This is a genomic window from Nocardia sp. NPDC057663, from assembly GCF_042799895.1.
Taxonomy (GTDB): Bacteria; Actinomycetota; Actinomycetes; order Mycobacteriales; family Mycobacteriaceae; genus Nocardia.
This window is the reverse complement of record NZ_JBHVHX010000011.1, coordinates 114,853-171,424: the sequence shown is the minus strand read 5'-3', so window position 1 is coordinate 171,424 and position 56,572 is coordinate 114,853. Positions and strand designations below refer to the sequence as shown.

Sequence of the window (56,572 nt, the reverse complement as noted above, 5' to 3'; positions counted from 1 at the left end):
ACCGATCGACCGTGGCGCATCCACGAGATCGCCGGGGATTTCGATGTCGAAGATGTTTGGCGGTTTCGGACGCCCGGTGGGCGGGTGGATGACTTTCCCGCGTTGCTCGCCGCGCTGCAGGCGGCGCGGGCGTCCGATTCCTCGGGGATCAGCGGGCTGCTGTTCAAGATCCGGTGGAAGCTGGGTGAGGTGTTCGGGTGGGATCGGGAGTCGGCCGGGACCGGGAGCAGGGTGGAATCGCTGGTGGACCGGCTGCCTGCCGACATGCGCGATACGCCGTGTCCCGATGACGACGGCAGTCCGTTGACCAGCCTGTACGTCCTCGACGACGAGTATGCCGCCGAGATCGCCAACGGCACCATGCACGGGATCATGCACCTGGGCTGGGTGCCCGACGACGTCGGCTCCGGTTATCACCTGCAGATGGCGGTGCTGGTGAAACCGAACGGCCTGTTCGGCCGCGCCTATATGGCGTTCATCAAGCCGTTCCGGTACCTGATCGTCTACCCGGCGATGACCCGGAGCTGGGAACGCACCTGGAACGAGCTGGCAGTCACGCGCTGAGCGGGGCCGCTGTCACGCCGTAGCCGAGGTTGGTGAGGACCTCGCTGGTCGCCTTCGCGAAGTTGAGGGTGATGAAGTGCAGGCAGGGGGCGCCCTCGTCGATCAGGCGCTGGGCCATTTCGGTGGCGATCTGGATGCCCTCGGCGCGGACGGCGGCCTTGTCCTCCTCCGGGCCGGTGCCCGCGGCGCGGGTCAGGCGTTCCATCACCGCGGGGTCGAGCGGGCGGCCGCAGAGTTCCTCGGCGCGCTGCACCGTGCGCAGCGAGGTGATGGGCATCAGCTCGGGGATGATCGGCTTGGCGCCCTCGATCGGGTCGGTGGCCAGTACCCGGTCGCGCAGGCGCAGGTAGTGCTCCACGTCGAAGAACATCTGGGTGATCGAATACTCCGCGCCCGCACGCAGTTTCGCGGCGAGGTGGCGGGTGTCGTGGTCGAGGTCGGGCGAGCGGTGGTGGCCCTGCGGGAACGAGGCGACGCCGACGTGGAAGTCGCCGAGGTCGCGCACGATACGCACCAGTTCCTCGGCGTACTCGACGCCCTCGGGATGCTTGCGCCACTCACCGAGCGGATCGCCCGGCGGGTCGCCGCGCAGCACGAGCAGGTTGCGGATGCCCGAGTCGGCGTAGGAGCCGACCAGCGCGCGCAGTTCGCCCATGCTGTGGCCGACGGCGGTGAGGTGGGCGACCGGCAGCAGCGTCGTCTCGGTGGCGAGCTCACCGGTGATGCGCACGGTGCGGTCCTTGGTGGAGCCGCCCGCGCCGTAGGTCATCGACACGAAGGCCGGGTGCATCCGCTCGAACTCGCGGACCGCACGCCACAGCCTGGCCTCGCCCGCCGCGTCACGTGGCGGGTTGAACTCCACCGAGAACGGCACGCCGCTGCCCGAATGGGTGCGCAGGCTCTGCACCACCGAGGGGGTGTTCGAGACGATCGGCTGCTTCTGGGCGGGTCGATCTGGGGTCGAACGTCCCCGTCCATTGTCGAAAGTCACCGGTCCAGTGTAGTGGGACGCCGTGACGCCGCCGCGGCGACCAGGAACCGGGGCCGCGGCGGTCCGGAATCGGGCACGGACCAGCCGCTCGACCGTCAAGTCCGCTGGATTCGCGCCGATCGCCGGGCCGGACACCGCCGAATCGCCAGGTGTGGGGTCGGTCGCAGCGGCCATGTGCGCCGACGACACCCCCGCGCCACCCGCGTATTCTGCGACCAGACGCCGGTGATCGCACCGCCGCGTGCGACCCCGGTCCATCCGCTCGCCCACTTCCGCACCTGGAGGCCACCCTGTCCGCCGGAATCGGTACCCCGCTCTCCCGGTCCGTCGCCGACACGCCGGCCTCGGTCGATCTCGTCACGCTCACGCCGGGCACGCCCGCCTTCGTCACCGCGGTCGAGCAGGTGCTTGCCGGTTTCTTCGCCTCTCGGCGCGAGATCGTCGACCCGCTCGGTCCGGTGTTCACCGACGCCGCCGAGGCGCTGGAACAGTTCGTCATCCGCGGTGGCAAGCGGACCAGGCCGGGGTTCGCGTGGACCGGCTGGCTCGGCGCCGGCGGCGACCCGGCAGGCCCCGACGCGGCCGCCGTGCTCACCGCCTGCTCGGCGCTGGAACTGGTGCAGGCGTGCGCGCTGGTGCACGACGACATCATCGACTCCTCGCAGACCCGGCGCGGTTTCCCGACCGTGCACATCGAGTTCGAGGACCGGCATCGCGCGGCGGGCTGGCCCGGCGACGGCGCCGAGTACGGCAGGGCGGTCGCCATCCTGATCGGCGATCTGGCCCTGGCCTGGGCCGACGACCTGGTGCACGAGGCGGGGCTCGCCCCGGCCGCACTGGCCAGGTTCGCGCCGGTGTGGGCGCGGATGCGGACCGAGGTGCTGGGCGGCCAACTGCTCGACATCAACGGTGAGGCCGGTGGCGACGAATCGGTCGAGGCCGCACTGCGGATCAACCGGTACAAGACCGCCGCGTACACGATCGAACGACCGCTGCATCTGGGCGCCGCGCTGGCAGGCGCCGACGACGACCTGGTGGCGGCGCTGCGGATCTACGGCACCGACGTCGGCATCGCCTTCCAGCTGCGCGACGACCTGCTCGGTGTGTTCGGCGACCCCGCCGTCACCGGCAAGCCGTCCGGCGACGACCTGCGCGAGGGCAAGCGCACGGTGCTGATCGCGGAGGCGCTGCGCCGGGCCGATCCGGAATCGGCGGCACTGATCCGCACCGGGCTCGGCACCGACCTCGACGGCGCGGCGGTGGACCGGCTGCGCGCGCTGCTCACCGAGCTCGGCGCCGTCGACGACGTGGAACGCCGCATCACCGAGCTCACCGACACCGGTCTGCTCGCCGTGGCGACGAGCAGCGCGACCACGCAGGCCAAGCAGTTGCTGCACGACATGGCGCTGGCCGCCACCCGCCGCGCGGCCTGAGACTGCTATGAAAAACGTTGTGGGACAAGCGAATCATGTCGTCGTGGTCGGCGCTGGACTGGCCGGGCTGGCCGCGGCGCTGCACCTGCGCGGCGCGGGCGTCGAGGTCACCGTGCTCGAACGTGCCGACCATCCCGGCGGCCGGGTCGGGCGCTACCGGTTCGACGATTACGAGATCGACAGCGGCGCCACCGTACTCACCCTGCCGGAGCTGATCGACGAGGCGCTGGCCGCCGTCGGGCACTCGCGCGAGAGCGTCGGCCTGCGCATCCACCGCCTCGCCCCCGCCTATCACGCGCGCTACGCCGACGGCAGCGACATTCGCGTTTTCGACGACGCCGCGGCGATGTCGGCCGAGGTCGCCGACACCTGCGGACCCGCCGAGGCAGGCAACTACCGGCGGCTGCGGGACTGGCTGGGCCGGATCTACGGCGCCGAATACGACGAATTCATGGACGCGAACTTCGATTCGCCGCTGGATCTGGTGCGCAGCAGGCGCTCGCGGGCCTCGCTCGCGACGCTGGTCCGGCTCGGCGGTTTCGGCAGGCTGGGGCCGCGTGTGCGCTCCTATCTGCGCGACGAGCGCCTGGCCAGGCTGTTCACCTTCCAGGCGCTCTACGCGGGAACGGTGCCGGACAAGGCGCTGGCGCTCTACGGCGCGATCCCCAACATGGACACCTGCCTCGGCGTCTACTTCCCCGAGGGCGGCATGCGGGCGATCACGGCCGCACTCGCCGAGGCGTTCGCCGCCGCCGGTGGACAGCTCGTGCTCGAGGCCGAGGTCGCGGGCATCGACTACACGGCGAGCGCGGGAACGTCGCGGCGCGCCGAGGCGGTCCGCACCGTCGACGGCCGCAGTTTCGCGTGCGATGCGGTGGTCCTCACCGCCGATCTCGGTTCACTGCCGCGGTTCGGCCTGCGGTATCGCCGTGGCCTGCGGGCCTCGCCGTCGGCGGTGGTCGCGCACGGCACCGTGCCCGCCGGGATCGCCGCGCAATGGCCGGTGCAGGCGCATCACACGATCGATTTCGGCGCCGCCTGGGCGACGACGTTCACCGAGATCTCCGCGCGGCGCGGGCGGGGGAAGCTGATGAGCGATCCGTCGCTGCTGCTGACCAGGCCCGCGCTCACCGATCCCGGCCAGTTCGTCGACCGCGCCGACGGCAGGCACGAACCGCTGTCGGTCCTGGCGCCGTGCCCGAACCTGGATGCCGCGCCACTGGACTGGGACCGCCTCGGCCCCGCCTATCTCGGCGAACTGCTCGCGGAGCTGGAACGGCGCGGCTACACCGGCATCACCGAGCATTTCCGGGTCGACCACGTCGACACACCGGCGACCTGGGCCGCCCAGGGCATGATCGCGGGCACACCGTTCTCCATCGCGCACCTGTTCCGCCAAACCGGCCCGTTCCGGCCACGCAATCTGCCAAGGGGCGTGGACAACGTCGTTCTCGCAGGTTGCGGCACCACTCCGGGGGTGGGTGTGCCCACCACGTTGCTGTCGGGCAAGCTGGCCGCGGCACGAATCACCGGCAGCCGGGCGCGCAACGCGACCGACCACCGGGCTAGTGTTCCAAGTTGAAGCCGTAAACTGACGGCCGACTTATCAGCTCGCGGTTGCGACCGCCGACCATCCGGGGGGACCGACCGAACATGCCGCCCCCCGAGACGACCGTAGGCCCCATGGACACCACGCGCACCCTCGAGCCGCAGCGCCACATGCCCACCGGGACCGATCCCGGCGCCCGGTCCTGGCTGCGCACCGCAGGCGACTTCGCCCGTAGCCCCGAAGGCCACGCGGCCATGATGGGCTTCGTCGGCGCGATCATGATCACCCTCGGCGGCTTCGGCGCGGGCGCGGTCCGCAAACGCGACCCGCTGCTCGAGGCATTGCACCTGTCGTGGCTGCGGTTCGGGCACGGCTACGCGCTGTCGACGATCCTCATCTGGGCCGGCGTGCTGATGATGATCACCGCGTGGGTTCGCCTCGGCCGCAACACCATCGGCAAAGGTGGCGCGCGCGTCACGCTGAACGAGCTGCGCGCGATCGTCGGCATCTGGATCACGCCACTGCTGTTCGCGGCGCCCATGTTCAGCCGCGACGCCTACTCCTATCTCGCCCAGGGCGCACTGCTACGCGACGGTTTCGACCCCTACCAGGTGGGTCCCGTCGCCAATCCCGGTGTGCTGCTGGACAATGTGAGCCCGGTCTGGACCACGACCACCGCCCCCTACGGGCCGGTCTTTCTGCTCATGGGCCGCGCGATCACCATGCTCACCGGCGACAACGTCATCGCGGGCACCATCGCCCTGCGCCTGGTGATGCTGCCCGGGCTGGCACTGATGATGTGGGCGGTGCCCTATCTGACCAAACATCTCGGCGGCAAGCCGACGGTGGCGTTGTGGCTGGCCGTGCTCAACCCGCTGGTGCTGATCCATCTCATCGGCGGCGTGCACAACGAGATGCTGATGGTCGGGCTGATGTGCGCGGGCGTCGCGCTGGTGCTCGAACGCCACCATGTGGCGGGCATCGTCGTCGTCGCCATCGGTGTCGCGATCAAGGCGACCGCGGGCGTCGCGCTGCCGTTCCTGGTGTGGATCTGGATTCTGCACGAGAAGGAACGCCGAGCCGCCGAGCGTCGAGCCACCACGGCCGCCGACGTGGGACCTCCCGAGGACCAGAATCACTCGGACGCGGCCCGGCCGTCCGCCGATATGCCGCATCCGCTGTTCGTGTTCACCAAGATCGCCGGCATCGGCGTCGGTGTGTTCGCGCTGGTATTCGGCGCCGCCTCGGTGATCGCCGGGGTCGGCTTCGGCTGGGTCACCGCGCTGCAGGGCTCGAACAAGATCATCAACTGGCTGTCGCTGCCGACGATCCTCGCGCACTTGGTCACCTGGGATCAAGATCCGGCGGGGTCGGTGCTGGGGATCATCCGCAAGCTGTGCCAGGTCGCCCTGATTGCGCTGCTCGTCGCGACCTGGTGGCGCTTCCGGCACAGTGAGCGCGAGGCCGTGATGGGCATCATCATCGCGTTCGTCGCGATCGTGCTGCTCTCGCCCGCCGCGTTGCCCTGGTACTACTCGTGGCCGCTGGCGCTGGCCGCCGGGTTCGCGCTCTCGACGCTGACCTTGCAGTGGCTGGTGGGGATCTGCACCTGGTTGATGCTGGTCTTCCAGCCGGACGGGTCGATCGGGCTGTACAACTTCTGGCACGTCGCGCTGGCCACCTTCGCCGCCGTCGTCGCCGCGGTGTCGCTGCGCCACGTGGACCCACTACACCTGCGTTCGGCCCGTTCGCGTGCGGTCATGAAGGAACCGGCGCCGCCTGTTCGGGCATGACCGGTCAGCGCCTGAGCATGCCGATCGCAGACCGCACGGACCAGCAGGCCACCGGTCTCGACGCGGCCTACGCGAGCTGCCGGCGCATCGCCGCCGAGCACGGGCGCACCTACTATCTGGCGACCAGCTTGCTCTCGGCGCCGCGCCGCCGGGCCGTGCACGCGCTGTACGCCTTCGCGCGGATGGTCGACGACATCGTCGACCACGCCGGCGACCCGGCCCGGGTGCTCGATCCGCGTGACGGCGCGGACGTTGCCCTACCGGTCGGTCCCGCGGCGATCAGCCCCGCCCAGCACCTGGATCTGGTCGAGAAGCAGCTCCGGCTGGCCCTCGAACACGGCGATATCGACACCGCCGACCTGCGGCGACACCAGATCCTCACCGCGGCCGCCGACACGATCCGCCGCTACGACATCGCCCACACCCACTTCTGGACATTCCTCGACGCCATGCGGATGGACGTCCCCGGCACAGCCACCCACCGCACCCGCTACGCCACGATGACCGAGCTGCGCGAGTACATGCGCGGTTCCGCGGCCGCCATCGGCCTGCAACTGCTGCCGGTGCTCGGCACGGTCGTCCCTGTCGCCGAGGCCGAACCCGCCGCCGCGGCCCTGGGTGAGGCGTTCCAGCTCACCAATTTCCTGCGCGATGTGGCCGAGGATCTCGACCGTGGCCGCGTCTATCTCCCCACCGAGGAGCTGGCCGCCTTCGGTGTCGACGAAGCCCAGCTGCGCGCTTGCCGTGCCGCGGGCCGCACCGATCCGCGCGTGCGCCGCGCGCTGGCTCACCTGATCGCGGTGAACCGCGATATCTATCGCCGCGCCGACCCCGGCATCGAACTGCTCGACCCCCGCGTGCGTCCTGCGATTCGCACCGCCGCGACCCTCTACGCCGAGATCCTGGGCCGCATCGAGGCGGCCGAGTACCAGGTGTTCCGGACCCGGGCGACCGTTTCGCCGGGTCGTCGGATCATCGTCGCCGCCAAGGGATTCGGCACCGCGCGCCTGCGCTAGCCCGGCGAAGGCACCGCCGGGAGCCCCGGGGCGCCGAGACGGATCAGCCCGCGGCTTCCGGGCGTTCGGCGAGACCGAGGCGCAGATGCTCACTGTGATAGATCGCTTCGTCGAGCAGTTGAGCGACGTGGTTGTCGTAGAGGCTGTAGACGATGCTGCGCCCGGCCCGGGTGCCGGTGACCAGGCCCAGATTTCGCAGTAGCCGCAGCTGATGCGAGACCGCCGACTGTTCCATCCCCACCGCCTCGGCGAGTTCGGTCACCGGGCGCGGGCCCTGGCGGAGTTCCGACAGGATCAGCAGCCTGCTCGGCGTCGCCAGCGCCTGGAGCGTGGTGGCCACGTGCGCGGCGGCAGCGGCGTCAAGCCGCGTCGCAGGCCGGTCGCGCCCGTCCACACCGTGTCCCATGGGCTGGAGTTTAGCGGACCACATGACATGAATATCTCTTCATATGATCTGTTATTCTCGGGTCCTCATTCCCCCTCGGAGGTGCCCTGTGGTCTCGTCCACCGCCACGCTCAGCCGCCCGTCCGCAGCCGCCGCGCGCGGACCGGCGGCGCGCACCCGGCTGTTCGCGATCCCCGAAATGCGCTGGGCCGTCGCGGCGACCGCGCTGTTCGCGCTCGGCCTGACGGCGAAGCTGACCGGCGCGCCGTCGTGGTTGTGGTGGTCGATGCTGCTGGCCTGCTATCTCACCGGCGGCTGGGAGCCGGGACTGGAGGGGCTGAAGGCCTTGCGGGACAAGACGCTCGACGTCGACCTGCTGATGGTGGCGGCCGCAATCGGGGCGGCGGCGATCGGCCAGGTGGTCGACGGCGCACTGCTGATCGTCATCTTCGCCACCTCGGGCGCGCTCGAAGCGCTCGCGACCACCCGCACCGAGGACTCGGTACGCGGCCTGCTCACGCTGGCGCCCGACACCGCAACCCGGCTCACTGCCGACGGTGAACAGACCGTCGCCGCGGCCGATCTCGCCGTGGGCGACCTCGTCCTGGTCCGCCCTGGCGACCGAATCGCCGCCGACGGGCGGGTCGTCGACGGGGCGAGCGAGGTCGACCAGGCCACCATCACCGGCGAGGCACTGCCGGTGGACAAGTCCGCGGGCGACGAGGTGTTCGCCGGGACGCTCAACGGCACCGGAGCGCTGCGGGTCCGTGTCGAGCGCAGGGCCGAGGACTCCGTTGTCGCCCGCATCGCCGTGCTGGTCGAGGAGGCGGGCCGCACCAAGGCCAGGACCCAGCTGTTCATCGAGAAGATCGAGCAGCGCTATTCGATCGGCATGGTCGCCGCCACCCTCGCGGTGTTCGTGATCCCGCTGCTTCTCGGTGCGGCGCTGCGTGATTCGCTGCTGCGCGCGATGACGTTCATGATCGTGGCCTCACCGTGCGCGGTGGTGCTGGCGACCATGCCGCCGCTGCTCGCCGCGATCGCCACCGCGGGACGGCACGGTGTGCTGGTGAAGTCGGCCGTGGTGATGGAACAGCTGGGCGCGACCACTCGCGTCGCGTTCGACAAGACGGGCACGCTCACCCGCGGCACCCCGGAACTCGCCGAGATCCATCCGCTGCCGGACAGCCAGGTCACCGAGGACCAAGTCCTGCGCCTGGCCGCCGCGGTCGAGCACCCCAGCGAGCATCCGCTGGCCGCCGCCACCGTCCGTGCCGCCCGCCGGCGTGGTCTGGCACTCCCCGCCGCCGCCGACTTCGCCGCCCAGCCGGGTCGCGGTGTGTCCGGCCGGGTCGACGGCAGCTTCGTGCGCGTGGGCTCGCCGGTTGTCCTCACGGACGGCGAAACGGGCGGCCAGACAGCGCCCGCAAGCTGCTCGCCACAGACCTCCTCGGCCAGGGAACTCGTATCGCTCGTGCAGTCACGCGGCCGCACCGCGGTGGCCGTACTCCGCGATAACGAACCGATCGCGGTCCTCGGCTTCACCGATCAGATCCGGCCCGAGGCCGCGGCCGCCATCACCGCCCTCACCGAATCCACCGGCAGCGCGCCGGTTCTCCTGACCGGCGACAACCATGCGACCGCCGCACAGCTGGCCCGGCAGATCGGCATCACCGAGGTGCGCGCCGGATTGCTGCCGCACGACAAGGTCGCCGCCGTGCGCGCGCTGCAAGCCGACGGCGAGCGGGTGACCATGGTGGGCGACGGCATCAACGATGCGCCCGCACTGGCTGCCGCGCCCGTCGGCATCGCGATGGGTGGCGCGGGTTCGGACCTCACGCTGCAGACCGCGGACGCCATCGTCGTCCGTGACGACCTGACGACGATCCCGGCCGTGATCGCCCTGTCCCGCCGCGCGCGCCGGGTGGTGCTGGCCAATCTGGCCATCGCGGCCGGCTTCATCGCGATCCTGGTCGTGTGGGACCTGGTCGGCCACCTGCCGCTGCCGCTCGGCGTCGCCGGGCACGAGGGCTCGACCGTCATCGTCGGACTCAACGGCCTGCGACTGCTGCGCTCATCCGCCTGGCGCCGCGCGCAGGGTCACACCACCGGGCACGGTTCGCACGCGGCCTCCGACAGCAGCAGACCGCCGGCTACGGCCGCAGCATCGTGAGCCGTGCCGCCGCCGACCGGGGCGCGTAGAGCCAGGTCAGCGGCAGGCTGCAGACAGCCATAGCGAGGCCGGGCCCGGTGGTGCCGGGATCAGAAGGGTTCGGCGGCGGCACGGCGGACGACTTCGCGGGCCAGTGGGCCGTGCAGGGCGTCGACGGGGCGGCCGGGGAGGGAGTCGTCCTCGGTGTAGATCCAGCGCAGGATGTCCTCGTCGCTGTATTTGCCGTCGCGCATCACCGTGATCAGGCCGGGGAGCATCCGGACGATCTCGTCGTTGTCGTCGAAGAACCGGGACGGAATGCCGGCGACACCGTTGCGGCGGATCGCGAGGAGCTGGTGGTCACGCAGCAGCTGGTGCACGGCGGTGACCGGGATACCGAGGATGTCGGCGGCCTCGGGGAGCGAGACGACGGTTTCGGTGTCGGGCAGCACATCGTCGCTGCAGGGGAAGGCACTCACCTGCACAACGGTAGTACCTGTGCATGCACCGCATGACAGGGGCTGGCCCGCATCGGCTGGCATGCCACCCTCACCCGGTTACGATCGTGGGGGCCGCACACGGTGGCCTTGTCGCTTGTCGCAGTGTCGCGAGGGGTGAGAAGTTTGTGAAAGCCGGAGGACATCACTTGATCGGCCAGATGCTGGAAGGGCGCTATCGCATCGATGCGCCGATCGCCCGCGGCGGAATGTCGATGGTGTTCCGGGGAACCGATACCCGGCTGGATCGCCCGGTGGCGATCAAGGTGATGGATCCGAAGTTCGCCGGGGATCCGCAGTTCCTGACCCGCTTCGAGTTCGAGGCGCGCGCGGTCGCGAAGCTGAAGCATCCGTCGCTGGTCGCCGTGTACGACCAGGGCGTCGACGGCGAGTACCCGTTCCTGATCATGGAGTTGGTCGAGGGCGGCACGCTGCGCGAACTGCTGCGCGAACGCGGCCCGATGCCGCCGCACGCCGTGCGCGCGGTCGCCGAGCCGGTACTGCGCGCGATCGGCACCGCCCACGACGCGGGCCTGGTACACCGCGACATCAAGCCGGAGAACGTGCTCATCTCCGACGCGGGCGAGGTGAAGATCGCCGACTTCGGCCTGGTCCGGGCGGTCGCCGCCGCCAATACCACCTCCGCCAGCGTCATCCTCGGCACCGCCGCCTACCTGGCTCCCGAGCAGGTGACCACCGGCACCGCCGACGCCCGCTCCGACGTGTACGCCTTCGGCATCCTGGTCTTCGAACTGCTCACCGGCCGGGTGCCCTTCACCGGCGACAACTCGCTGTCGGTGGCGTATCAGCGGGTCGAGAACGACGTGCCGCCGCCGAGCCAGTTCATCGGTGGCGTGCCACCGGAGTTCGACGCGCTGGTGGGCAGGGCCACCTCCCGTGACCCTCAGCAGCGGTATGCCGACGCCAACGAGATGGCCGCGCACCTGCAGACGATCGCCATGGAACTCAACCTGCCGCCCTACCGGGTTCCCGCGCCGCGGGATTCGGCCGAGCACCTCAGCGAAAGCTACCGCACCGGCGACGCGCACCATCCCGGCGAGCGCCCGCTGACCCCGAATCCGGTTGCCGCACATCCTGTTCCGGCGCCCGACCATCGGCCCCAGCACACCAGGGTGGTCACCGCGCCCCGGCCACGGCCCGACGAATACCAGCACGCGCACTCCCCCGCCGCGGCGCACAACCCGTTCGCGGCGAACGAGAACACGTCCCGCCGCACCGGCGTGGTGTGGGCGGCGATCGTCACCGCGCTGACCCTGCTGGTCGGAATCGGCGGCTGGTGGCTCGGCGTCGGCCGCTACACCGCGGTGCCACCGATCGCCGGGATGGACTCCGAACGCGCCGTCTCGGTGCTGCAGGAGGCGGGATTCGAGACCGTGCTGCGCAACAAGGCGTCGGACACCATCCCGGTGGGCGGCGTGGTCGGCACCGATCCGTCGGCGGGCTCGCGGGTCACCAAGAGTTCCACCATCGCGGTGCTGATCTCCAACGGCAAGCCCCGGGTGCCCGATATCAAGCCGGGCGACCAGATCAGCGCCACCAACCAGGCGATCCGCGACGCGGGCCTGCAGCCGATCGACAGCGGCGAGGCGGCGAGTACCGCGCCGAAGGGCTCCCTGGCCAAGGTGGAGCCCGCACCCGGCACGGTGCTGCCGATGGGCGCGCAGGTGAAGGTCTACCGCAGCAAGGGGTCGCAGCCGGTCAACGTGCCCGATGTGCGCGGCAAGACCGCCGAGGAGGCCGCCCGCGCCCTGACCAGCGCCGGGCTGACCGTGCGCGAGACCCGCGTGCAGTACGACAAGAGCGTCGAGGGCGACAAGGCGATCGGCACCGACCCCGCCGTCGGCACCACCCTGCAGTCGGGCGACAGCGTGACGCTGATCGTGTCGAGCGCGGTGAAGGTGCCCAATGTGATGGGTCAGACCGTCGGCAACGCCCGCTCGAAGCTGCAGCAGCTGGGGCTACGGGTGGAGGTCAAGTCCCTCACCGACTCCGACAGCTCCCTGGTGATCGGCCAGGTGCCGGGCTTCAACTCGAATGTGGAGGCGGGCAGCGTCGTGACGCTCACCGCCTTGCCTTGAAGAGATCAGGCCCCGGACAAGGACAAAGAAAAGCCCGGGCGCGGTCATCGCTGACCGCCCCGGGCTCGTCTCGCTGAAAATCAGCGCAGCATTTCCGCGACCAGGAACGACAGTTCCAGCGACTGCTGGGTGTTCAGGCGCGGGTCGCAGGCGGTCTCGTAGCGGTCCTCGAGGTCGAGGTCGGAGATGTCCTGCGCGCCGCCGAGGCACTCGGTGACGTCCTCGCCGGTCAGCTCGATGTGCAGGCCGCCGGGGTGGGTGCCCAGGGTGTGGTGCACCTCGAAGAAGCCCTGCACCTCGTCGACGATGCGGTCGAAGTGGCGGGTCTTGAAACCGGTCGAGGATTCGTGGGTGTTGCCGTGCATCGGGTCGCACTGCCAGATCACCTGGTGGCCGGTGGCCTGGACCTTCTCGATGATGGGCGGCAGCACGTCGCGCACCTTGCCGTTGCCCATCCGGGCGACCAGGGTGAGCCGGCCGGGCTCGTTGTTCGGGTCGAGGCGCTCGACGTACTCCACGGCCTGGTCGGGCGTGGTGGTCGGGCCGATCTTCAGGCCGATCGGGTTGGCCAGCAGCTCGGCCAGCGCGATGTGGGCGCCGTCGAGCTGACGGGTGCGCTCACCGATCCAGAGGAAGTGCGCGGACAGGTCGTAGAGCAGCGGCTCGCCGGTCTCGCTCTCGCTCAGCCGCAGCATCGCGCGCTCGTAGTCCAGCACCAGGGCCTCGTGCGAGGCGTAGATGCGGGCCGACTTCAGGCTCGGGTCGTTGACCTGGCAGGCGGTCATGAAACGCAGGCCGCGGTCGATCTCCTCGGCCAGCGCCTCGTAGCGGGCGCCCGCGGGCGACTGGGCGACGAAGTCGCGGTTCCAGTCGTGCACCTGGTGCAGGTCGGCCATGCCCGCGGTGGTCAGCGCGCGGACCAGGTTCATCGCGGCGCTGGCGTTGGCGTAGGCGCGGACCAGGCGCGACGGGTCGTGGCGGCGCACCGCTTCTTCGGCGACCAGCGAGTTGACCATGTCGCCGCGGTAGGACTTGAGGCCGAGCGAGTCGACGTCAGAGGAGCGCGGCTTGGCGTACTGGCCCGCGATCCGCGCCACCTTCACCACCGGCAGGCTCGCGCCGTAGGTGAGCACGACGGCCATCTGCAGCAGAGTGCGGATGTTGCCGCGGATATGCGGTTCGGTGTTGTCGGCGAAGGTCTCCGCACAGTCACCGCCCTGCATGAGGAACGCCTCACCGCGCGCGACGGCGGCGAGCTGGGTCTTGAGCTCCTCCACCTCGGCCGGCAGGCAGATCGGTGGCACGCTCTCGAGCACGGTGCGCATCGTCGCGGCTTCCCCGGCGTCCCACGACGGCTGCTGCAGGGCGGGCCGAGCCAAGGCGGCGTCGAGTCGGCTGCGCAGTTCCGCGGGCAGCGGCGGCAGTTCCGGCAGGCGGTCAATGGGTACGTCGACGGTCCAGGTCACCAGATCAGAATACGTAACCCGCGCGCGGAACCCCACCGCCGGGCCGATCGGTGCGCAAGTCCGCCGTGCTGTCCTCACGCCAGGCAAGCAGGCGAGTTGGTGGACCCGCACGCGCGCCATCTTGCCCGCCGACCTGTTTGTTCGCTGTGAGGTCACGGCGGACCGACGACCCGTGCGTATCGCGCGCGAACCGCCGACATAGGGTTTCGGTCAACCCATCGTGGGTTACGGACCGCGCCGTCCCGCCGGACGGCCACGGCCGCCCACCGGCACGAAGAGGCGATCTCCCTGCGATATTTCTATGACTCAGAATTCGTCGAGGACGGCGTGACGATCGATCTGATCTCGATCGGCGTCGTCTGCGAGGACGGCCGCGAATATTACGCGGTGTCCACCGAATTCGATGCGGAGCGGGCGGGGCCGTGGGTCCGTCGGCATGTGCTGCCGAAGCTGCCGCCCGCCGGGTCGCCGTTGTATCGCACCAGGGAACAGATCCGCGACGACCTGTTCAAGTTCTTCCTGCCCCGGCCCAGCGTGCAGCCGGAGCTGTGGGCCTGGGTGGCCGCCTACGATCACGTCGCGCTGTGCCAGCTGTGGGGCGACATGACCGCGCTGCCCAAGGGCATGCCGCGCTACACCAACGAGCTGCGTCAGCACTGGACCGCCCACGGCAGCCCCGAACTGCCGCCGATCCCCGACGACGCCCACGACGCGCTGGCCGACGCCAGGCACAACCTGGCCAAGTTCGAGGCTATCGAGGCGTACCGACGCACCCCGCGTCTCTGACCCGAGCACGAGAAAGGCCCCGAGTCGATCGACTCGGGGCCTTTCTCGTTGTGCTTCGATACGCGGTCAGTGACCGTGCGGCTCGCCACCGTTGGCGCGTGCCTGCTCGTTCGCGAGCGCGGTGAGCATCTTGTGCTCCTCGAGGTGCTCGTTCTCGAAGTAGGCGTCGGACTCGGCCTTCGGGTCGGCCCGCAGGAAGCTACCGGTGCCCGGCTTGCCCGCCGAACCCAGCTTGTTCATCTTCTTGGGCACCGGGGCGCCCTGGTACTCCAGCGGGATCGCGTGGCCGTGGTCGTCGACCGGGCCGAGCGGCTGGTGCACCTCGATGTACTCACCGTGCGGCAGGCGCTTGATGACACCGGTCTCGATGCCGTGCTCGAGCACCGCCCGGTCACTGCGCTGCAGGCCGATGCAGAACCGGTAGGCCACGAAGTACGCCAGCGGCGGCAGCAGCAGCACGCCGATGCGGCCGATCCAGGTCGTCGCGTTCAGCGAGATGTCGAACTTGAACGCGATGATGTCGTTGACACACGACAGCGTCAGCACCACGTAGAACGCGATGGACATGGCACCGATGGCGGTGCGCACGGGCACGTCGCGCGGACGCTGGAGCAGGTTGTGATGCGCCGTGTGATCGTTGGTGAGGCGCTTCTCGATCCACGGGTAGGCGATCAGCAGGGTGAACACCAGACCCATGACGATGGCGACCCAGAACACCGCCGGGATCGTGTAGCGACCCAGGTAGAGCTCCCACGGCGGCATCAGGCGCGCCATGCCGTCGGTCCACATCATGTAGAAGTCGGGCTGTGAACCCGCCGAGACCTGGGACGGGTTGTACGGACCCAGGTTCCAGATCGGGTTGATCTGCAGGACACCACCCATGATGCCGACGATGCCGAGGGTGAACGCGAAGAACGCGCCCTGGTCCGCGGCGAACACCGGCACGATGCGCGCGCCGACCACGTTGTTCTCGGTCCGGCCCGGACCGGGGAACTGGGTGTGCTTCTGGTACCAGACCAGCGCGACGTGCGCGCCGATCAGCGCCAGGATGATGCCGGGCAGCAGCAGCACGTGCGCGATGTAGAGGCGCGGGATGATGATGTCGCCGGGGAAGTCGCCGCCGAACATCAGCCAGTGCATCCAGGTACCGATCACCGGGATACCGATGGTGATACCCGAGAACGCGGCGCGCAGACCGGTACCGGAGAGCAGGTCGTCGGGCAGCGAGTAGCCGAAGAAGCCCTCGAACATCGCCAGGATCAGCAGCAGCGAGCCGATCACCCAGTTCGCCTCACGCGGCTTGCGGAACGCGCCGGTGAAGAAGATGCGGAACAGGTGGATGATGATCGACGCCGCGAACAGCAGGGCCGCCCAGTGGTGGATCTGCCGGACGAACAGACCGCCGCGCACCTCGAAGGAGATGTTCAGCGCGGTCTCGTACGCCCGCGACATGCCGACGCCGCGCAGCGGCTGGTAGGCGCCGTCGTAGGTGACGTGCGCCATCGACGGGTCGAAGAACAGCGTCAGGTACACACCCGACAGCAGCAGGATGATGAACGCGTACAGCGCGATCTCACCGAGCAGGAACGACCAGTGGGTCGGGAAGACCTTGTTGATCGACCGCTTCACGAACGCGGCGGCGCGATACCGCTCGTCCATCTCGTTGGCTTGGTTCGCCACCAGAGTGCTCATGAACGACGCTCCCAGAAGGCCGGGCCGAGCGGCTCGATGAAGTCGCCGTTGGCGACCAGGAAGCCCTCGGAGTTGACGGTGATCGGCAGCTGCGGCAGCGCGCGGGCGGCCGGACCGAAGACCGGCTTACCCCACTCGGTCGCCGAGAACTGCGACTGGTGGCAGGGGCACAGGATGCGGTTGGTCTGCTGCTCGAACAGTGAGGTCGGGCAACCGAGATGGGTGCAGATCTTCGAGTAGGCGAAGTAGTCGCCGTAGTTGAAGCTCTCCTGGCCCTTGCGCTTGATCGCCTTCTCCGCGTCGGCGGTGCGCAGACGGATCATCATGACCGCGTTGCGGATGCCACGCAGCGACTGCAGCGTCTCGTGCTCGTCGCCGCGCCACTTCTCTTTCCACGGGAACACGGTTTCCATCGCGCCGGCATCCAGGTCTTCCGGACGCACGAGCACGACATCCTGTGGACGACCGGTGTCGCGACGGATGTAGACGGTCTCGCCCGGGTAGTCCGGGGTCCAGCCCGACACCCACAGCGGCGACTTGTCGCCCTTGGCCCACGGGTTCTTCACCATGCCGCCGATGAACAGCAGCAGCGAGCCGATACCGAGCACGCCGACGCCGGCGCCCGCGGTGCCGAGCATCATCTTGCGGCGACCGAGGGTGGAGGTGTCGAGCGCGTCCTGCAGCTCGGCCGCCAGGGTCCGGCGCTCGACCTCGTCCGACGGACCGTCGTGGCGCTGCTGGATCGAGATCTCGGCGGGGATGAACCGCTTGCGGATCAGCACGACGGCGATACCGATGACCAGCACCGAGATGCCGAAGGTCAGGCCGACGAGCGGGGTGAACAGCGCGTAGGCCTGGTGGCCGTCCTGGCGGTTGCCCTTCCACTCCCACGGCCAGAACAGGAAGACACCGATCAGCGCGGCGGCGGCCAGGCCGGAGATGGCGAACCAGAACGTGACCGCGCGCTCGGCGCGCTTCTCGGCGCGGGTGCCCGGCACCGGCCACCGCTCGCCGCGGTACGCGACCTCGACGTCGTCACGCGCGGTACCGAGCTCGACCAGCTCGTCACGCGTCATCGCGTCCAGTTCGTCTTCGGTGGGTTCGCGACCCATGTCGCTTCGCTCCTGTCCACTCATGGCTGTGTCCTATCCGACATGCTCGTCTCCGCGTGCTGACCGATCATGTCCTGGATCCGATCCACATCGCGGCGCCGACCACGGCGGTGATGCCGATGACCCAGATGGCGAGGCCTTCGGTCGCCGGACCGAAACCGCCGAGGTCCCAGCCGCCGGGCGCCTTCTCCTCGGCCGCGTTCTTGACGTAGGCCACGATGTCGCGCTTCTCTTCCGGCGACAGCTGCCGGTCGGAGAACTTCGGCATGTTCTGCGGGCCGGTGACCATCGCGTTGTAGATCTGCGCCTCGTTGGCCGGCGCCAGGGTGGGCGCGAACTTGCCGCTGGAGAGCGCACCACCGCGGGCGGTGAAGTTGTGGCAGGAGGCGCAGTTCATGCGGAACAGCTCCGAACCACGGGCGATGTCGTCACCGCGCAGCGATTCCTGCGCGATCTCGCCGTTGGCGTCGCGGATCACCGAGGGGCCACCGCCGTTGGCGGCGACGTACGCGCCGAGCGCGTCGGTCTGATGCGCGTCGAACTTCTCCGGCTTGCGCATCGCCTGGGCTTCGTTGCGGGTCATCGGCATGCGGCCGGTGGACACCTGGAAGTAGACGGCGGCCTCGCCGACGCCGATCAGGCTGGGGCCGCGTTCTTCCACACCCTGCAGGTTGGCGCCGTGGCAGGTGATGCACGAGGTGTCGTAGAGCTGCTTGCCCTCGCGGATGAGCGCGGACTGATCCTCGTGCGCGGTGGCGATCTGCGGCTCGGGAGTGAGCGCCGTGGCCAGGAAGCCGGCCCCGACCAGACCCACCAGCAACGCGAGACCGCCCGCGATACGACGGCGAACGCGACGCTGCTTACGCGTCTTGGCGGCCTGACCGTTGCCGGGGCCAGCGGGCTCTGGGGCCGACGGGGGAGATGAACTCATCTGTGTCCCTTTGGAGTAGACGGAACCGACTTGTGCAAATGCTGTGCGCCCGCTAGCGGACGAAGTAGATCGTGGCGAACAGCCCGATCCAGACGATGTCGACGAAGTGCCAGTAGTAGGACACCACGATCGCGGCTGTCGCCTGCGCGGGCGTGAACTTGCTCAGCGTGGTGCGGATCAGCAGGAACACGAACGCGATCAGACCGCCGATCACGTGCAGGCCGTGGAAGCCGGTGGTGATGTAGAAGACCGAGCCGTAGGAGCTGCCTGCGATCGAGGTTCCCTCGTGCACCAGGTGGTAGTACTCGTAGCCCTGGCCGAACACGAAGAAGGTGCCCATCGCCAGGGTGATCAGGTACCAGCGGCGCAGGCCGAACACGTCGCCTCGCTCCGCGGCGAACACGCCCATCTGGCAGGTGAACGACGATGCGATCAGCACGGCCGTCACCGGGATGGCGAGCGTCATGTTCAGCTCGGTCGGCTCCGGGGGCCAGTTGCCGTGCGCCTGCGCGCGCGCAACGAAGTACATGGCGAAGAGGCCGGCGAAGAACATCAGCTCGCTCGACAGCCAGATGATGGTTCCGACGCTGACCATGTTGGGCCGGTTCAGCGAATGCACACGCTGAGTAATGGCCGATCCTGGGGTGCCTACTGCGGTCGTCACGGGGTAAGTATGACTCTTCGTAGTACGACAGCTGTACCCGGGTACGAAAGTTTGTCGCGCAGGGCGGAAAACCCACGCACAGACGGGGTCCGCGACGTCGGTCGGCGTGTTGGCGACGATCACGTGACGACCGATTGTGACAGCGTTGGATGTGGATAACCTGAGACGAGGAGGCGGCGATGGTCGTGGTGCGGATGTGGCGGCGGTTGTTCGGCGGAAACGCGCAGGCGCTCGACCCCGCGCGGGCCGATCTCGTCGTGGTCGCGTCGAGTTTCGACGACGTCGAGGCCTGCTCGGCGGTGCTGGACCGGGCGACCGGCCTGGATCGGGAGGCCGAGGCGGTGCTGCGCCACCACCTGCGCCTGCCTGCCGGGCAGCTCGAGGCGGCCTGCGAGATCGCCGGATATGACGGGTACACGCGCGCCGAGCCGGTGCACGCGGCCGCCGGCGAGCTGGTGCCGATCATCCTGCAGCGGGTGCAGCTGCTCGACCCGCTGACCTGTTCGCAGGAACGCTCGCGAATGGCCGGGCTCGCGCAGCGACACGACGGTGTCGCCGAGGGCTGGGACGCGCTGCAGCCGCCTCGTCCCGCCCCTTAAACTTGCTCAGCGGCGCAATAAGGTTGCGCAATGCAGGCGCGCGCTAGAAGAGTTCGCGCGACGGTGTCGGTCGAACGAAGGATGCGGAGCAGATGAGCGTGCGCAGCTGGCCCCAGGTGCTCGGAACCCTCGCCGACGGCGGTGACCTGGCCGCGGACGACACCACCTGGGTGATCGACGAGATCTTCACCGACAACGCCACCGCGGCCCAGATCGCGGCGTTCGGCGTCGCCATGAAGATCAAGGGCCCCACCCCCACCGAGCTGGCGGGCATGGTCGCGGGCATGCTCGGGCACGCCCGCCTGGTCCATGTCGACGGCGACGCGGTCGACATCGTCGGCACCGGCGGCGACCGGTCCGGCTCGGTCAACATCTCCACCATGTCCTCGGTGGTCGTCGCCTCGGCCGGGGTGCCGGTGGTCAAGCACGGCAACCGGGCCGCCTCGTCCAAGTCCGGCGGCGCCGACGTGCTGGAGGCGCTGGGCGTGCGGCTCGCGCTCGGCCCGGAATCGGTGGCGCAGTCGGTGCGCGAGGCGGGCATCGGTTTCTGCTTCGCGCCGCTGTTCCATGCCGGGCTGCGTTTCGCCGGGCCGGCGCGCAAGGAGATCGGTATCCCGACCGTGTTCAACGTGCTCGGGCCGCTCACCAACCCGGCACAGCCGCGGGCGGGGCTGATCGGCTGCGCGTTCGCCGACCTCGCGCCGGTGATCGCCGGCGTGTTCGCCGAACGGGAGGCCAGTGCGCTGGTGGTGCGCGGGCGCGACGGGCTCGACGAGATCACCACCTCCGACCTCACCGATGTGTGGGTGGTCAGCGGCGGGCGGATCAGGCAGACCGTGATCGATCCGACGCGGCTCGGTATCCCCCGCGTCGACCTGGACGCGCTGCGCGGCGGCGACGCCGAGGTCAACGCGCGGATCGCCCGCGAGGTGTTCGCCGGGACGCCCGGTCCGGTGCGCGACGCGACCCTGCTGAACTCCGCCGCCGCGATCGTCGCCTACGACCTCTCGCGCGGAGCCGGTGATGTCGACCTGGATCTGGACGCCGCGCTGGCGGGCGGGCTCGAGCGTGCCGCGGCCGCGGTCGACAGCGGCGCGGCGGCGAAGCTGCTGCAGAGCTGGGCCGAGCTCACCCAGACCCTCGACGAGGGCTGAGCGAGCGAAAACCTCACTCCCCCAGCGAGAATCCGGCTTCTACGTCGGCGCTCGAATACGACTTGAAGGCGATGTGGGTGGTGGTGCGGACCACGCCGGCCACCTTGTCGATGCCGCTGGTGACCACGTCGGCAACCCGCGCGTGATCGCGGACCCGCACGATCGCGATCAGGTCGACATCACCGGCGCAGGAGTACACCTCGGCGACTCCTGCGGTGTCGGCGAGCGCCTGCGCGGTCTCGGGGATACGAGAGTTCTCGGCCTGGATCAGCACGATCGCGGTAATCATGGGATCAGCCTAATGAGCACAGGCGCGACAGCGCTCCTCAGTCTCTCGCGCATGGCCGGAGCGGATGCGGAGGTACGCCTAGAACTTCGGGCCGCTCGGTGGCCGCTTTGAACCGTCGCATCAGGTCGAGGCTCTTCACGCCGGGCGCCGATTCCACCGAACTGGACACGTCGACGCCGTAGGGGCGGTGGCGGGCGATGGTGTCGGCGACGTTGTCGGCGTCGAGCCCACCGGCCAGCACGACCTTGCCCGGCAGCGCGCGCACCCAGTCGGGGAACTCCTCGAAGATCCCGGAGCCCGCGCTGGCGTCGTAGAAGAAGTATTCGCTGGTCTGCTCGGGTGCGGGCGGGGTGGACGAGCAGAACGCCAGGTTGGGCAGGTCGGCCCACTGGTAGAGCTGCACGACGTCGAACGCGTCGGCCACCTCGGCGACCTCGGCCGCTTCCAGGGCGACGACGAAGGTGGTGATCCGGCCGCGCGCGTAGTCGGCGAGGGCACGGGCCTGCTCGGGCGTGCGGTACCGCTTGCTCTTGGGCGTGACCATGACGCCGATCGCCGAGTAACCGAGCTCGACGGCCCAGTCGATCTGTTCCTCGGTGGTCAGACCACACACCTTCACGAACATCCGCGGTTCGCCCTTTCTCCCGCTGCCACCGGCATGTGACACGCGGTTCCATGATCCTCCGGCCGCGCGGTCACCGTTGCGCCAGGTATTGCTCCTCCGCGCTCCTGGTGGTCGCCGCGGTGCGCGCCAGCTGCGCCCAGCCTTTCCAGCGGGCGGCGCCGTGCAGTGGTTCGCGGTAGCCCGCACTGGTGCGGACGATGCGGGCGCCGGGCTTGGCGAGCCAGCGGGCGATGACACCGACTTCTTCGGGAGATGCGCCGAGCAGCGGCGGGATGTCGTCGTCGGCGGGCGGCTCGTCACCGAACAGCGCCGCATCGGCGAACTCGGCGTCCGCGACCGTCGCGGCCTCCTGATCGGGCATCAGGTGAGCCCCGCTCCTGGACGATGCGGCATTGCCCAGATCGGGGATCACGGTTTCGGCGGCCGCGACGATCTGGTCGACGACCGCCATCGGCGGAGTCCCCCTGCGGGCAGTACCGGCTGCGGCGAGGCGGCCGTAGCGGATGACCGAGAATTCCCAGCCGCCTGCGCCGTCGGGCAGGGCGACGATCAGTTCCGCGACGCGGGCCAGGGCGGCCAGGCGCTGGGTGCGGTGCAGCATGGTGACGACGGTGGCGGTGCGGTCACGCAGACGCGCCGCTGCCTCGAAATGTTCGGCAGCGGAATGTGTTTCGATTCGGTCGAGCATGGCGCGCAGCAGCGCGTCGGAGCGTCCGGTGAACAGGTCGCGCACCGCGTCGACCGCCGGCGCATAGCCGGCGGCGTCCAAGTCGGCCTCGGGGCGCGCGGCCGGGCAGCCGCCGACCACCGCGGGCGGGCAGGTGTGCTTCGCCGCGCGGGTGAGCCGGGTGGCGCAGGTCCGCAGTCCGGCGAACTCGGCGATCGTCGCGGCCACGTCGACGGCGTCGGTACGAGAAGTGAACGGCCCCAATGCTGTTCGCGTCGGGGTGCGCACGGCGACGAGCCGGGGAAAGGCCTCGTCGCTGACGGTGAGCCACCAGCCGCGCCGGGGGAACTTCGAGCGGCGGTTGTACGGCGGCGCGTGCGCGGCGAGCAGGCGCAGCTCGCGCACCCCCGCTTCCAGGCCGTGCGCGCACACCACGTGGTCCACCCGGATCGCCAGTGCCACCATCTCTTTCATCCGGCCGCGGGTCTCCGAACCGGTGAAGTAGTTGCGGACGCGGCGGCGCAGATTCACGGCAGTCCCTATATAGAGGACTTCGTCGGAAGGACCGCGGAACAGATACACGCCGGGCGCGGACGGCAGATCGCCGGCGAAAGTGCGCTTGGCCCGCTGGGTTCCGGTCACACCGGGCAGGTAGTCGAGCAGCTCGGTGAGGCTGTGCACGCCCTGGTTGCCGACCCGGCCGATCAGCGCGTGCAGCACGTCGACGGTGGCGCGGGCGTCGTCGAGGGCGCGGTGCGTCGGCGTGGTCGACGCACCGAGAATCTGCGCCAGCACCCCGAGCCGCGCCGAGGGCGCCTCGTCCCGGGTGAGTACCCGTCGCGCCAGCTTCACCGTGCACAGCACCTGCGGGTTGGGCCAGGTGATGTCCTGGCGCGCCGCAGCGGCTTTGAGGAACGCGGTGTCGAAGCGGGCATTGTGCGCCACCAGCACCGCGCCCGCCGCGAACTCGAGAAAGCCCGGCAGCACCGCCTCGATCCGCGGCGCCTCATACACCATCGCCGTGGTGATCCCGGTGATCTGGACGATCGCGGGCGGGATCGCGAACCCGGGATTCACCAGTGTCGCGAACTCCCCCAGCACCTCTCCCCCGCGTACCTTCACCGCCCCGATCTCGGTGATCGAATCCCCGTCCGGGCTGGTCCCGGTCGTTTCCAGGTCGACAACGACGAAGGTGGTGTCGTACAGCGGAGTGTCGAGTTCGTCGAAGGCCAGCTGACGGGCGGCAGCCGGGAGCGGTACGGGGTCGGGCACGGCGAGCAGCGTAGGACGGGGGTCCGACAAGCTCGCCGTGCCGGACTCAGTTGCCGGTCTGCGGGGACCAGTTCGGCGGGAGCGTCACGCGGGGGCGCGGCGTCGGCCACGGGTAGCCCGTCGGCAGCCGATCAACCGGAAACGTCCGCGGCGGCGGGAGATACGTCGGCGGCGGCCGGTAGTACGAGGGCAGCGTTCGCGAGGTCGGACCGGTGGACGGGGAATCCGTGCCCGCGTTCATGACGCCTCGCACGATCAGGCAGACGAGGAAGACCGTCAGGCCGATGATCACCCTTCCACCGACACCGCCGCCGGAACTCGGTGTGCCCAGGTATTCCTGGCGCCACGCGGGTTCGGGCCGCCGCACAGGCCGCACCGGCGGGGATTCCTTCGCCACCTCGGCGGGTGGCGGCGCGGTCGATGAGCCGGACGTGGCCGACGACGGTTCCGGAATCTGTGCCAGCAGTTCACGCACGTCCGGCCCGTAGGAAGGATCGAGCTCGGCGGCCCGCCGCAACCACGGCTCGGCTTCGGCCCACCGGCGCCGCTGGACGGCGTGGTTACCGAGCAGGAACAGCGCCTCGACATTGTCCGGGTCCAGCCGCAACGCTTCCTCGATCGCCGCCCGACCCGCCGCCGCCCGCTTCGAGATCACCTTGGCGCCCAGCCACAACACCCGGCCGCGCACCATGTGCAAGACCGAGTTCTCCGGCTCCAGCTCGACGGCGGTGTCGATGGCGGCCAGCGCGGCGTTGCGGTCACGGTGCGCCACGACCGTCGCGAGGATCCGATGGCATTCGGCCGACCACGGATCCAGTTCGACGCACCGGGAGGCCGCGTGCACCGCCGCTTCTTCGTGGTCGAGGGCGGCGGTCGGGTCCGATTCGACCAGCTCACCGTGGAGCCCGTGCTCGCTCAAACCGAGCAGCTTCCACGCGAAGACGTTCTCGGGGTGCAGGCGCAGCGCGGTGCGGGCCGACTCGGCGGCGGTGGCGTTCGCACCGGATCGCAGCCAGCTGTAGGACAGCTGGGCGTGGGCGTCGCTGTTGTCGGGTTCGGCGGCCAGCACCGGCGCCAGCTCGGCCCGCGCCGCCTCGAACCGACCCAGGTCGATCAGGGCGGCGGCCCGGTCGAGCTGTTGTTCGCTCATCGCACTCGACTCAGCGCTGTTTCATCCGCTTGAGATATATCGCCAGATCGTCATAGCTGCCGTCGCCGTTGGCGAATTCGACCACATTGCGGGCGGATTCGAACCAGGCGCCGGTGCTCGGCCGGATCTGGGCCAGCGCGGCCTGCACATCGGCCATGCCGATCGGGCGCACTTCACCGGAGCGCATGGAGTCCGCCATCGCCAGCTGGGTGGCCGAGGTGCACACGTGGGCCAGGTCGGCGCCGGAGAGTCCTTCGGTGTGCGCGGCGAGCGCGGCCAGGTCGATGCCCGCCACCGGCCGGTCGCGCAGGTTGTAGTGCAGGATCGAGCGGCGGGCGGGCGCGTCGGGCAGGCCGACGAAGATCATCCGGTCGAACCGGCCCGGCCTGCGCAGGGCGACGTCGACATCCCACGGATGGTTGGTCGCGCCGAGCACGAAGACGCCCTCGTTGCTGTGGGTGGCCGAGTCCATCTCGGTGAGCAGCTGGTTGACCACCGTGCGCATGGTCGAGGAGCCGTGCATCTGGCTGCGCTTGTGGCCGAGCGCGTCGACCTCGTCGAGGAACAGCACGCACGGCGCGTTGCGACGGGCCATCTCGAAGATGCTGTGCACATTGCGCTCGCTGGCGCCCGTATAGATATCGAGGATGTCCGCGATCTCGATCGGATAGAAGTTGGCGCCCAGCTCGCCCGCGACCGCCGAGGCGAGGAAGGTCTTGCCGCAGCCGGGCGGGCCGTAGAGCAGGAGCCCGCCGCGGGCGGAGGTGCCGAACGCCTTGGCCAGTTCCGGATTGCGCAGCGGGGCGAGCAGGGTCAGGTCGAGCTGGCGCTTCACCTCGTCCATGCCGCCGACATCGGCCAGGCGCAGGGTCGGGCGCTCCACCGTGGCCGCGTCGTCGTCGGTGACGAACTCGGTGGGCGCGGCGTCGACGAAGGCCGGTGCGATGATGTCGCCGACCTGATCCTCCGCGGCGTCCCAGTCGTACTCCGGCGCTCGCCTCGGTTCCGGCGCGGGGACGGGCGCCGGCGCGGGTGAACCGCCGGACAGTGCGTGCGTGCAGCGCGTCATCAGCGCCAGGACCTGCTCGTTTCCGGGATGATGGCCGAGCGCGACGCCGCAGTGGGCCAGTGCGTCGGCGTAGCGCCCCCGGTCGAGATACAGCTCGACGACGCACACGCGCAGCGCGAGCACCTCCGGGCTGCGCTCCACCATCGTCAGCAAGTCGGTCAATACCTGGTCGTCGGCCACCCGTGCCCCCTTCGAACTCCGGTCATTCGGCCGTACCCTAACCGCCGCAACAGGATTCACGGAACCGGCAAACGTCGAGTCCCACCCACCGGGACCCTGCTCCGGCGGGTGCCGACTTGGATGCCGCCACAATTCACCGCGAGACTTTCGTTCCGATGCGAACAAAATGACCTTGATCAGACCCGATTGAGACCGGGATCACAGTTTGCTGGAAATCACATAACCGCGCCGAATTTCATCGGGTAAGAGCGATTACCGATCTGGGCACGCCAGGGCAGGCGGCGCGCCGCCTGCGCGTACGACTGGGCGACCGACCGGTCAATAACGCGACGCGCGGAGACGACCTGGGGATTTACCCCCAGAGGTAGACCAATAGGCCGCAACAAGGCCCACTGCGACGCGCCGGGTAGCAGCCCGGAAACTCCCCGGGGGCGACCTGGCGTTATCGTTTCGTGATTGGTGTGACGCAGCTCGCAGCCGAAGCCGGCCGATATCGCCGAATTTGCTTCCCGGACCGCTGTCCGACTTTACAAACCACCGTGATGTCTTCGTAACCTTTTTGAGACCTCACGGAGTCCCCTCAGCCGGAAACGGTGCACCGGGACGAAGCCCGCCGCGTCATACGGACACGGCGTCGTGGGGCAGATTGGAAGTACCGCATCATGGCGACCAACACCGTCAAGCGTCAGGCGCAGCGAGCCGTTGCCGCCGGAGCCGTCGGCGCTGCCACCATCGGCGCGTTCCTCCTGCCTGCCGCTCCCGCGGCGGCGACGCCGGTCACCGTTCCCGGCATCGGCACCTTCGAGGTGCCCAACGAGATCCCGATCCCCCAGGGCGTCCCCGGCATCGAGATCCCCGGCGCGCCGCCGGTGTTCACCGCGCCGCGTGCCACCGCCGCGGACATCGCGCTCGACGCCGCGCTGAGCAAGGTCGGCTCCCCCTACGTCTACGGTGCCGCGGGCCCGGACGCCTTCGACTGCTCGGGTCTGGTCCAGTGGGCCTACCGCCAGGCCGGCATGGAGCTGCCGCGCACCAGCGGCGCCCAGCTCGGTGCGGGCACCCCGGTCTCGATCGACGACCTGCGCCCCGGCGACCTGGTGTCGTTCTACGGCGGCGGCCACTCGGGCCTGTACGCGGGCGACGGCAATGTCGTGCACGCCTCCACCGCGGGCACCCCGGTGCAGCTCGCGCCGGTCTCCTCGATGCCGTTCGCGGGCGCGCGCCGCTTCTGATCGCAGGGACGGTGCGTCGTTCGCGAGGAAGGGCGCACCGTGACCTCTCCGTGGCCTACTGGACACGGGCATACGCAGTTCCGTAACCTGATCGAGACCTTCTCGCCAGACGAGAGGGTCCGGTTCGGGTAAAGCGCTGTATCGGCGGACAACGAGAGAACGGGGCGCGGCGCACTGTGACTGCACACCACCGGAATCCGCGCGTGCCGCGTGGCATCGCCGGAGCCATGTCCGCCGCGATCCTGGTGTGCGCCGCCTATGCCGCAGGCCCCTCCCTCGCCGATCCGGTCGCCCTGCCGACCACCGCCGGCGACGCGATCGCCCGGATGATCGATCTGTCCCGGCAGGCCGAGGCGCTCAACCAGGCCTCCCTCACCGCGCAGCAGGACCTCGACGCCAAGCTGTCGGTCCAGCGCGAGGCCGACGACAAGCTGGCCGCGAGCACCGCCGTCGCCGATGCCGCCCGCGCCGAGGTGCGCAAGTTCCAGCCGATGATCGATCGCACCGTGATCGCCACCTACACCGGCGCGCGCACCGATCGCATGTTCGCGGTGCTGTCGAGCAATTCGCCGCAGCAGCTGCTGGACAAGATGTCCACGCTCGACGTGCTCTCCCAGCAGACCGCCGCGAGCGTGCGCGACTTCAAGAAGGCCGCCGACTCGGCCACCGCCGCCGAATCCGTCGCCCGCGCCGCCGCCGACACCGCCCGCGCCGCGACCACGGCCGCGGAGTCCGTCCGCGCCGACGTCGACCGCAAGCGCAACGATCTCGGCGTGGCCACCACCCAGGTCGTCGAGGCCTGGGGTGCGCTCTCGGCCAGGGACAAGTCCACGCTGGCCGGTTCGCCGTTCCCGCCCGGATTCGATCGTGATTCGCTGCTGCAGGGCCTGGTCCCCGGCAGCGGCACCAGCGCGCTGGCCGCGGCATTGACCCGCGTCGGCGATCCGTATGTCTGGGGCGCCACCGGCCCCGACCGGTTCGACTGCTCCGGGCTCGTGCAGTGGGCCTTCAAGCAGGTCGGCAAGAACGTGCCGCGCACCAGCTCCCAGCAGGCGAGCTTCGGCACCCCGGTGGCCAAGGACGACCTGCAGCCCGGCGATGTCGTGCTGTTCTATCCCGAGATCTCGCACGTCGGCATCTACGCGGGCAACGGCATGATGGTGCACGCCTCCACCTTCGGAGTGCCGGTGGCCGTCGCGCCGATCAACACCACCCCGTACCACTCGGCCCGGCGATACTGAGCCGACGGTGACCGATCCGTCCCGCCGCCGCACGTCCGGCCTCCGTTCCTGGTTCTCGGCCAACGGCCGCCTCGAATTCTTCCTCACGCTCGCCTCGATCACCTTGCTGACCGGAGCGTGCCTCGCCCTGATCCTGGTACCGCGCAACACGGGCCCGCTGCAGCTGGCCACCGACGAGGCCGAGGTGCTCGACACCACCGAGGGAATCGACGACCCCCGGCTGACGCCGGTGCGGCGCGACCTGCAGCCCTTCGGCCCGATCCTGGTGCGCCGCGTCGCCGCGGGCGGCGAGGCCGACGCGCTGCTGGTGGCCCACCCTGATCACCGTGCCGATCTGGATGTCCTCGCACACGAACTCGAACTGGCGATCACCGATGTGAGCGCCGTGTGGGGTGTCGACTGGAATCGCGCGCCGGTGATCGTCGTCGCGGGGACGCCCACCGAGTTCACCGCCCTGACCAGGGCGGCCGGCGCGGCGACCACCGCGGATGTGGCTGCCGTGTCGCTCACCGGCTCCTACGCACCCGGCACCAGGCCCACCGACCAGCGGATCGTGTTCAATCCCGACGCGCGCCGCCGGGTCGGTGACGAGGGCCTGGCGACTTTGCTGCGGCACGAGCTCACCCACGTCGCGACCAGGGGCGTCACCACCGACGGCGCGCCGCTGTGGATGCTCGAGGGCTACGCCGAGTACGTCGCCCAGCGCGGCCGGGGCAACACCTTCTCCCAGATAGCCCCGACGCTCACCACCCGGCTGCGCGCGGGCGCCCTGCCCACCGACCTGATCGGCGACGCCGACTTCACCGGGACCGACGCCGCCATCGCCTACGAATCCGCGTGGAGCACGTGCGCTTTCCTCGCCGATCGCTACGGCCCGGCCACCCTCACCGAGCTGTACAAACGGCTCGCGACCGGCCCACAATCCCCCGCCGCCCAGGACGCCGCCTTCCACGCCGTGCTCGGCGCCTCGCGCACCGAGCTGCTCGACGGCTGGCGCGCCTGGCTGCACGGCCGCGCCGTCTGACCACCGCCCCTCCTCGAGTCACTCCGTAACGCTTACCTATTAGGTTGTTCACTTATGGCCCGAACTCTGCTGGTTACCAATGATTTCCCGCCTCGGCCGGGTGGAATCCAGTCGTATCTGCACGCGCTGGCGAATCAGCTGCCGCCGGACGACCTGGTCGTCTACGCACCGCGCTGGCGTGGTGACAGTCACGAGAAGTTCGACGCCGCACAGAAGTTCCGCGTCGTTCGGCACCCGACGACGCTCATGGTGCCGACCCCCGGCGTCATCAAGCGGGCGGGCGCCCTGCTGCGCGAGCACGACTGCGACACCGTCTGGTTCGGCGCCGCCGCGCCACTGGCCGCGATGGCGCCGATGCTGCGGCGAGCGGGTGCCGAGCGCATCCTGGCCAGCACCCACGGCCACGAGGTCGGCTGGTCGATGCTGCCCGGTGCGCGCCAGGTGCTGCGCTCGATCGGCGAGAACACCGATGTCGTCACCTATGTCAGCAAGTACACCCGCGGCCGGTTCGCCTCGGCGTTCGGCCCACGGGCCGCGCTCGAGTACCTGCCGCCGGGTGTCGACCCCGCCGAGTTCCGGCCCGACCCGGCCGCGCGCGCCGAACTGCGCGCCCGCTACGGCCTCGGCGACCGGCCGACGGTGCTGTGCCTGTCGCGCCTGGTCGCGCGCAAGGGCCAGGACATGCTGATCGTCGCGATGAACGAGGTGCGCGAGCGCGTCGACGGCGCGGTCCTGGTGATCGCGGGCGGCGGACCGTACGAGACACGGCTGCGCGGGCTGGCCGAGGCGCTCGGCGTCACCGACAGTGTCGTGTTCACCGGCCGGGTGCCCTCGGGTGAGCTGGCCGCCCACCACACCATCGCCGACGTCTTCGCCATGCCGTGCCGCACCCGCGGCGCGGGCCTGGACGTCGAGGGCCTCGGCATCGTCTTTCTGGAGGCGTCGGCGACCGGGGTGCCGGTCGTGGCGGGCAGCTCCGGGGGCGCGCCCGAGACCGTCCGGGAGGGCGAGACCGGGCTGGTCGTGCACGGACGCTCGGTCGAGCAGATCAGCGATGCGCTCGTCGAGCTGCTCACCGACCGCGACAAGGCGGCCGCGATGGGCGCCGCGGGCCGCGTGTGGGTCGAGCAGAACTGGCATTGGGACCGCCAGGGCGCCCGCCTGCGGGAGCTGCTGCGGTGACACCCCGGCCGGTATCGGTGTGGCGTCCACTACGCTCAGCGAGGTGAGCAGTATCCAGGTCGCAGATCAGACCTTCCTCGCGGCGCCGCCCGCCGCGATCGCCGACGTGCTGAGCGCCACCAACAACTGGCGCCGCTGGTGGCCCGACCTGCGCCTCGACGTGCGCGAGGACCGCGGGGACAAGGGCATCCGCTGGACGGTGGCAGGTCCGCTGGACGGCACCATGGAAGTGTGGCTGGAGGCCGTCGCCGACGGCGCGATCCTGCACTACTTCCTGCATGCCGAACCCACCGCGGCCAAGCCGATGTCGCCGCGCGCGCTGGCCGCGGCGAACCGGGCACGCCGGGTCGCGGGCAAGACCATGTCGTTCGAACTGAAGGCCCGGCTCGAGGCCGGTCGGCCCGCGGGCGTCGCGCCCGCGGCCGTCGCGGCGCCCTGACGACGCCACCGGCACCGACTGCTCGTCCCGCACGAAAGGAACCGTTGTCCGCCATGGCCGACCGGACCCAGAGATCGATTGTCATCGAGGCGCCGTCGAAGCAGGTGATGGCCGTCATCGCGGATCTGGAGTCCTATCCGGAGTGGGTGGCGGCCGCGCAGTCGGTCGAGGTGCTCGACACCGACGCCGCGGGCCGGGCGGCGACCGCGCGGTTCGTGCTCGACGCGGGCGTCGTCAAGGACACCTACGTGCTGACCTACAACTGGCGCGCCGACGGCCACGCGGTGAGCTGGCGACTGCTCAGTGGTGAACTGCAGAAAGCCCAGGACGGCAGCTATGAACTGCGCGACCAGCCCGACGGCAGCACCGAGGTGATCTACGAGCTGACCGTCGACTTGAACATCCCGATGATCGGCATGTTCAAGCGGAAGGCCGAGAAGGTGATCACCGATACGGCCTTGAAGGAACTGAAGAAGCGGGTCGAGGGCTGAGCGCCCCGGGCGGTACCCGCGTCGAACTGTTCGTCGGCAAGGGCGGTGTCGGGAAGACGACGCTGGCCTGCGCGACGGGCATGACCTACGCCCGCGCCGGGCGGCGGGTATTGATCGCCTCGCTCGATCAGGCGCATTCGCTGGGCGACGCGCTCGGCTTCCGCTTCCCGCACGATCCGGGCACCGTCACCGGGGTGGCCAGGGTGGCGCCCGGGCTCGAGGCGATCGAGATCGATTCCCTCGCCCTGCTCGAGGACCGCTTCCGTGACGTGGTGCGGATGCTGGCGAAGGGCGGCGGGCACGATCACGGCATCGACCTGACCGCCATCGACCCGGCCGAACTCACCGGCCTGCCCGGCGTGCAGGAACTGCTGATGCTGGTGGAGATCGCGCAGTACGCCGAGGAGGACGACTGGGACGTCATCGTCGTCGACTGTCCGCCCTCGGCCGACATGCTGCGCATCCTCACCGCCCCGGACACCCTGCTCAACTATGTGGAGCGCCTGTGGCCCCGGCACACGCGCACGATGAGCGCGATCGGGGCCGATCTGCGCAAGGCGGTGCTGGCGGCCACGGTCGAACGGATCGTCGGCGCGGTCACCCAGGTCCGCGATCTGCTCGCCGACCGCACCCGCACCAGTGCGCGGTTGATCACCGGCCCGGAACAGGTCGCCGTCGCCGAGGCGCGGCGGGTGCGCTCGGCGGCCGCGCTGCTCGGCCTGCGCCTGGACGCGGTGGTGGTGAACAAGGTGCTGGCGCCGGTCCCGACGCCCGGCGACAACGCCCATCCGGCCGTGCACTGGTACCTCAACCGCCGTGCCGAGCAACTCGAGGTGGTCGCGCGGCTGCACGAGCAGCTCACCGACGTCCCGATCCTGCTCGCCCAGCACGCCGGTGCCGAACCGGTGGGGGTGAATGCGCTGGCCGCGTTCTCCTATTCGGTCGACACGCTGCCCGGCCCACACGCTCAGGGCGCGGATTCGGGCGAACCGATGGTTCGATGGGAGTCGGGTTCCGGTGTCGACTCCGTGTACGCGATGCGGATTCGGCTACCGGTTGTCGATCCCGGCACCTTGCGGCTGGGCCGAGTGGAGGACGATCTGATCGTGGGAGCCGACGGGGTGCGCACACGCGTACGGCTCGCGCCGGTGCTGCAACGCTGCACGGTGGCGGGCGCGGAACTCGACGACGGTCACCTCGTGGTCCGCTTCCGGCCCGATCCGCAGGTGTGGCCCGCCGATCCGAACTACACGAAGGCCACCGCAGATGAGCAGTGACAGGCAGTCCGGCCACCACCCCGACGGTTTCGCCGAGTTCACCGAGGAGCTGCGCCTGCTGGCCGAAGTGCTCCTGGCCAGAGTCGAGCCGGTGCTGCGCCGCACCGCCGCCGACGGCCAGGCCGATCTGGGCGGCTGCGCCTGGTGCCCGGTCTGCGCGGCCGCGGCCCTGGTGCGCGGCGAACACCACGATGTGGTCGCCGCCCTCGCCGACCACGGCACGTCGATGGTGACTGTGCTGCGCGAAGCACTCGCCGGCGTCCCCGTCGAGCCGGTGCTGCCCCCGGAGTGGGCCGAACACGCTGCGGGACACCATGATTCGCATGCGGCATGGGGCCACAACGGTGCCGGTGGCCCCATCACGCCGGACCACCCCGGCGAACCGTCGGCTCCCGCCGGCGAATCGCGACGACAGCACCACGGCGCCGCGTCCACGGGCGCATCCCCCGCCGGTACCTCCGCCGCCCGACCTGCCGGAGCATCCGCTGCCACGCCCACCGGCTCATCGGCAGCAGCGTCCACCGGCACTCACGCCGGATCCTCGACCGGCCCCGGCAGACCGCACCGCACGGGCGCTACCCAGGCAGATCCCGCGGTGGCTCCGTCAGCCGACCGAGCCACCGGAACCGCGGCGCAGCCCGACCACCCCGACACCGCGGGCCGGGCCCGCCTTCGCTGGGGCTCCGCGCGCCCCGACCAGGACCCCGCTCCCCGCCCCCGCCGGGTCGACGAATACGTGGCGCCACGCCAGCAGGGCGCTCCGGCCGGAACCCCGGCGCGGCCACCCGTGCCGACCGATCCTGGAACCGCCACCGGCACCGGCCTGTTCGCGGCGCCGAACGGGGACGCCGACCACCGCCGCGACGATCGATCGCGCACGGCCCGCGCGCCACGCTCGCGTTATGTCGACATTCCGGTGACGATCCGGGGATGACCCAGCGGATCGACCGTCAACACCTGCTCACCGTCGGCATCGACGTCGGCGGCACGAACATCCGCGCCTCGGTCGTCGACGGCGAGGGTGAGGTACTCGACAGCGTGCAGGCCCCGACCCCGCATTCGGCGCGCGCGCTCGAGGACGCCATCGACCGCTCGGTGCGTGAGCTGGCGCGCAGGCATCCGATCGCCGCGGTCGGCCTCGCGGTCGCCGGCTTCATCTCCGACGACCGCACGACTGTCCTGTTCGCCCCGCACCTGCCCTGGCAGGATGCCCCGGTCGCGCAACGGCTCTCCGCGCGCCTCGGCCTGCCGGTGATCCTGGAGCACGACGCCAATGCCGCGGGCTGGGCCGAATACCACTTCGGCGCCGCCGCGGGCGGGCACACCGTGGTACTCGTGGCGATCGGCACCGGCATCGGCGCCGCCCTGCTCATCGACGGTCAGCTCTACCGCGGCAGTCACGGCGTGGCCCCCGAGCTCGGCCACCTCCAGGTGGTGCCCGAGGGCCGGGCCTGTGCCTGCGGCAAGCGCGGCTGCTGGGAGCGCTACTGCAGTGGAACGGCACTGGCCGACACCGCGATCGAACTGCTGGCGACCGACCCGGTGCGTTCGGTGCTGGCCCGCGACGTGATCCACGATCCGGGCTCGCTGACCGGACGCCGGGTGGCCGGCGCCGCCCAGGACGGCGACCCGCTGGCGGTCAGGGTGATGGCCGACTTCGCGCGCTGGCTCGGACTCGGCCTGGCGTTCGTCAGCGACATCTTCGATCCCGATCTCGTGGTGATCGCCGGTGGCGTGAGCAGTTCGGCGCCGCTGTTCCTGGACGAGGCGCGCGAGCACTACGCGCGCGCGGTCACCGGTGCCGGGCACCGGCCGCTGGCGCGGTTGCGCACCACCCAGCTCGGCGAGGCCGCGGGCATGATCGGTGCGGCGGAATTGGCCAGGGCGGCGGTCGGCGCGCCGGTCGCGGGCAGCAGCGGGAGATGAGCGTCACAACACGTGACCCTGGCTACCGTCCTGGGTTGGTTGTGACCTGCGACCAGCGGTAAAGTCGGTTTCCGACGAGGCTGCATACGACTATCCCGGTCCCGGGGAAAGGACGCCATGTTCTACTGGCTGCTCAAGTTCGTTCTCGTGGGACCGCTCATGCATCTCTACAACCGGCCCGAAGTCGAGGGTGTCGAGAACATCCCGACCGACGGCCCGGCGATCATGGCGGGCAATCACCTCTCCTTCTCCGACTGGCTGTTCGCGCCGCTGCTGTCCCCGCGGCGGATCAACTACCTCGCCAAGGCGGAGTACTTCACCACCCCCGGTTTCAAGGGGCGGCTGCAGAAGTTCTTCTTCAGCGGCACCGGCCAGTACCCGATCGACCGTAGCGGCGCCACCGCCGCCGAGGACGCGCTCAACGCGGCCCGCAAGCTGCTCGACGAGGGCCGCCTGGTCGGCCTGTACCCGGAGGGCACCCGCTCCCCCGACGGTCGCCTGTACAAGGGCAAGACCGGCATGGCGCGCCTCGCCCTGGAGACCGGCGTCCCGGTCATCCCCGTCGCGGTCATCGGCACCGACAAGGTGAGCCCGCCCGGACCCTTCAAGTGGCGTCGGCACAAGGTCGTCCTCAAGTTCGGTGCCCCCCTGGACTTCTCGCGCTACGAGGGCATGAGCGGCAATCGCTTCGTCGAGCGCGCCGTCACCGACGAGGTGATGTACGAGCTGATGCGCCTCACCGGCCAGGAATACGTCGACGTCTACGCGCACAGCCTCAAGAAGGGCGTCGCCCCTACCGACCGCCAGCTCGACGCGACCCGCATCCCGGACACCGCGGCCAGCTGAGCCGTCATGCGGTGCGCCGCACCGCGATGACCTGACCCACAGCACCGGCCGACGGCAAGCGGATCGTAAGCGCCGTCGGCCAGACTGCTCGCATGTTCAAGCAATTGCTGGCCGCGGCCGGTGTCGGCGGCGCCGAGGTCGAAACCGAATTGTTCACGCCCGGTGTGCAACCCGGCGGACTCGTCGAGGGTGTGATCCGGTTGCGCGGCGGTCGCGTCGACCAGGCGATCGGGCAGGTGGCGGTAGAGTTCGTCACCCGCGTGGAGCGCGAGTACTCCGACGGCGAGGAACGCATCGCCGACCTCGGCTTCGGCCGGGCCGGCGTCGCCGGGCCGTTCACCCTGATCGCGGGCACGGTGGCCGAATTGCGTTTCGCCGCACCGGTTCCGTTCGAGACCCCGATCACCTTCTTCGACGGCCACCACCTGCCGGGGGCCGCGGTCGCGCTGCGCACCGTCGTCGACATCCACGGCGCCGTCGACGCCACCGACACCGATCCGATCGGCATCGGCGCGCTGCCCGCCCAGCACGTCGTGCTCGATGCCGTGCGGCGCATGGGTTTCGGTCTGCTCCGCACCGATGTGGAGGCGGGCACGATCGCCCGCACACCGCAGCGGCTGCCGTTCTATCAGGAGATCGAGTTCGGCCGCTCGCACCACTTCCCGCGGGTCAACCAGCTCGAGCTCACCTTCGTCGCCGCGGAGCAGGGCATGAGCGTCGTTCTCGAGGCCGATATCGAGGGTGGCTGGTTCCGGGAGGACCGGGACGGGATCGGGATGTTCTGGGTCGACTACTCGCGCCTGGCCGCGCAGGACTGGACCGCCGAGATCCACCGCACCCTGGCCGGGCTCGGCGCACTCGGCTGAGGCCGTAAGCCCACCGGGGCCACCCACCCGCTTGGTAGCCTCTTGCGAGGCATGAGCCGACAGGTGGGCAGCCACAGCAGTGGCGGGCGTCGGTGGACAGCGAGGTGGACATGGTCGGACGGGACGCAGAGGGCCGGGTGATGCCCTTTGCTCGCCGTGCGAAGTCGCCCGATGATCCGCGGATCGGCAATCCGCCCACCGGCAAGGTCGCCCGCAGCGCCCGGCTCGCCGCGGTGCCCGTCGCCTACGCGGGGCGGCGCATCGCCGGACTCGGCAAGCGCGCCGTCGGCCGCAATGCCGAGGACGTGGAACGCGATATCCGCACCAGGACCGCCGAGCACCTGTTCCAAGTGCTCGGCGAGCTCAAGGGGTGTGTCGCGAAACTGGGCCAGCTGCTCGGACTGCTCGAGCTCGGCCTCGCCCCCGAGCTGGCCGAGCCGTATCGCAAAGCCCTTGCCCGCCTGCACGACTCGGCCCCCGCCATGCTGCCCGCCGCCGTCCACGCCGAACTGGCCGTGCACCTGGGTGCGGACTGGCGCTCGCTGTTCCTCGATTTCGACGACCGCGCGGCGGCAGCGGCCTCGGTGGGCCAGGTCCATCGCGCCCGCTGGCACGACGGCACACCGGTGGCCGTGAAGGTGATGTACCCCGGCGGCCGCCGCGCCGTCCTGGCCGATCTGCAGGCCCTGCGCCGCGCCACCCCGCTGTTCACCGCGCTGCTGCCCGGCGCCGACACCCGCCCGGTGATCGAGGCGCTGTGCGACGAGATCCACGCCGAACTCGACTACGCCAGGGAAGCGGCCAACCAGCGCGCGTTCGCCCTCGCCTTCGCCGGCGACCCGGACGTGGTGGTCAGCCGCGTGATCGCCCAGCGTGGCGACGTCCTGGTCACCGAATGGCTCGACGGCGCCCCGCTGACGCGGCTGATCGCCCGCGGGGAGGCCGCCGAACTCGACCGGCTCGGCGTGCTGATCCTGCGTTTCCTGTTCTCCGCGCCCGCCCGCGCCGCCCTCGTCTACGGCGACCCGCACCCCGGCAATTTCCTGCGCATGCCCGACGGCCGCCTCGGCGTCGTCGACTTCGGCGCGTGCACACCGTGGCCCGCCGCCTTCCTCGACGTCGCCGGTGACGTGGGCGCGGCCGTGATCGCCGACTCCCCCGCCGATCTCGAGGCCGCCATCCGCCGCCACGGTTTCGTCGCCCCCGGCCGCGAACTCGACATCGCCACCGTCGCCGCCCGCCTGCAACCGGTCCGCGACGCGCTGCTGTCGCCCACCTACCCGCTCTCGGCCGACTGGCTGCGCGAGCAGGTCCGCCTGGCCACCGACCTGCGCCTGTCGAATATCTTGCGCCAGTTGACGATGCCGCCCGACCATACCCCGATCCTGCGGTCCTTCCTCGGCGGCATCGCGGTCCTGTGCCAACTCCAGACCGAGGTTCCGCTGCGCGCGGAATGCACCCGCTGGTACCCCGAGACCGCGGCCGCCGCGGGCCTGTGACCCGTGGCGCACTGGGATATTCCGCGCACGCCGATGGGGGCGCTGCTCACGACTCGCCTCGGTGCGGAGCGCGGTGTCCCCGTCGAGACCTGTCTGCGCGGCACCGGGCTCACCGCCGACCTGCTCGCCGACCCGAACGCCGAGATCTCCGCGACCGCCGAGCTGGCCGTCATCGCCAATCTGCTCCGCGCGCTGGACAATCCACCCGGCCTCGGCCTACGGGCGGGCACCCTGTTCCGGCTCACCTCCTACGGCATGTGGGGTTTCGCGCTCATCAGCAGCCCGACCCCGCGCTCGGCGATCCAGGCCGGTCTGCAGTTCATCGACCTCACCTTCGCCTTCAGTGACATCCAGGTGCGCCGCACCGACACCGAACTCCAGCTCACCTTCACCGCCCCCGACGTCGCCGTGCCGCTGCGCCGCTTCGTGATCGAACGCGACATGGCCGCCATCCAGACGCTGAACCGGGACTTGCTCGCGGCGCCGATCCCGATCAACCAGGTGCGCTTCGCCTTTCCGCCGCCGCCGCTCGCGGACCGGGCGCTCTACACCGAAACCTTCGGGCTGACCCCGGAATTCGATGCCGAGGAGTGCCTGGCCGGTTTCGACCACGCCCACGTCGACGCACCGCTGCCGCAGGCGAACGAGCAGACCGCCGCCGTCGCCATCGCGCATTGCCGTGACCTGCTCGACCGGCGCAAGGCCCGTGGCGGCACCGCGGGACGCGTGCGCGACATCCTGGTCCAGCACCTCGCCCAGCCACTGGACGCGCCCTCGCTGGCGACCATGCTGTTCGTCAGCGAGCGGACACTGCGGCACCGCCTGGCCAAGGAGGGCACCTCCTACCGGGCACTGCTCGACGAGGTCCGCGAGCGCCTCGCCGAGGAGATGCTGGTGACCCGCGGCCTGCCGGTCGCCGAGATCGCCCACCGCCTCGGCTATGTCGAGGTGTCGAGCTTTTCCCAGGCGTTCCGCCGCTGGAAAGGCGTGGGGCCCCGTGCCTATCGCGACCGGGCCACCTCGACCGGCTCGCCCGCGGCGGTGACGACGAACTCCGCGTCGTCGAATCGGCGCAGCCGCCTGCGATAGTCGAAGGTGAAGCCCGGCCAGTTGTTGGTATTGCGGCCCGCCGCGGTGGTGTACCAGCTGGTGCAGCCGCTGTTCCACACCGTCGCGCGAATCGCTTCCTGTACCACGGCATTCGACCGCGCCTGGACTTCCGGCCGCACCTCGATCGCGCGGGCGCCGTCGGCGAGCCGGGCCAATGCCTGGAGTACATAACCGAATTGGGATTCGAGCATGTAGACGATCGAGTTGTGGCCGAGGTTGGTGTTGGGACCGTAGAGGATGAACAGATTGGGGAATCCCGCCACCGTGATCCCGAGGTGGGCCTCGGCGCCGTCGCGCCACGCCTCGTCGAGCCTGCGACCCTCGCGCCCGAGCACCGTCATCGGCGCGAGGAACTCGTTGGCCTGGAATCCGGTGCCGAGCAACAGCGCGTCGACCTCGTGCAGCACGCCGTCGGCGGTGCGCAGTCCGGCCGGTTCGATGCGCGTGATCGCCTCGGTCACCACGTCCACGTTCGGCCGGTTGAGCGCCTCGTAGTAGTCGTTGGAGATCAGGATCCGCTTGCAGCCGATCTTCGCCGCAGGCGTGAGCCGCGCCCGCAGCCCGGTGTCGGGCACCTGATCGGCCAGGTAGCGCTCGAAACGCCGCTGCACCAATGCCATCGCCTGCGGGAACTTGGTGAAGGCGAACGCGCGAGGTTCCAGCGTGAGGTAGGTGGCCGCGCGCGAGAGCGCCAGCAGGCCGGGCACCCGGCGCAGCGCGGTGTGGGCGAGCGCGCTGTAGGCGTAGTCCGGCTTGGGGATCACGTGGGCGGCCTCGCGCTGGAACAGCTCCAGGCGCGCGGCCCGCTGCGCCACCCGTGGCACGAACTGGATCGCGGACGCACCCGTACCGATCACCGCGACGCGTTTGCCGTCGAGGTCGTAGTCGTGATTCCAGGTGGCGGAATGGAACATCTCCCCGGCGAACTCGTCGATGCCCTCGATCGCGGGAATCGCGGGCCTGCTCAGCTGACCGGTGGCGGCGACCAGCGCGCGCACCCGGTACTCGTCGCCGCCCGCGACTCGCACCACCCACTCACCGGCCGCCTCGTCGTACTCGGCCGAGGTCACCTCCGCGGCGAACCGGATGTGCCTGCGCAGGTCGTACCGGTCGGCGACCTCGCGCAGATACGCGAAGATCTCCGGCTGCTCGGCGAACCGGCGCGACCAATCGGCCTTCGGCGCGAACGAGAACGAATACAGATGGGACGGCACATCACACGCGGCGCCGGGATAGGTGTTGTCCCGCCACGTGCCACCCACCTCGTCGGCGCGTTCGAACAGAACGATGTCGTCATAGCCCGCCGCCTTCAGCCGCACGGCCATGCCGAGCCCGCCGAACCCGGTCCCGATGATCCCCACCGAGGGACGAGTGGTGTGTCCAGTCATGCCGATGACGGTAGGTGAGTCGCGACCAGCGCCACAGGGCCGGATCGGCGGCACAGTTACTAGATCCGGCAATGCGGTGTGATCCGTACGGCACCGTTCACGCGGCGTTGCCGCAGCCGAGTCCCCCTGTTCCGCCCGGCGATGCACCGTGAATCGTATGGCTGGTTCGGATTTCGCGATGTCCCGGCGCACCCTGTTGCGCGCCACCGCCGTCGGTCTGGTGACCACACCCGCTCTGGCCGCGTGCGGCGACGGTCCCGGCCTGGTCCGGGCCAGGCCCTCGCTCACCCATGGCGTCGCCGTCGGCGACCCGCGCAGCGACGGCGCGCTGATCTGGGCACGTTCGGACCGGCCCGCGACGCTGATCGTGGAGACCGCGGCGACCGAGAAGTTCAGTGACGTCGAACGATTCACCGGCCCCCTGCTCACCCCGGCCACCGACGGCACCGGCCGGATCCGGGTCGACGGCCTGCCCGCCGGGCAGCAGGTGCACTACCGGGTGCGCCTGGCGGGCGAGGACGGCGCGAGCTCGGAGACCGTCACCGGCGTCTTCCGCACCGCCCCGACCGCACCCGCCGACATCACCCTGCAATGGTCCGGTGACGTCGCGGGCCAGGGCTTCGGCATCAACCCCGACCTGGGCGGCATGAAGGTCTTCGCCACCATGGCCGCCCGCGACCCGCATCTGTTCCTGCATTCGGGCGACTGCATCTACGCCGACAACGCGCTGAAGGAGTCCGTGACGCTCCCCGACGGCCGGATCTGGAAGAACATCACCGCCGAGGCCAAGAACGCGCCCGCCGAGACCCTCGACCAGTTCCGCGGCAACTACGCCTACAACCTCACCGACGACAACTACCGCCGCTTCAACGCCGCCGTCGCCCAGGTGGTCCAGTGGGACGACCACGAGACCACCAACAACTGGTATCCCGGCGGCACCGTCGCCGCCGACAAGGGCTACACCGAGCGCAGCATGGACGTCCTGGCCGCGCGCTCGTGGCAGGCCTTCCACGAGTGGATGCCGCTGGAGCCGGCCGAAGCCGTCGACGGCAGGCTGTACCGCAAGATCGCCTACGGCCCACTGCTGGACGTGTTCGTCCTCGACATGCGCGCCTACAAGGACGCCAACGGCGCCAACACCGCACCGCAGGGCTCGGTCCTGGGCGCCGCGCAGACCAGGTGGCTGATCGACGGCCTGCGGGATTCGACGGCCACCTGGAAGATCGTCGCCGCCGACCTGCCGCTCGGCGTGATCGTCCCCGACGGCAAGACCGCCTTCGAGGGCCCGGCCAACGCCGCCCCCGGCGCACCCTCGGGCCGCGAAACCGAGATCGCCCAAGTGCTTTCGGCGATCAAGACGAACAAGGTCGCCGACGTCGTCTGGCTCACCGCCGACGTGCACTACACCGCCGCGCACCACTACTCGCCCGCCCGCGCGGCCTTCACCGATTTCGACGAGTTCTGGGAGTTCGTCTCCGGCCCGCTCAACGCGGGCGCGTTCGGTCCGAACGACCTCGACCAGACCTTCGGGCCCGAGGCGGTGTTCGTGCACGCGCCGCCCGCGCCGAACACCTCGCCACTGGACGCGCAGTACCAGCATTTCGGCGAGGTCCGCATCGACGGACGCTCCGGCGAACTCACGGTCGACCTGTGCGACGCGACCGGAAAAGTCCTGTTCAGCAAGCAGCTCGCCCCTGCCCGGAATTAGCTGCGAGGTACCGTGCGCAAGAAACGCCGAGCTGTGGTTAGCTATGCGGTCATGGGCACGCCGCACACCGTTATCTCCGAAGAATATCTCCCCCAGGACACTGCGGATGTCGTTCGCACTGTGCGTGATTCGCGTGATCGTTCGGAACGGTTGACGGTTCGCGGCGGCGAGCAGACCGAAGAGTCCTATGGCCTGACCGATCAGCGCGCGGTGCTCTCGCTGCGCAAGATGAACTCGGTGCTCGACATCAACCTGGGCAGGCGCACCGTCCGGGTGCAGGCGGGCGCCAAGCTCTCCGAGATCGACCGGCGCCTCGGCGCGCACGGTCTGGGCCTGCCCGTGGTCGGCGACCACCGCGACATCACCGCGGGCGGTTTCGCCTCCGTCGGTGGCGTCAGCACCGCCTCGCACCGCTACGGCATGTTCATCGATCAGATCGTCGACCTCGAGTACGTCGACCCCGACGGCCGGATCGGCACCTGCGGGCGCGGCCACCACACCGAGCGTTTCCACCGCATCCTCGGTGCGGGCGGCCGGGCGGGCATCATCACCGCGCTGACCCTCGACGTCGTCGAGGTCGACAAGGACCACACCTGGCTCACCACCGACGCCGACCGGTTCCTCGACTTCGATTCCTTCGTCGAGCACGCCACCACCGAGATCACCAACCCCGGCAGCGCGGCGCTGCAGGTCGGCCGCTGGGTCGACACCGCGCCGCTGAAGGTGGCGCGTCCCGTCGGCACCGGCCAGGTGACCCTCGGCGCCGTCCGCTTCGGCCAGTGGTCCAGTCTCTACCCGACCGCCCCCACCCGCGGCCTGCGGGCCCGGCGCGAGGTCGGCACCCGCACTCGTAAGTCGCTGGGCGCCATCGCCTCTGCCGCGGGCGGGCGCGCGGGTATGCCGGTGCGCAATGCCGCGGCCGGCGCGCTGATGTTCGCGCCGAAGGTGCTCACCATGCGCGACGCGGAGTACCTGGCCGACACCGTCATCAGCTCCTCCGAGCGCGGCCCGGCCTACCGGGTGGGCGTGTTCGCGCCACTGGCGAACTACGGTTCGGTGTTCTACGGCCTGCACGACCTGTTCGCCGATCACCGCGAACGCACGGGCTGCTTCACCGTCATCTCCGCGATGACCTACGGCGTGCGCTCGCCGTACCTGCGCGCCGAAGCCGCGGCCCGCGGCCTCGCGGCCGCCGACTACGGCCTGATCACCTTCACCTGCCGCCTGCGCCCCTCGGCCCTGCCCTCGGAGCAGCTGCGTGAGATCGTGTCCGGCATCGACGACATCTGCCGCTCGGAACAGGCGCTGCGCTACAGCGTCTGACCCACAGCCCAACAGGAAAGGCCCCACCGGATTCCGGTGGGGCCTTTCCTGTGTCTTTGTGGAGCTGTGTCTGTGTAGCTGTCGCTCAGTGCTTCTCGGCGCCGAGGTAGTACTCGAACACCAGGCCGGCGGCGGCGCCGAGCACGAGCACGACACCGAGGGCGATCAGCCACATCTGGAAGAACGCCAGGCCCAGCGCGGTCACCGAACCGGCGGCGGCCAGGGTGATGGGCCAGAAGCTACCGGGCGAGAAGAAGCCCAGGTCACCGGCGCCGTCGACGATCTCGGCCTCCTCGTAGTCCTCGGGCCGCAGGTCGATGCGGCGCGCGACGAACCGGAAGTAGGTGCCGATGATCAGCGACAGGCCCGCGGTCAGCACGATCGCGGTCGTACCGGCCCATTCGATGCCGGTGCGCGACTGCGCGGTGAAGAAACCGTAGACGATGCCCACCAGGATGAAGAACGCCGTGAGCAGTTCGAAGATCCGCGCTTCGATCCTCATATCAGAATCCTCACTTGCTCTCGTTCACCGAAGCGCTCTTGATATCACGCTTGGTGTTGAAGGGGTACGTGGAGGTGGCCACCGGCGACTCGCCGATCGACTCGAGGGCCTCACCGTTGGTCTTGCCGTCGATGCGCGCCTGCATGTACTTGGCGTACTTCTCCGGCGAGACCGCGCGGACCTCGAAGTTCATCATCGAGTGGTAGGTGCCGCACATCTCGGCGCAGCGGCCGACGAACGCGCCTTCCTTCTCGATCTCGGAGATCTGGAAGACGTTGTCGGACTGGTTTTCCTTCGGGTTCGGCATCACGTCGCGCTTGAACATGAACTCCGGCACCCAGAAGGCGTGGATCACGTCGGCGGCGGCGAGCTGGAACTCGATGCGCTTGCCGGTCGGCAGCACCAGGACCGGGATCTCGTCGCTGGAGCCGACGGTCTCGACCTTGTCGTAGTGCAGGTACGAGAGGATGTCGTTGGCCGGCTTGCCGTGCAGCGGACCCGGCTGCGGGTGGCCCTCTTCGTTCTTGCGCTCGGCGTACTCGGCCAGCTGCTCCTGGTTGATCAGCTCACGCTCGGAGTCGATGCCGTTCCAGGTCAGCCCGCCGACATTGTTGATGTTGCGGTAGCCGAACTTCCAGTTCCACTGGAAGGCGGTCACGTCGACGGTGACATCCGGGTTGTCGGTCTTCTCGTGCACGTAGTTCTGCACGACCACGGTGAAGTAGAACAGCACCGCGATGATCACGAACGGGATCGCCGTGTAGGTCAGCTCCAGCGACACGTTGTAGCCCGTCTGGCGCGGGAACTCCGGGGAGTCCTTGCGCTTGCGGTGCATGATGACGGTCCAGAAGGTCAGACCCCAGACCAGCACGCCCATGGCGAGCGCGGCCAGCACGGACCAGGTCCACAGCTCCCGCATCCGGGTGGCCTGCGGCGTGATGCCCGAGGGCCAGCCGAACCGCAGCCAAACATTGTCGATCGAGCAGCCCGAGACGAGGACGGCAGTGATCCCCAAGGACACCGCCAGCCCGGCCCGTCGAAGGATGCGGCCCTGCCGACCCCGAACGGGTCGTGCCCCGATCTCTTCGCTCGCCTTGTGCGCCACGCTCACGCCTTCCTGGTCGCTACACATTCCGACACATTGCGTCGTCCGGGCCGCGATCCGCCCGTTCCGACACCGCTTTCAAGCACGTTTCAGGCCGCCCTCGAGTATTGCCGCTGTGACGCCGGCACACCTGAGAAGGACCTGAGTACTACGCAGCGTAGACCAAAGCGGGCGCTGACTTGTCGCGGGGTCGCATTCGACACTCCGCCGCGACCCCGCCGGATGCGGCGACCTGCGGTTTGCCGCCTCGAGGGCAGCGCGGCGGCCGTGGCGACGGGTTGCGCGCGGCGCGTCGTGCGGGTGTGCGGCATACTCGGACACAGCGTTTGGGCCCGGAAGTGGCCACCCCCATCATCGAACGAGAGAAGGTTGCCGACACCGTGTGCGGACTGCTCGGATTCCTGACAGCTGATACGGCGACGACCGAGGTGGTCGATCAGGTGTACGACGCGCTGCACTGCCAGCGGCATCGTGGCCCCGATGAAAAGGGAACCTGGCACGACGATCACATGATCTTCGGCTTCAACCGCCTCTCCATCATCGACATCGAGCACTCGCACCAGCCGCTGCGCTGGGGCCCCGCGGACAACCCGCAGCGCTACGCGATGACGTTCAACGGCGAGATCTACAACTACCTGGAACTGCGCGAGCAGCTGGCCGCCGAGCACGGCGCCGAGTTCCCCGAGGGCAAGATCTTCGCCACCGACGGTGACGGCGAGTCCATCGTGGCCGCCTTCCACTTCTGGGGCCCCGAGGCCGTGCGCAAGCTGCGCGGCATGTTCGCCTTCGCGATCTGGGACACCGAGAAGAACGAGCTGTTCCTCGCGCGCGACCCGTTCGGCATCAAGCCGCTGTTCATCGCCACCGGCCCGGGCGGCACCGCCTTCGCCAGCGAGAAGAAGAGCGTGCTCGAACTGCTGGACCCGCTCGGTGTGTCCGACGACCTCGACCCGCGCGCACTCGAGCACTACACGGTGCTGCAGTACGTGCCCGAGCCCGAGTCGCTGCACCGCAACATCCGCCGCCTCGAATCCGGCACCTACGCCACCATCGAGGTCGGCAAGGAGCCGAAGACCACCCGCTACTTCCGGCCCGACTTCCGGGTCCGCCCGTTCGCCGAGGGGGCCGCGCAGGCCCGCTACGCCGAGATCGCCGCCGCGCTCGAGGACTCGGTCGCCAAGCACATGCGCGCCGATGTCACCGTCGGCTCGTTCCTGTCCGGCGGCATCGACTCCACCGCCATCGCCGCGCTGGCGATGCGGCACAACCCGAAGCTGATCACCTTCACCACCGGCTTCGAGCGCGAGGGCTACTCCGAGGTCGACGTGGCCGCCGAGAGCGCCGAGCTGATCGGCGCCCGCCACATCGTCAAGGTGGTCTCCCCCGCCGAGTTCGCCGCCGCCATCCCGGAGATCGTCTGGTACCTCGACGACCCGGTCGCCGACCCGGCGCTGGTCCCGCTGTACTTCGTGGCCAAGGAAGCCCGCAAGCACGTCAAGGTGGTGCTCTCCGGCGAGGGCGCCGACGAGCTGTTCGGCGGCTACACCATCTACCGGGAGCCGTTGTCGCTCAAGCCCTTCGAGTACCTGCCCGCCGGGCTGCGCAAGCTGGTGGGCAAGCTCGGCGACAGGATTCCCGACGGCAAGCGCGGCAAATCCCTGCTGCAGCGCGGGTCGCTCACCCTCGAGGACCGCTACTACGGCAACGCCCGCAGCTTCAACGACGCGCAGCTGCGCTCGGTGCTGCGCGAGTTCCGCCCCGAGTGGACCCACCAGGACGTCACCGCCCCGATCTACGCCCAGTCCGCGGGCTGGGACCCGGTGGCCCGCATGCAGCACCTGGACCTGTTCACCTGGCTGCGCGGCGACATCCTGGTCAAGGCCGACAAGATGACCATGGCCAACTCGCTGGAACTGCGCGTGCCGTTCCTGGACAACGAGGTGATGCGCGTCGCCCAGGGCCTGCCCTACGACCAGAAGATCACCAAGGAGACCTCGAAGTACGCGCTGCGCCAGGCGCTGGACGGGATCGTCCCCGACCACGTCCTCAACCGCGCCAAGCTCGGCTTCCCGGTTCCGCTGCGGCACTGGCTGCGCGGCACCGAGCTCTACGACTGGGCCGAAACCCAGATCGCGGAGTCCCAGACCGACCACCTGCTGAACAAGCCGGCCATCCTGCAGATGCTGCGCGACCATCGCGCCGGTGTCTCCGACCACAGCCGCCGCCTCTGGACCCTGCTGGTCTTCATGGTCTGGCACGGCATCTTCGTCGAGGACCGGATCAAGCCGGAGATCCAGGAGCCTGTCTACCCGGTGTCCCTGTAGGACCCCCGAACGACGAACGCCCCCTCGATCTTTCGATCGAGGGGGCGTTCGGCTTCGCGTGACTACAGCAGCGCGGAGACCTCGTCGGCGGCGTCGGCGCCGTAGGCCTTGGTGAGGCGTTCGACGGCCTCGTCCTTGTTGAGGGTCCACTCCTGGGTGCCGGTGGTCTCCAGGACCAGCACGGCGATCAGGGAGCCGAGCTGAGCGGAGCGCTCCAGGCTCAGGCCCGCGCGGTGGGCGGTGAGGAAGCCGGCCCGGAAGCCGTCGCCGACACCGGTCGGGTCGACCTTGGACACCTCGGGCACCACGCCGACGCGCACCTCGGTGCCGTCGGCGTCGACGACCAGCACGCCTTCCGAACCCAGCGTGGTGACCCGGATGCCGACCTTCGCGGTGATCTCCGCTTCGCTCAGCCCGGTCTTCTGCTGCAGCAGGGCCCACTCGTACTTGTTGGTGAACAGGTACGCGGCACCGTCGACCAGTTCGGCCGCCTGCTCGCCGTCGAGGCGGGCCAGCTGCTGGGACGGATCGGCGGCGAACGCGATGCCCTGCGCCTTGGCCTGGCGGGTGTGCGCGACCATCGCCTCGGGGTCGTTCGCGCCGACCAGCACCAGGTCGACCTCGTGCGCGGCGGCGATGGCGGCGACATCGATATCGCGCGCCTCGCTCATCGCCCCGGGGTAGAACGAGGCGATCTGGGCCATCGCCTCGTCGGTGGTGCAGACGAACCGCGCGGTGTGCGCGGTGCTCGACACGTGCACCGCCGAGCAGTCGACACCGTTGGTCTCGAGCCACTGCCGGTACTCGGCGAAGTCGGCGCCCACGGCGCCGACCAGCACGGGCCGCTGCTTCAGCAGCCCCATCGCGTAGGCGATGTTGCCCGCCACCCCGCCGCGACGGATCTGCAGATCGTCGACGAGGAAACTCAGGGACACATGATCGAGCTGATCGGCGAGCAGCACATCGGCGAACTTGCCGGGAAAACGCATGAGGTGGTCGGTGGCGATGGATGCGGACACAGCAACAGACACGAGGCGAGGCCCCTTCGACACTAGGCGCGGAAAGCAAAGAAGTCCGGGATCATCAGATCCCGGACTTCAACGGTAGCAAGCGCTACACCCCGATGGTTCACCTCAACGCAACCACCGCGTTTCCACGGTGGGGCAGCAAACCTCTAGTTGAACGAGTCGCCGCAGGCGCAGGAGCCGGTGGCGTTCGGGTTGTCGATCGTGAAGCCCTGCTTCTCGATGGTGTCGACGAAGTCGATCGAGGCGCCCTGGATGTAGGGGGCGCTCATGCGGTCGACGGCCAGCTTCACGCCGGAGAACTCGACGACGATGTCACCGTCGAGGATGCGATCGTCGAAGAAGAGCTGGTAGCGCAGGCCGGCACAGCCACCCGGCTGGACGGCGATGCGCAGGGCGAGGTCGTCGCGACCTTCCTGGTCGAGCAGCGCCTTCGCCTTGGCGGCGGCAGCGTCGGTCAGCGTCGCACCGTGGGTCTCGGTGGCGGTCTCGTTCTGCACAGTCATGGACACTCCTAAGTCGGCCGGCCCGCGAAACGGACCTCAGGTGCACAGCGCACGACTGATTTCAACACCATCGCGGCGGCTGCTATTCCTATTTTGCCACCCCCGCCACGCAGCGTGGATTCGACCTGGGTGGTTCATCCCACAGTACCTGCCGGTTCGGGGTGATCCAGGTCGCAGGGCAGCGCCGATGAGACCGGGCGCACCGCTGACCGGACCGCATTTCCCGATGGTCGACATCATCGAATAGCCTGGTGAACGTGAAATTGTTCCGTCGCGACGAGTCCAGCACCATCGACGAGTCCGTCGACCCCTCGGTGCCGGACGTCGAACAGACCGCCCCCGCACCCGCCTCCACCACTCCGGGCAAGGGTCGCCCGACCCCGAAAAGGCGTGAGGCCGAAGGCAAACGGCGCGGCCCGGTCGCGCCCGCCCCGATGACCGCCAAGGAAGCCCGCGCCCGCCGCAAGGCGGTCAAGGGCACCAAGGCAGACCGCAAGGCCGCCGCGGCCGACCGCCGCGCCGCCGTGCAGGATCGCCGCGCCAGGATGCTGGCGGGCGAGGACAAGTACCTGCTGCCGCGCGATCAGGGCCCGGTCCGCGCCTACGTGCGCGATCTGGTCGACGCGCGCCGCAACCTGGTCGGCCTGTTCATGCCGATGGCGTTGGTGCTGATCATGTCGATGTTCGTCGCACCGGGTCTGCAGACCATCGTCACCCTCGCGATGCTGGTCATGATGGTGTTCATGATCATCGAGGGCTTCGTGCTCGGCAAGATCGTGAACAACCGGGTGATCGAGCGTTTCCCCGGCACCACCGACACCGGCTTCAAGCTGGGCTGGTACGCGTTCGTCCGCGCCTCGCAGATCCGCAAGATGCGCGCCCCCAAGCCGCGGGTGGGCCCCGGCGACGCCGTCTGAGTTTTCCCCTGTCACGAATGCCGTTCCACCCACCGGGTGGGGCGGCATTCGCGCGTTCAGTGGTGGCCGGGCCGGATGTTGTTCGCATAGCCGGCGATGGCGGCGAGTTCGGCGTCGATCCGCTGGGCGTCCCGGTCGACGATCCCGGTCGACCCGGCGGTACCGCGGCCGATGAGGACGGCGAGTCCGATGATGGCGGCGAGGACGAGCAAGAAAGTAACCATGGCAGAAATTTTGCGCTCGTCGCTTTTCGGCCGAAAGTGGCTGTTCTGTCATTGTGCGTAAAGATTCAGCCAGATAGCATGGGGTGATGCTGTCGAAGGTTGCCGTCGTCCTCAACGACAAACTCGCCATGTTCGAATTCGGCGTCGTCTGTGAGGTTTTCGGGCTCGACCGCACCGCCGACGGCCTGCCCGGCTTCGACTTCCGGGTCTGCGGCGCCACCCCCGGCAAGCCGCTGCGCTCCACCACCCCCGGCGTCTCGGTGACCCCCGAGTACGGCCTCGACGAGCTCGTGCACGCCGATCTCGTCGCCATTCCCGCCTTCCCGTTCACCCTCGGCCAGGGCTACGACGAGCGGGTCGTCGAGGCTGTCCGGGCTGCATCGGACGCGGGCGCGATCGTCCTGACCGTGTGCTCGGGCGCCTTCCTGGCCGGGGAGGCCGGGCTGCTGGACGGCCGCAAGTGCACAACCCATTGGCGCTACGTCGACATCCTCGCCGCCCAGTTCCCCGCCGCCACCGTCGACCCGGACGTGCTGTTCGTCGACGAGGGCAACCTGATCACCAGCGCGGGCACCGCGGCGGGCATCGACGCCTGCCTGCACCTGGTGCGCCGCGAGATCGGCACCGCCGCCGCCAACGGCATCGCCCGCCGCATGGTCGTGCCACCGCAGCGCGACGGCGGTCAGCGCCAGTTCATCGAGCAGCCGGTGCCCGAATGCCGGTCCGAGGGCCTGTCGACCACGCTGGCCTGGCTGACCGAGAATCTCGCCCACCCGCACACCGTCGACGAGCTGGCCGCGCGCTCGAGCATGTCCACCCGCACCTTCGCCCGCCGCTTCGCCGCCGAGACCGGCACCACCCCGGTCAAGTGGCTCACCACCCAGCGCGTCCTGTTCGCCAAGCATCTCCTCGAGGCGACGGATATGCCCCTCGAGCGCATCGCCGACCAGTCCGGTTTCGGCTCCGGCGCCCTGTTGCGCCACCACTTCCAGCGCCAGGTCGGCATCGCCCCCATCGAGTACCGGCGCCGCTTCGGCGCCCCTACCCTCGAGCCGGCAGCCGACGACCGTCCCGCGCATTGAGCGACATCAGCACGATATTGACCGCGCCCGCGGTGAGTTCCAGCGCCTGCACGCCGTAGAAGACCGCCCCGAACCGATCCGTTCCCGCCAGCACCGCGAGCGTGATCGCCGACGGGATCAGCACCAGCAGACCGTTGCCCGCGATGACCGGCATCCGGCGCTTCTTCGCGGCGATGAGCGGATCGGTCGAGCCGCCCGCCAGCCGGAAACCGCTCGCCCCGGTGACGGCCAGCGCGAGCACCAGCACCGGCAGCCCCCACGGAATCGCCAGTTTCACCGCGCGCACGGCGGCTTCGGACCCGAAGAGCTCGGTCAGCACGGTGGACGTCCAGAAGGTCAGGATCGTGAGCAGTCCGATCGCACCGGCGATCGGATGGATTCGAGCGAGCACGGCTACCTCTCCAGAGTGACGATCGCCTGGCGGATCAGGCGCAGGAACACCTCGCGGTCCGCGTCCGAGAACCCGACGGTGGCAAGGGCATTCACCTCGCGCGCCGCCGCGGTGAGCTCCGGGCGCAAGCGCCGCGCCCGGTCGGTGAGGTGGATCAGGGCGCGCCTGCCGTCAGCGGGGTCGGCGGTGCGCCGGATGAGGCCGTCGCGCTCCATCCGTTTGAGCGTGTGCGCCATGGTCGACTGGTCGATCCGGACCTTCGCGCACAACTGCTGCTGGGTGAGGCCCTCCTCCTCGTAGAGGGCGAGCAGCTGGGCGAACTGACCCGGCACCACGCCGTGCGGGGCGATCCGGTCACGCAAGGCCTGTTCCATGAGTCGCGCGAGATGATTGACCACATAGCCCAGCGATGCGCCGCGTTCCATCGGACGCCTGCCGACCGGTTCCATCCCCACCTCCATCGTCGGGTTCGAACCCAGAATACATGGCAAGCCATCTAAATTTCCACCATGGGCGCGCACTGAGGGTTGCTACGGTGCTGACATGTCAGCGCCCACCCGCACTCTCGTCCTCGGCGGCGCCCGCTCCGGCAAGTCCGCCTTCGCCGAGGATCTGGTCGCGGGTGAGGCCGCGGTCCGATACCTGGCGACCGCGGTTCTCGATCCCGCCGATCACGATTTCGCCGACCGGATCGCGGGCCATCGCGAGCGCCGTCCCGCGCACTGGTCGACCGTCGAGAACACCGAGCCCGCAATCGTTCTCGCCGAACCCGCCCCCGCGACCCTGCTCGACGACATCGGCACCTGGCTCACCGCCCGCCTCGACGCCCGCGCCGCCTGGGATGCCCCGCGCGGCACGGTGGCCCCCGACTGCGATGCGCTCGTCGCGGCCGTCGATGCCTACCGGCAGCGGCTGGTGATCGTCTCGCCCGAGGTCGGGATGGGTGTCATCCCGGCGACCCGCTCCGGCCGGTTGTTCCGCGACGAGATCGGCACGCTCAACCAGCGGCTCGCGCAGGTGTGCGACGAGGCATTCCTCATCGTCGCCGGGCTGCCGGTCCGGCTGAAATGAGCCGGGTCGGTCGGCGCGACGCACCGTGATCCGGGCAAGATGAGCGTCGACACCAGGCACCATTGTCGAAAGGCTTCCCAGTGACTCATGGATTCGCGCCGGTAGCGGCCCCGGACGCGCAGGTGCGCGCGGCGGCCGAGCAGCGCCAGACGCAGCTCACGAAACCGGCCGGATCGCTGGGACGGCTCGAGACACTCGGTAACTGGATCGCGGCCTGCCAGGGTGTGTGCCCGCCCAAGCAGTTCGAGCGGGCCCGCGTGGTGGTGTTCGCCGGGGATCACGGTGTCGCCCGGCATGGTGTCTCGGCGTATCCGAGCGAGGTCACCGGGCAGATGGTGGCCAATTTCCTGGCGGGTGGCGCGGCGGTGAACGCGCTGGCCGCGGTCGCGGGCGCGACGGTCCGGGTCGCCGATATCGCCGTCGCGGGTGACACCGATCCGTCGGTCGCCCAGCACAAGGTGCGCCGGGGCAGCGGGTCGATCGACCGCGAGGACGCCCTCACCGACGACGAGGTCACCGCCGCGCTGGCCGCGGGCCGCGCCATCGCGGACGAGGAGATCGACGCGGGCGCCGACCTCCTGATCGCCGGCGACATGGGTATCGGCAACACCACCCCCGCCACCGTCCTGATCGCCACCCTCACCGGCACCGAGCCGGTCGCCGCCGTCGGCCGCGGCACCGGCGTCGACGACGCGGGCTGGATCCGCAAGGTCGCCGCCATCCGCGACGGCATGCGCCGCGCCCGCTCCGTCGCCAAAGATCCCGTCGACCTGCTGCGGGTCGCGGCGGGCGCAGACTTCGCCGCCATGGCCGGGTTCCTGGCCCAGGCCGCGACCCGCCGGACCCCGGTCGTCCTCGACGGTGTCGTGGTCACCGCCGCCGCCCTGGTCGCCGAAGATCTGGCGGCAGGTGCCAAGGAATGGTGGCTGCCCGGCCACCGCTCCACCGAACCCGCCCACGACCTCGCCTTGAAGCACCTGCGCCTGGAACCGCTGGTCGACCTCGGCATGCGCCTGGGCGAAGGATCCGGCGCGCTCACCGCCCTGCCGATCCTGCGCGCCGCCGTCGCCACCCTCGCCGAGATGTCGACCTTCGCGAACGCGGGTGTCAGCACGGCCGACGAGCCGGACACCGTCGACCTGGCCAAGTGACGCCCGGACGGCCTCCGGCGGGCCTGAGCTCGCGGACTCGGTGTGATCCCGCCGGTCGCACCGACGGCCCCGACCGAGGAGTGCCGTCGTGAACAGCGTGCGACTGGCCGTTTCGTGGCTCACCGTTCTCCCGATCACCGGGCCCGCCACCGTCGATCGCCGCGCCGCGGGTCACGCCATCGCGCTCGCACCGCTGGTCGGCCTGCTGCTCGGCGGTGTCGCCGCGGCAGCGATGCGCCTGTCGGTAGCGGCCGGTCTCACCACCCTGCTGGCCGGGCTGCTCACCGTCGGGCTACTCGCCCTGCTCACCCGCGGCATGCATCTCGACGGCCTCGCCGACACCGCCGACGGCCTCGGCAGCTACGGCCCGCCCGAGCGGGCCAGGCAGATCATGAAGTCCGGCGGGGCCGGTCCGTTCGGCGTCGCCGCGCTGATCTTCGCCATCGCGATCCAGGCCGCCGCCTTCGCCGCCCTCGCCGACGAGGGTCGCTGGCCGGCGATCGTGCTCGCCGTGACGCTCGGGCGGGTCGCCGTCGTCCTCGCCTGCCGCCGCGGCATCCAAGCAGCCCCCGACTCGGGTTTCGGCACGCTGGTGGCGGGCACCCAGCCCCTTGCCCCGGTGCTGATCTGGTCGGTGGCGGCCACCGGCTGGTCGGTTTTCGCGGTCCCCGGCAACCTCTGGCTCGGCCCCCTCGTCACCGTCGCGGTCCTCGCCGTGTCGGTGCTGATCACCCGTCACAGCGTCCGGCGATTCGGCGGATTGTCCGGTGACGTGCTCGGCGCTGCGATCGAGATCACGGTTTCACTTGCGGCCGTTGGCTTCTCACTAGCAGGGTAAACCGCGCCCCGCGATGTGAAACCTGCACTGATCATAATTCCGGGGCACCATCGGTTGTGTCGTCCCACAGACCGTCCGCTCATCGGTACTCGGGTGCTCCCCCAGCACACCGGTGGCAATACAGTGATGACATGTCTTCCGAACGCCTCTACTTCCGCCAGCTGCTGTCCGGCCGGGATTACGCCGTCGGTGATCCGATCGCCACGCAGATGCGTAATTTCGCGTATCTGATCGGCGATCGGGAGACCGGCGAGACCGTCGTGGTCGACCCCGCGTACAAGGCATCGGACCTGGTCGACGTCGCGACCGCCGACGGAATGACCGTCACCGGCGTCCTCGCCACCCACCACCACCCCGACCACGTCGGCGGCACCATGCTCGGTTTCACCCTCGGTGGCGTGCGCGAGCTGCTGGAGAAGACCAGCGTCGCGGTGCACGTGAACAAGCACGAACTGGACTGGGTCGCCCAGACCACCGGGATCGCGCCGAGCGAGCTGACCGGCCACGACAACGGCGACAAGGTCAAGGTCGGCGCGCTGGAGATCGAACTCCTGCACACCCCCGGTCACACGCCGGGCAGCCAGTGCTTCCTGTTCGACGGCCGCCTCATCTCCGGCGACACCCTGTTCGTCGACGGCTGCGGCCGCACCGACTTCCCCGGCGGCGACTCCGACGAGATGTTCCGCAGCCTGCGTCATCTGGCCGCGCTCGACGGCAACCCGGTCGTCTACCCCGGCCACTGGTACTCCGAGGCGCCCAGCGCCGAACTGTCCTCGATCCGCGACAACAACTACGTGCTGCGGCCGCAGACCCTGCCGCAGTGGCAGGCGTTGATGCCGGGCTGACAAACGACGGAGCGGGCCCCGTTCGGGACCCGCTCCTTCTCGAATGCCGTTCCTACACCGTGCGCATCCAGCCGTGAGAGTCGGCGAAGGTGCCGCGCTGGATGCCGGTCAGTGTGTCGCGCAGCGCCATCGTCACCGCGCCGGGCTCGCCGCCGCCGATGCTGAATTCACCCTCGGCCGATTTCACCCAGCCGACCGGCGTGATCACCGCGGCGGTACCGCACGCGAAAACCTCACTGATCTCACCGGATTCGGCGCCCTTGCGCCATTCCTCGACCGAGACCTTGCGCTCCTCGACCGGGTAGCCGGAATCGGCGGCCAGGGTGAGCAGCGAGTCGCGGGTGATGCCCGGCAGCAGCGAACCGGACAGTTCCGGGGTCACCAGCCGGGCCTCGGAGCCGGTGCCGAACACGAAGAACAGGTTGTTCGTGCCCATCTCCTCGACGAAGCGGCGCTCGCAGGCGTCCAGCCACACGACCTGGTCACAGCCCTTCTCGGTGGCCTGCGCCTGCGCCAGCAGCGAGGCGGCGTAGTTGCCCGCCACCTTCGCCTCACCGGTGCCGCCGGGCGCGGCCCGCACGTACTCGGTGGACAGCCACACCCGCACCGGCTTCACGCCACGCGGGAAGTACGCGCCCGCCGGCGAGCCCAGCAGCAGGTACTTGTAGGCCGAGGCGGGCTTCACGCCGAGGCCCGACTCGGTGGAGAACATGAACGGCCGCAGGTACAGCGACTCCTCGCCACCGGCGGCGGGCACCCAGTCGGCGTCGACCTCGAGCAGCTGACGCACGGATTCGACGAACAGCTCGTCCGGCAGTTCGGCCATCGCCATCCTGGCGGCCGAGCGGCGGAACCGCGCGGCGTTGGCGTCGATCCGGAAGGTGGCGATGCTGCCGTCGGGCTG

General features: G+C 69.9%; 54 protein-coding genes (2 of these 54 running past the window's edge). 32 read left to right on the top strand and 22 right to left on the bottom strand.

The window, feature by feature from the left end:
- Positions 1 to 564, top strand: the 3' portion of a protein-coding gene (locus tag ACFVAV_RS23025) for a DUF2867 domain-containing protein (RefSeq protein ID WP_379037168.1). Its footprint begins 24 nt before the window's first position; only the last 564 of its 588 coding nucleotides appear in the window; its start codon lies beyond the left edge, outside the window; the stop codon is at positions 562 to 564.
- Here ACFVAV_RS23025 and ACFVAV_RS23020 read toward each other — a convergent pair.
- Positions 554 to 1,555 (bottom strand): methylenetetrahydrofolate reductase, encoded by a 1,002-nt coding sequence (locus ACFVAV_RS23020; RefSeq protein WP_379037167.1) that lies wholly within the window; start codon positions 1,553 to 1,555, stop codon positions 554 to 556. The genes ACFVAV_RS23025 and ACFVAV_RS23020 overlap by 11 nt on opposite strands.
- Before the next feature lie 278 nt (positions 1,556 to 1,833).
- Here ACFVAV_RS23020 and ACFVAV_RS23015 point away from each other — a divergent pair, with 278 nt between their 5' ends.
- From ACFVAV_RS23015 to ACFVAV_RS23000, 4 genes are all read left to right on the top strand, one after another.
- Positions 1,834 to 2,988 (top strand): polyprenyl synthetase family protein, encoded by a 1,155-nt coding sequence (locus ACFVAV_RS23015; protein ID WP_379037205.1) that lies wholly within the window; start codon positions 1,834 to 1,836, stop codon positions 2,986 to 2,988.
- A gap of 7 nt (positions 2,989 to 2,995) precedes the next feature.
- Entirely contained in the window at positions 2,996 to 4,570 is a 1,575-nt protein-coding gene (gene crtI / locus ACFVAV_RS23010; RefSeq protein ID WP_379037166.1) for a phytoene desaturase family protein, read from the top strand.
- A 101-nt stretch (positions 4,571 to 4,671) separates the two neighbouring features.
- Positions 4,672 to 6,330, top strand: a complete 1,659-nt coding sequence (locus ACFVAV_RS23005; RefSeq protein ID WP_379037165.1) for an alpha-(1->6)-mannopyranosyltransferase A — start codon at positions 4,672 to 4,674, stop codon at positions 6,328 to 6,330.
- 17 nt (positions 6,331 to 6,347) lie between these two features.
- Positions 6,348 to 7,346: a phytoene/squalene synthase family protein gene (locus ACFVAV_RS23000; RefSeq protein ID WP_379037164.1), complete on the top strand. Its 999-nt coding sequence runs from the start codon at positions 6,348 to 6,350 to the stop codon at positions 7,344 to 7,346.
- 43 nt (positions 7,347 to 7,389) lie between these two features.
- Here ACFVAV_RS23000 and ACFVAV_RS22995 read toward each other — a convergent pair whose 3' ends face one another.
- Entirely contained in the window at positions 7,390 to 7,752 is a 363-nt protein-coding gene (locus ACFVAV_RS22995) for an ArsR/SmtB family transcription factor (RefSeq protein WP_379037163.1), read from the bottom strand.
- A gap of 43 nt (positions 7,753 to 7,795) precedes the next feature.
- On the opposite strand from ACFVAV_RS22995, the gene ACFVAV_RS22990 reads away from it, so the two are divergent.
- Positions 7,796 to 9,904, top strand: a complete 2,109-nt coding sequence (locus tag ACFVAV_RS22990) for a heavy metal translocating P-type ATPase (RefSeq protein WP_379037162.1) — start codon at positions 7,796 to 7,798, stop codon at positions 9,902 to 9,904.
- Positions 9,905 to 9,993: 89 nt separating this feature from the next.
- Here the strand turns inward: ACFVAV_RS22990 and ACFVAV_RS22985 are convergent, their stop codons facing one another.
- Positions 9,994 to 10,362: an Rv2175c family DNA-binding protein gene (locus ACFVAV_RS22985; protein WP_218717256.1), complete on the bottom strand. Its 369-nt coding sequence runs from the start codon at positions 10,360 to 10,362 to the stop codon at positions 9,994 to 9,996.
- 146 nt (positions 10,363 to 10,508) lie between these two features.
- Between ACFVAV_RS22985 and pknB the strand changes: the two genes are divergently transcribed.
- Positions 10,509 to 12,479 carry a Stk1 family PASTA domain-containing Ser/Thr kinase gene (pknB, locus tag ACFVAV_RS22980; RefSeq protein WP_379037161.1) on the top strand — a complete coding sequence of 657 codons (1,971 nt, stop codon included), beginning with the start codon at positions 10,509 to 10,511 and terminating at the stop codon, positions 12,477 to 12,479.
- Between the two features lie 80 nt (positions 12,480 to 12,559).
- Here the strand turns inward: pknB and ACFVAV_RS22975 are convergent, their stop codons facing one another.
- Positions 12,560 to 13,945 (bottom strand): class II 3-deoxy-7-phosphoheptulonate synthase, encoded by a 1,386-nt coding sequence (locus tag ACFVAV_RS22975; RefSeq protein ID WP_379037160.1) that lies wholly within the window; start codon positions 13,943 to 13,945, stop codon positions 12,560 to 12,562.
- Between the two features lie 288 nt (positions 13,946 to 14,233).
- Here ACFVAV_RS22975 and ACFVAV_RS22970 point away from each other — a divergent pair, with 288 nt between their 5' ends.
- Positions 14,234 to 14,731, top strand: coding sequence for a polyadenylate-specific 3'-exoribonuclease AS (locus ACFVAV_RS22970; protein ID WP_379037204.1), 498 nt, complete (start codon positions 14,234 to 14,236; stop codon positions 14,729 to 14,731).
- A 66-nt stretch (positions 14,732 to 14,797) separates the two neighbouring features.
- Here the strand turns inward: ACFVAV_RS22970 and ACFVAV_RS22965 are convergent, their stop codons facing one another.
- From ACFVAV_RS22965 to ACFVAV_RS22950, 4 genes are read right to left on the bottom strand one after another with little or no spacing between them, the layout of a single operon-like run.
- Positions 14,798 to 16,423 (bottom strand): cytochrome bc complex cytochrome b subunit, encoded by a 1,626-nt coding sequence (locus ACFVAV_RS22965; RefSeq protein ID WP_379037159.1) that lies wholly within the window; start codon positions 16,421 to 16,423, stop codon positions 14,798 to 14,800.
- Complete coding sequence (locus ACFVAV_RS22960; RefSeq protein WP_379037157.1) at positions 16,420 to 17,559, bottom strand: ubiquinol-cytochrome c reductase iron-sulfur subunit; 1,140 nt, start codon at positions 17,557 to 17,559, stop codon at positions 16,420 to 16,422. The genes ACFVAV_RS22965 and ACFVAV_RS22960 overlap by 4 nt, the downstream gene beginning before the upstream one ends.
- A gap of 43 nt (positions 17,560 to 17,602) precedes the next feature.
- Positions 17,603 to 18,466 carry a c-type cytochrome gene (locus ACFVAV_RS22955; RefSeq protein WP_379037156.1) on the bottom strand — a complete coding sequence of 288 codons (864 nt, stop codon included), beginning with the start codon at positions 18,464 to 18,466 and terminating at the stop codon, positions 17,603 to 17,605.
- 52 nt (positions 18,467 to 18,518) lie between these two features.
- Positions 18,519 to 19,130 carry a heme-copper oxidase subunit III gene (locus tag ACFVAV_RS22950; protein ID WP_379037155.1) on the bottom strand — a complete coding sequence of 204 codons (612 nt, stop codon included), beginning with the start codon at positions 19,128 to 19,130 and terminating at the stop codon, positions 18,519 to 18,521.
- A 179-nt stretch (positions 19,131 to 19,309) separates the two neighbouring features.
- Between ACFVAV_RS22950 and ACFVAV_RS22945 the strand changes: the two genes are divergently transcribed.
- Together ACFVAV_RS22945 and trpD are read left to right on the top strand one after the other, a co-directional pair.
- Positions 19,310 to 19,729, top strand: coding sequence for a hypothetical protein (locus ACFVAV_RS22945; RefSeq protein ID WP_379037154.1), 420 nt, complete (start codon positions 19,310 to 19,312; stop codon positions 19,727 to 19,729).
- Positions 19,730 to 19,821: 92 nt separating this feature from the next.
- Positions 19,822 to 20,883 carry an anthranilate phosphoribosyltransferase gene (trpD, locus tag ACFVAV_RS22940; protein ID WP_379037152.1) on the top strand — a complete coding sequence of 354 codons (1,062 nt, stop codon included), beginning with the start codon at positions 19,822 to 19,824 and terminating at the stop codon, positions 20,881 to 20,883.
- 13 nt (positions 20,884 to 20,896) lie between these two features.
- Here trpD and ACFVAV_RS22935 read toward each other — a convergent pair whose 3' ends face one another.
- The 5 genes from ACFVAV_RS22935 to ACFVAV_RS22915 form a co-directional block, all read right to left on the bottom strand.
- Positions 20,897 to 21,172: an Lrp/AsnC family transcriptional regulator gene (locus ACFVAV_RS22935; protein WP_379037151.1), complete on the bottom strand. Its 276-nt coding sequence runs from the start codon at positions 21,170 to 21,172 to the stop codon at positions 20,897 to 20,899.
- A 37-nt stretch (positions 21,173 to 21,209) separates the two neighbouring features.
- Entirely contained in the window at positions 21,210 to 21,797 is a 588-nt protein-coding gene (locus ACFVAV_RS22930; protein WP_379037150.1) for a phosphoribosylanthranilate isomerase, read from the bottom strand.
- Positions 21,798 to 21,867: 70 nt separating this feature from the next.
- A complete protein-coding gene (locus ACFVAV_RS22925) occupies positions 21,868 to 23,736 on the bottom strand; it encodes a DEDD exonuclease domain-containing protein (protein WP_379037149.1) in 1,869 nt (622 codons plus the stop codon).
- 46 nt (positions 23,737 to 23,782) lie between these two features.
- Positions 23,783 to 24,886: a tetratricopeptide repeat protein gene (locus tag ACFVAV_RS22920; RefSeq protein ID WP_379037148.1), complete on the bottom strand. Its 1,104-nt coding sequence runs from the start codon at positions 24,884 to 24,886 to the stop codon at positions 23,783 to 23,785.
- Positions 24,887 to 24,896: 10 nt separating this feature from the next.
- Entirely contained in the window at positions 24,897 to 26,135 is a 1,239-nt protein-coding gene (locus tag ACFVAV_RS22915) for an ATP-binding protein (protein ID WP_379037147.1), read from the bottom strand.
- A gap of 662 nt (positions 26,136 to 26,797) precedes the next feature.
- Here ACFVAV_RS22915 and ACFVAV_RS22910 point away from each other — a divergent pair.
- The 13 genes from ACFVAV_RS22910 to ACFVAV_RS22850 all read left to right on the top strand — a co-directional run bounded on the left by ACFVAV_RS22910 (position 26,798) and on the right by ACFVAV_RS22850 (position 39,247).
- Positions 26,798 to 27,367 (top strand): C40 family peptidase, encoded by a 570-nt coding sequence (locus tag ACFVAV_RS22910; RefSeq protein ID WP_379037145.1) that lies wholly within the window; start codon positions 26,798 to 26,800, stop codon positions 27,365 to 27,367.
- Positions 27,368 to 27,594: 227 nt separating this feature from the next.
- Entirely contained in the window at positions 27,595 to 28,608 is a 1,014-nt protein-coding gene (locus tag ACFVAV_RS22905) for an NlpC/P60 family protein (RefSeq protein WP_379037203.1), read from the top strand.
- Positions 28,609 to 28,615: 7 nt separating this feature from the next.
- Positions 28,616 to 29,632, top strand: a complete 1,017-nt coding sequence (locus ACFVAV_RS22900) for a hypothetical protein (protein WP_379037144.1) — start codon at positions 28,616 to 28,618, stop codon at positions 29,630 to 29,632.
- Positions 29,633 to 29,686: 54 nt separating this feature from the next.
- Positions 29,687 to 30,814: a glycosyltransferase family 4 protein gene (locus ACFVAV_RS22895; RefSeq protein ID WP_379037143.1), complete on the top strand. Its 1,128-nt coding sequence runs from the start codon at positions 29,687 to 29,689 to the stop codon at positions 30,812 to 30,814.
- Between the two features lie 43 nt (positions 30,815 to 30,857).
- Complete coding sequence (locus ACFVAV_RS22890; RefSeq protein WP_379037142.1) at positions 30,858 to 31,253, top strand: polyketide cyclase / dehydrase and lipid transport; 396 nt, start codon at positions 30,858 to 30,860, stop codon at positions 31,251 to 31,253.
- Between the two features lie 53 nt (positions 31,254 to 31,306).
- The gene (locus ACFVAV_RS22885; protein ID WP_379037141.1) at positions 31,307 to 31,744 is read left to right on the top strand and encodes an SRPBCC family protein; all 438 of its coding nucleotides are present in this window, start codon (positions 31,307 to 31,309) and stop codon (positions 31,742 to 31,744) included.
- On the top strand, positions 31,741 to 33,021 hold the full coding sequence (locus ACFVAV_RS22880; RefSeq protein ID WP_379037202.1) for an ArsA family ATPase: 1,281 nt from the start codon (positions 31,741 to 31,743) through the stop codon (positions 33,019 to 33,021). The genes ACFVAV_RS22885 and ACFVAV_RS22880 overlap by 4 nt, the downstream gene beginning before the upstream one ends.
- On the top strand, positions 33,011 to 33,955 hold the full coding sequence (locus tag ACFVAV_RS22875) for a hypothetical protein (protein ID WP_379037140.1): 945 nt from the start codon (positions 33,011 to 33,013) through the stop codon (positions 33,953 to 33,955). The genes ACFVAV_RS22880 and ACFVAV_RS22875 overlap by 11 nt, the downstream gene beginning before the upstream one ends.
- Positions 33,952 to 34,947, top strand: a complete 996-nt coding sequence (locus ACFVAV_RS22870) for an ROK family protein (protein WP_379037139.1) — start codon at positions 33,952 to 33,954, stop codon at positions 34,945 to 34,947. Before ACFVAV_RS22875 ends, ACFVAV_RS22870 begins: the two co-directional genes overlap by 4 nt.
- Positions 34,948 to 35,064: 117 nt before the next feature.
- Complete coding sequence (locus ACFVAV_RS22865) at positions 35,065 to 35,793, top strand: lysophospholipid acyltransferase family protein (RefSeq protein WP_379037138.1); 729 nt, start codon at positions 35,065 to 35,067, stop codon at positions 35,791 to 35,793.
- A 92-nt stretch (positions 35,794 to 35,885) separates the two neighbouring features.
- Positions 35,886 to 36,659 (top strand): sporulation protein, encoded by a 774-nt coding sequence (locus ACFVAV_RS22860; RefSeq protein WP_379037137.1) that lies wholly within the window; start codon positions 35,886 to 35,888, stop codon positions 36,657 to 36,659.
- Between the two features lie 110 nt (positions 36,660 to 36,769).
- Entirely contained in the window at positions 36,770 to 38,158 is a 1,389-nt protein-coding gene (locus ACFVAV_RS22855; protein ID WP_379037136.1) for an ABC1 kinase family protein, read from the top strand.
- Positions 38,159 to 38,161: 3 nt separating this feature from the next.
- Positions 38,162 to 39,247 carry an AraC family transcriptional regulator gene (locus ACFVAV_RS22850; protein WP_379037135.1) on the top strand — a complete coding sequence of 362 codons (1,086 nt, stop codon included), beginning with the start codon at positions 38,162 to 38,164 and terminating at the stop codon, positions 39,245 to 39,247.
- Here ACFVAV_RS22850 and ACFVAV_RS22845 read toward each other — a convergent pair.
- On the bottom strand, positions 39,160 to 40,656 hold the full coding sequence (locus tag ACFVAV_RS22845) for a flavin-containing monooxygenase (RefSeq protein ID WP_379037134.1): 1,497 nt from the start codon (positions 40,654 to 40,656) through the stop codon (positions 39,160 to 39,162). The two genes, ACFVAV_RS22850 and ACFVAV_RS22845, sit on opposite strands and share 88 nt — an antisense overlap.
- Before the next feature lie 157 nt (positions 40,657 to 40,813).
- On the opposite strand from ACFVAV_RS22845, the gene ACFVAV_RS22840 reads away from it, so the two are divergent.
- Positions 40,814 to 42,364 carry an alkaline phosphatase D family protein gene (locus tag ACFVAV_RS22840; protein ID WP_379037133.1) on the top strand — a complete coding sequence of 517 codons (1,551 nt, stop codon included), beginning with the start codon at positions 40,814 to 40,816 and terminating at the stop codon, positions 42,362 to 42,364.
- Positions 42,365 to 42,415: 51 nt separating this feature from the next.
- Positions 42,416 to 43,687: an FAD-binding oxidoreductase gene (locus ACFVAV_RS22835; protein ID WP_379037132.1), complete on the top strand. Its 1,272-nt coding sequence runs from the start codon at positions 42,416 to 42,418 to the stop codon at positions 43,685 to 43,687.
- A gap of 85 nt (positions 43,688 to 43,772) precedes the next feature.
- Here the strand turns inward: ACFVAV_RS22835 and ACFVAV_RS22830 are convergent, their stop codons facing one another.
- A complete protein-coding gene (locus ACFVAV_RS22830; RefSeq protein WP_379037131.1) occupies positions 43,773 to 44,189 on the bottom strand; it encodes a cytochrome c oxidase subunit 4 in 417 nt (138 codons plus the stop codon).
- Between the two features lie 10 nt (positions 44,190 to 44,199).
- Positions 44,200 to 45,321 (bottom strand): cytochrome c oxidase subunit II, encoded by a 1,122-nt coding sequence (locus ACFVAV_RS22825; protein ID WP_379037129.1) that lies wholly within the window; start codon positions 45,319 to 45,321, stop codon positions 44,200 to 44,202.
- Between the two features lie 353 nt (positions 45,322 to 45,674).
- Here ACFVAV_RS22825 and asnB point away from each other — a divergent pair, with 353 nt between their 5' ends.
- Positions 45,675 to 47,618: an asparagine synthase (glutamine-hydrolyzing) gene (gene asnB, locus ACFVAV_RS22820; protein WP_379037201.1), complete on the top strand. Its 1,944-nt coding sequence runs from the start codon at positions 45,675 to 45,677 to the stop codon at positions 47,616 to 47,618.
- Positions 47,619 to 47,680: 62 nt separating this feature from the next.
- Here asnB and ACFVAV_RS22815 read toward each other — a convergent pair whose 3' ends face one another.
- Positions 47,681 to 48,607 carry a carbohydrate kinase family protein gene (locus ACFVAV_RS22815; RefSeq protein WP_379037200.1) on the bottom strand — a complete coding sequence of 309 codons (927 nt, stop codon included), beginning with the start codon at positions 48,605 to 48,607 and terminating at the stop codon, positions 47,681 to 47,683.
- A 185-nt stretch (positions 48,608 to 48,792) separates the two neighbouring features.
- Positions 48,793 to 49,149, bottom strand: coding sequence for an iron-sulfur cluster assembly accessory protein (locus ACFVAV_RS22810; protein WP_019046168.1), 357 nt, complete (start codon positions 49,147 to 49,149; stop codon positions 48,793 to 48,795).
- A 257-nt stretch (positions 49,150 to 49,406) separates the two neighbouring features.
- On the opposite strand from ACFVAV_RS22810, the gene ACFVAV_RS22805 reads away from it, so the two are divergent.
- Positions 49,407 to 50,066, top strand: coding sequence for a DUF3043 domain-containing protein (locus ACFVAV_RS22805; RefSeq protein WP_379037128.1), 660 nt, complete (start codon positions 49,407 to 49,409; stop codon positions 50,064 to 50,066).
- A gap of 56 nt (positions 50,067 to 50,122) precedes the next feature.
- Here ACFVAV_RS22805 and ACFVAV_RS22800 read toward each other — a convergent pair whose 3' ends face one another.
- Positions 50,123 to 50,290, bottom strand: a complete 168-nt coding sequence (locus ACFVAV_RS22800; protein WP_379037126.1) for a hypothetical protein — start codon at positions 50,288 to 50,290, stop codon at positions 50,123 to 50,125.
- Positions 50,291 to 50,376: 86 nt separating this feature from the next.
- Between ACFVAV_RS22800 and ACFVAV_RS22795 the strand changes: the two genes are divergently transcribed.
- Entirely contained in the window at positions 50,377 to 51,372 is a 996-nt protein-coding gene (locus tag ACFVAV_RS22795) for a helix-turn-helix domain-containing protein (protein ID WP_379037123.1), read from the top strand.
- Here ACFVAV_RS22795 and ACFVAV_RS22790 read toward each other — a convergent pair.
- Positions 51,332 to 51,763 carry a hypothetical protein gene (locus ACFVAV_RS22790; protein ID WP_379037122.1) on the bottom strand — a complete coding sequence of 144 codons (432 nt, stop codon included), beginning with the start codon at positions 51,761 to 51,763 and terminating at the stop codon, positions 51,332 to 51,334. The genes ACFVAV_RS22795 and ACFVAV_RS22790 overlap by 41 nt on opposite strands.
- A 2-nt stretch (positions 51,764 to 51,765) precedes the next feature.
- Positions 51,766 to 52,212, bottom strand: a complete 447-nt coding sequence (locus tag ACFVAV_RS22785; protein ID WP_379037120.1) for a MarR family winged helix-turn-helix transcriptional regulator — start codon at positions 52,210 to 52,212, stop codon at positions 51,766 to 51,768.
- Between the two features lie 94 nt (positions 52,213 to 52,306).
- On the opposite strand from ACFVAV_RS22785, the gene ACFVAV_RS22780 reads away from it, so the two are divergent.
- The 4 genes from ACFVAV_RS22780 (at position 52,307) to ACFVAV_RS22765 (ending at position 55,668) form a co-directional block, all read left to right on the top strand.
- Positions 52,307 to 52,834 (top strand): bifunctional adenosylcobinamide kinase/adenosylcobinamide-phosphate guanylyltransferase, encoded by a 528-nt coding sequence (locus ACFVAV_RS22780; RefSeq protein WP_379037119.1) that lies wholly within the window; start codon positions 52,307 to 52,309, stop codon positions 52,832 to 52,834.
- Positions 52,835 to 52,914: 80 nt separating this feature from the next.
- On the top strand, positions 52,915 to 53,985 hold the full coding sequence (gene cobT, locus ACFVAV_RS22775) for a nicotinate-nucleotide--dimethylbenzimidazole phosphoribosyltransferase (protein ID WP_379037118.1): 1,071 nt from the start codon (positions 52,915 to 52,917) through the stop codon (positions 53,983 to 53,985).
- Positions 53,986 to 54,073: 88 nt separating this feature from the next.
- A complete protein-coding gene (locus tag ACFVAV_RS22770) occupies positions 54,074 to 54,823 on the top strand; it encodes an adenosylcobinamide-GDP ribazoletransferase (protein WP_379037117.1) in 750 nt (249 codons plus the stop codon).
- A gap of 131 nt (positions 54,824 to 54,954) precedes the next feature.
- The gene (locus ACFVAV_RS22765) at positions 54,955 to 55,668 is read left to right on the top strand and encodes an MBL fold metallo-hydrolase (RefSeq protein ID WP_379037115.1); all 714 of its coding nucleotides are present in this window, start codon (positions 54,955 to 54,957) and stop codon (positions 55,666 to 55,668) included.
- Between the two features lie 52 nt (positions 55,669 to 55,720).
- Here the strand turns inward: ACFVAV_RS22765 and ACFVAV_RS22760 are convergent, their stop codons facing one another.
- Positions 55,721 to 56,572 carry the 3' portion of a branched-chain amino acid aminotransferase gene (locus ACFVAV_RS22760; protein ID WP_379037114.1) on the bottom strand. 246 nt of this gene lie beyond the right edge of the window, so only the last 852 of its 1,098 coding nucleotides appear in the window; its start codon lies off the right edge, out of view — the gene reads right to left on this strand; its stop codon occupies positions 55,721 to 55,723.

Bases quoted from the DNA above. Each gene is read 5' to 3' on its own strand.
- crtI (WP_379037166.1), top strand. From the start codon at position 2,996: ATGAAAAACGTTGTGGGACAAGCGAATCATGTCGTCGTGGTCGGCGCT.
- ACFVAV_RS23005 (WP_379037165.1), top strand. From the start codon at position 4,672: ATGGACACCACGCGCACCCTCGAGCCGCAGCGCCACATGCCCACCGGG.
- ACFVAV_RS23000 (WP_379037164.1), top strand. From the start codon at position 6,348: ATGCCGATCGCAGACCGCACGGACCAGCAGGCCACCGGTCTCGACGCG.
- ACFVAV_RS22995 (WP_379037163.1), bottom strand. From the start codon at position 7,752: ATGGGACACGGTGTGGACGGGCGCGACCGGCCTGCGACGCGGCTTGAC.
- ACFVAV_RS22990 (WP_379037162.1), top strand. From the start codon at position 7,796: ATGATCTGTTATTCTCGGGTCCTCATTCCCCCTCGGAGGTGCCCTGTG.
- ACFVAV_RS22965 (WP_379037159.1), bottom strand. From the start codon at position 16,423: ATGAGCACTCTGGTGGCGAACCAAGCCAACGAGATGGACGAGCGGTAT.
- ACFVAV_RS22960 (WP_379037157.1), bottom strand. From the start codon at position 17,559: ATGAGTGGACAGGAGCGAAGCGACATGGGTCGCGAACCCACCGAAGAC.
- ACFVAV_RS22955 (WP_379037156.1), bottom strand. From the start codon at position 18,466: ATGAGTTCATCTCCCCCGTCGGCCCCAGAGCCCGCTGGCCCCGGCAAC.
- ACFVAV_RS22945 (WP_379037154.1), top strand. From the start codon at position 19,310: ATGGTCGTGGTGCGGATGTGGCGGCGGTTGTTCGGCGGAAACGCGCAG.
- trpD (WP_379037152.1), top strand. From the start codon at position 19,822: ATGAGCGTGCGCAGCTGGCCCCAGGTGCTCGGAACCCTCGCCGACGGC.
- ACFVAV_RS22935 (WP_379037151.1), bottom strand. From the start codon at position 21,172: ATGATTACCGCGATCGTGCTGATCCAGGCCGAGAACTCTCGTATCCCC.
- ACFVAV_RS22930 (WP_379037150.1), bottom strand. From the start codon at position 21,797: ATGTTCGTGAAGGTGTGTGGTCTGACCACCGAGGAACAGATCGACTGG.
- ACFVAV_RS22920 (WP_379037148.1), bottom strand. From the start codon at position 24,886: ATGAGCGAACAACAGCTCGACCGGGCCGCCGCCCTGATCGACCTGGGT.
- ACFVAV_RS22910 (WP_379037145.1), top strand. From the start codon at position 26,798: ATGGCGACCAACACCGTCAAGCGTCAGGCGCAGCGAGCCGTTGCCGCC.
- ACFVAV_RS22905 (WP_379037203.1), top strand. From the start codon at position 27,595: ATGTCCGCCGCGATCCTGGTGTGCGCCGCCTATGCCGCAGGCCCCTCC.
- ACFVAV_RS22895 (WP_379037143.1), top strand. From the start codon at position 29,687: ATGGCCCGAACTCTGCTGGTTACCAATGATTTCCCGCCTCGGCCGGGT.
- ACFVAV_RS22885 (WP_379037141.1), top strand. From the start codon at position 31,307: ATGGCCGACCGGACCCAGAGATCGATTGTCATCGAGGCGCCGTCGAAG.
- ACFVAV_RS22875 (WP_379037140.1), top strand. From the start codon at position 33,011: ATGAGCAGTGACAGGCAGTCCGGCCACCACCCCGACGGTTTCGCCGAG.
- ACFVAV_RS22870 (WP_379037139.1), top strand. From the start codon at position 33,952: ATGACCCAGCGGATCGACCGTCAACACCTGCTCACCGTCGGCATCGAC.
- ACFVAV_RS22865 (WP_379037138.1), top strand. From the start codon at position 35,065: ATGTTCTACTGGCTGCTCAAGTTCGTTCTCGTGGGACCGCTCATGCAT.
- ACFVAV_RS22860 (WP_379037137.1), top strand. From the start codon at position 35,886: ATGTTCAAGCAATTGCTGGCCGCGGCCGGTGTCGGCGGCGCCGAGGTC.
- ACFVAV_RS22855 (WP_379037136.1), top strand. From the start codon at position 36,770: ATGGTCGGACGGGACGCAGAGGGCCGGGTGATGCCCTTTGCTCGCCGT.
- ACFVAV_RS22845 (WP_379037134.1), bottom strand. From the start codon at position 40,656: ATGACTGGACACACCACTCGTCCCTCGGTGGGGATCATCGGGACCGGG.
- ACFVAV_RS22840 (WP_379037133.1), top strand. From the start codon at position 40,814: ATGGCTGGTTCGGATTTCGCGATGTCCCGGCGCACCCTGTTGCGCGCC.
- ACFVAV_RS22835 (WP_379037132.1), top strand. From the start codon at position 42,416: ATGGGCACGCCGCACACCGTTATCTCCGAAGAATATCTCCCCCAGGAC.
- ACFVAV_RS22830 (WP_379037131.1), bottom strand. From the start codon at position 44,189: ATGAGGATCGAAGCGCGGATCTTCGAACTGCTCACGGCGTTCTTCATC.
- ACFVAV_RS22825 (WP_379037129.1), bottom strand. From the start codon at position 45,321: ATGTGTAGCGACCAGGAAGGCGTGAGCGTGGCGCACAAGGCGAGCGAA.
- ACFVAV_RS22815 (WP_379037200.1), bottom strand. From the start codon at position 48,607: ATGCGTTTTCCCGGCAAGTTCGCCGATGTGCTGCTCGCCGATCAGCTC.
- ACFVAV_RS22810 (WP_019046168.1), bottom strand. From the start codon at position 49,149: ATGACTGTGCAGAACGAGACCGCCACCGAGACCCACGGTGCGACGCTG.
- ACFVAV_RS22800 (WP_379037126.1), bottom strand. From the start codon at position 50,290: ATGGTTACTTTCTTGCTCGTCCTCGCCGCCATCATCGGACTCGCCGTC.
- ACFVAV_RS22795 (WP_379037123.1), top strand. From the start codon at position 50,377: ATGCTGTCGAAGGTTGCCGTCGTCCTCAACGACAAACTCGCCATGTTC.
- ACFVAV_RS22785 (WP_379037120.1), bottom strand. From the start codon at position 52,212: ATGGAACCGGTCGGCAGGCGTCCGATGGAACGCGGCGCATCGCTGGGC.
- ACFVAV_RS22780 (WP_379037119.1), top strand. From the start codon at position 52,307: ATGTCAGCGCCCACCCGCACTCTCGTCCTCGGCGGCGCCCGCTCCGGC.
- ACFVAV_RS22765 (WP_379037115.1), top strand. From the start codon at position 54,955: ATGTCTTCCGAACGCCTCTACTTCCGCCAGCTGCTGTCCGGCCGGGAT.